The organism is Neisseria sp. HMSC068C04, assembly GCF_001810105.1.
Lineage (GTDB): Bacteria > Pseudomonadota > Gammaproteobacteria > Burkholderiales > Neisseriaceae > Neisseria > Neisseria flavescens_B.
Map to the genome: position 1 here is coordinate 43,805 of NZ_KV799956.1, position 57,671 is coordinate 101,475.

Below are 57,671 nucleotides of genomic sequence, written 5' to 3' on the forward strand. Positions count from 1 at the left end.
ATCGTCCAAATCATCAAGATAAGCAATGGCGGCGACTTCAAAAGCCCAGTAGCCGCAATAACCGTTCTGATCGGGATCGAGGTGGGATTGGTACTCAAGGTCACTCATGCCGACCATTTCATGATACCAGTCTTTGAGATAGGCAGTGAGTTCTTCTAACTGTTCTTCTTTGGTTTCGCCGCGCATAGCTTCACCGAATAAAATAGCGTGTTTGCCCATTTGGACGTAATCCGGATCGGGACGATTTTTAAAATGGTAGTCCAAAAAGTCTTCAATAGTAGTATCAGGTTCTAAATCATCTTCAGCATTGGCAAGGATGACTTCAAGAAGACGCGGGAGCAAGTCTTCGCGTTGCAGGAGGTAGCACAGCGCAATGAGGTGCAGAGTTTTAAGGTAATGCTCAACGTCACACCACAGCATCGGGCTTGTGTAGTAGCCGATATCGTTTAATTTGGTTTTATTTTGCTGCCAGAATTTAGTTATCTCTTCCTCTGAAGCTAAAAATTTTTCTAGAACAGGAATTAAATCCTCTATCGGATTACCTGCGGTATATATGATTTTCAAATAATCCCAGTAGGTTTCTGCTTGTTGTCTAGATAAAAATCGTAATGCCAAATCATCTGAGAGTTTCCATTTATTATATTCAGGAATAGCTTCCACAAAATAATCATTAAATTTATTAAATCTTTCCTCCGTCAAAAAATGCTGCCTGCGCTTTTCATTAAAACAAACTTGCTCGGTTTCGTTCATGTTTACTCTCGTAAAATTTGGTCGGTTTAGTACTATCTTATCCGGCTGCTCGGTTTCTATCTGAATCTTTATTATTCGACTACATTTAAAGACCCAAACATTAGCAGCTTGATATCTGAATCCAACACCCTATTTCGATTGACGGAAAGGTCGTCTGAAACCTAATTTGGTTTTTCAGACGACCTTTCCGTATCAAGCGCAATAAAATTTCCTCCCCCTATCACAGTTCCGCCATTTCCAACGCCTGTTTGATGTCCACGGCGACGACGCGCGAGACGCCTTTTTCCTGCATGGTTACGCCGACGAGTTGCTCCGCCATTTCCATGGTCAGGCGGTTGTGGGAGATGTAGAGGAACTGGGTTTGCGCCGACATTTCTTTGACAAGGTTGCAGAAACGCGAGGTGTTGGCGTCATCCAGCGGGGCGTCGACTTCGTCCAAAAGGCAGAAGGGGGCGGGGTTGAGGCTGAACAGGGCGAACACGAGGCTCATGGCGGTGAGGGCTTTTTCGCCGCCAGAGAGCAGGTGGATGGTGCTGTTTTTCTTGCCGGGCGGACGCGCCATGATGGACACGCCGGCGGTCAGGAGGTCGTCGCCTATCATTTTGAGGGTGGCTTCGCCGCCGCCGAACAGGGTCGGGAAGAAGGTTTGGACTTTTCCGTTGACGGCGTCGAAGGTTTCTTTGAAACGCGCTTTGGTTTTGTCGTCGATTTGGGCGATGGCTTCTTCCAAAAGGGTGATGGCGGCCTGCACGTCTTCGCTCTGGCTGCGGTAGTAGCCGTCGCGTTCGCGCGCTTCTTCGAGTTCTTGCAGGGCGGCGAGGTTGACGGCACCGAGGGCTTCAATTTGCTGGGTGAGGCTGCCGATGCTGCTGTTCAATACTTTCGGCGATTCTTTCGCCAACGCTTCGAGCGCGTCCAGATCGGCGGCGCGTTCGGTCAGATTTTGATGGTAGCGTTTGGCGTTAATCAGGGCTTCCTGCTGCTGCAACAGGGCAGTTTGGGTGGCGGCCTGAAGCTGCGGCAGCTTGGTTTGCAGGGCTTGCACTTTAGCGTATTGCTCCCTGCCCTGATCCTGAATCTGCGCGAGTTTGTCCTGCACGACGATGTATTCTTCGTCCAGCGTGTGTACGGCTTCGGTCAGCTCGTCGAGCTTGATGTGCTGCTCGTCGTTTTGGAACTCGGTTTCATAGGCGAGGGCAAGCTCTTGCTGGCGTTCCTGCCAGTCGAGGGTTTGCTGCTCAAGCCGGGCGATTTGCTGCTGGTAGTTTTGTTTTTGTTGGTTGAGCTTGTGAACGGTGACTTCAGCCAATCCGTATTGGCGGCTGGCTTCCAACAGGGCAAGCTGCGCCTGTTTCAGACGGCCTTGCTGTTCTTGGCGGCTGTGTGCGGCGGTTTGCTGTTGGTGTTCGAGTTCGGCGGCAGCTTCCTGCAAAGTAGCGATGTCGTCTGCAAGGCCGTCTGAAGTATGTTGCAATACGGTCTGCTCTTCCGCCAACTGCGCCAGTTCGCGCTCGATGTGTTCGCGGCGGATTTGCCCTTGGTTGGTGCGCGCCAGAAGTTCGGCGGCGCGTTGCTGCGCTTGACTGTATTGGAGCGTGTGCTGCTGTTGTTGCTGCATCAGATTTTTGTGCTGCACTTCGGACGAGCGCACGGCGGCTTCCGCCTGTTTGAACACGGCTTCGGCGGCGGAAAGTTCGGGGGCGAGGTTTTCCAATTCGGACGCGATGCCGTCGAGACGCGCTTTTTGGGCAATCAGGCTTTCCTGCGCGGGTTTGGCATAGAGCAGGACGCTGACTTTATCGACCTGATGGCCTTCGGGCGTAAGCCAGATTTGATGTGCGCCCAAATCGCTTTGATGCGCGAAGGCGTAGCTCAAATCGGGCGCGCACAATACGCCGTCGAGCCAGTGGTGCAATGCCGTCTGAAACGGCGGCTGCGCTTGGATTTGGTTCAGCAATGCCTGTACAGGCAGGGATTTTTTGATGCCGCCGGAGAGGTCGTCTGAAAGCCATGCCGCCTGCCCTTGCGGCAAAGGCGCGGGGGGAACGAAACCATGCGGTACGCTGCGGGCTTGCAGGCGTTCGGCAAGGATGACGGACAAGGCGTGCTGCCACTCGGCAGGCGCGGTGATGTGTTGCCACAGTTGCGGCGCGGCGGCATGGTCGGTTGCCTGCCAGAAATCGGCGGCTTCCTGCTGTTGCGACAGGATTTGCGACAACGCCTGCTGCTGCGCCTGCAAGGTGATGTGTTGCTGCTTCAGACTTTGGAAGCGGTTTGAGGCCGTCTGAAACGCCTCGCGGGCGGCGTGTAAGGCTTCTTCGGCGGCGATGATTTGTTCTTCGTAATGCTCTTGCTGGCTTTGCAACAAAGCGGCGGCTTCCTGCACGGCAGCGGTTTCGGCTTCGTCGGGCAGGTTCAGGGCTTGGTTTTCCTGCTTCAGACGGCCTTTGCGCTCTTCATGCTTGGCAATCGTTTGTTCGGCATGGGCAAGCTGCTGCTGCTTCAACGCCAGTTCACGGCGGATACGGTTTGCCTCGTCCTGCTGGGTCTGGAAGGCAGCATTGAGCGTAGCTTGTGCTTCTTCCAATTCGGGCAGACGCTCTTCGTGTTCGGCAACCTGCATCGCCCACTCCGCCAATTCGGTTTGCTTTTCTTCGACCTGCAACTCGTTTTCTTCCAGCTTCACGCGGATTTGCTGCTGCTCTTGATGAATGCGCTGCATCTGCGCCTGCGCCGCCTGTTTGTCGCGTTCGATGCGTTGGTGCAGGTTTTGCTGATGGCGGATTTGTTCTTCCAAACGGGCAATCTGCTCGCGCAACACGCCGCGTTTGTTGCTCAATTCGTGTACCGCCTGCTGCTGCGACTGCTCGGCGGTCTGCAAGGCGTGGACTTCGTCGTTTAACGCCTGAATCTGCGCAGCGGTTTCGTCTTGCTGCGCCTGCAAAGACTGATGCTGCGCGGTCGCCTTATCTGCGGCGGCAAGCGATTGCTGCCATTGGGCGTAATCGAGCAAATCCTGTTGCTGGTTCAACTGCGCGGTCAGGGATTTGTAGCGTTCGGCGGTTTCCGCCTGTTTTTCCAGCTTTTCCACCTGACGCGCCAATTCGTTCTGTAAATCGCCCAAACGCTGCAAATGCTCGCGCGTGTCTTTCAGACGGCCTTCCGTCTCCTTACGGCGTTCCTTATATTTGGACACGCCCGCCGCCTCCTCGATATAGGCGCGCAACTCCTCCGGCCGCGCTTCGATGATGCGCGAAATCATCCCCTGCTCGATAACGGCATAACCGCGCGCGCCCACGCCCGTACCTAAAAACAAATCGGTAATGTCGCGGCGGCGCACGGTCTGATTGTTGATGAAATAAGTCGATTCGCCCTGACGCGTCAACTGCCGCTTGATGCTCACTTCAGCATACTGCCCCCACGCCCCCTGCAAACTGTGGTCGCTGTTGTCAAACACCAGCTCCACCGAAGCCCTCGGCGCAGGACGGCGCGTTACCGCACCGTTAAAAATCACGTCCTGCATACTCTCGCCGCGAAGCTGCTTCGCCGAAGCCTCGCCCAACACCCAGCGCACCGCGTCAATCACATTCGACTTGCCGCAGCCGTTCGGCCCGATAACCGCAACAAGCTGCCCCGGCACATGAATCGTGGTCGGGTCGGTAAAAGATTTGAAGCCGGAGAGTTTGATGTGGGTAAGACGCATGGCAATGTTTCGAATCGGAAAAGAAGGCGTATTTTAACGGAAATACGCTTATCCGTTGAGAGAAAAGCATCCATAAAGTCCGACTGCTTTTTTATCTTCCAAAGGCCGTCTGAAAAGTTTGTTAAAAAGAAACAGCCCAGCTATCGAACTCACTAAAATATTTAAAATAAATTCATATAAAACAATTAACTAAAAAAACATCTACCCAACCACCTGCCCTTTGATTAATTTTTGTACAGAAATGCAAACAAACTGTTTATTTTTTTATGATTTATGGTTATTATCGGAAATTAAAGGTTTAAAAATCAGATAAACGATCTCTCCGACCTTTTCATCAAGCGAATAACTATATAGGGAATCTCATGTCAAACATCCAAACCAAACTTAAAACCATCGTTTTTACAGCCGTCAGCGCAGCCATTTTGTCCGCATGCGGTGGTGGCGGAGGCGGCGGTTCATCTGCTTTAAGCACCGGCGCAACTCCTACCAATAATACCGGCAACTCTGCTGGCAACAATGGCAATCCTGCCAACAACAGCAATGCCAATACTCCGAAAGCGCCGTCTGCTACGCTCACCAACAGTGCCGACAACCTTGCCGAACTGACCGATGAAGCTCCAATCGATCCGGCCAACGTTAGCCAGCCTTTGCACACACATTTCATCTCTTCCAAAGGTGCACAGCAATCCAACCCTAACGTACAAATCCGAAGAGATGCCGCAGGCAAAATGTTCCAAACAGACAATCAAGACCGCAACCAAAATGGTCTGATCAGTTCTATTGACTTTAACAGCAATGATGAAGTCAAAATGGACGGCGTTGTGTTATTTAACAAGACCACTGCTGGCAACGCAACCCAACCTACATGGACAAGTTATGCTTCTGTTATTGCCAAAGTATATTCAAAAGGCAATACTCAAACTGATGTCAGCGAACAAACAGGCAAAGAGAAAAATACCGAATTCGCATACGGCAAATCGACTTTGGATGAACGTATTGTTGAACTTTATAAGAAATTAGAAGCTGAAAAAGAAAATCTAAAAAAAGAACAAAACACAGAGTCTGGTCAAGTTGACCATGACAAAATAAAGGAAATTAAAGCTAAAATTGAAGAATTAGACTCTTTATACCAAAAAAATCTGCAACATCGCACTGGTCTGGCAACCTTTAATAAAATTGACAGTGATAAGTTAGCCTACTTCCGCACCGATACAAACGGCTTAGTTTTTGACAAACAATTCGACGGTGTCTATGTCATCAATTTTGATGACGGTACCAAAATTGTTTTGCATGATCCTTCTGCGGCCGGCTGGACATATCAAACCTTCGCGCATTACACCGACCCTAAAGGACATGTATACCAAGGCTACCAAAGCCTAGGCGATGAAACTGTCTTCACTACCCTGCCTGCAAAAGGTACAGCCACCTACAAAGGTATTTCCACTGCCTATGTGGTTACCGACAAGAACAATCGTCAGTTGACTTCCAATGTCATGGCTATCGTTGATTTCGGCCTCAAAGGTGTCCGTTTTGAAACGTCAAACTCACACTTCCATACTTTGGAAAATGGTAAGCGCGTATCTAAAGCAGATAAAAACTACGATTTCAAAGGTACGGCAAGCTGGAAAGACGGCAACCTCTTCTCCGGTAAAGTCAGCACGGCCGATGACAAGTTAAGCGGTAATCTGAACGGCAAATTCTACGGCCCAAATGCTGCAGAAATTGGTGGCACTTACGGCTTGAAAAACAAAGATGCAACCGAACACTTAATCGGTGGCTATGGCGCGAAACGTCAATAACCCTGCCTAAACAAAAGGCCGTCTGAAGTTTCAGACGGCCTTTTGTTTTTTAACTTGGATTACACCGATACGGCTGCTTTGATGTGCGGATGCGGATCGTAGCCTTCCAGCTCAAAGTCTTCAAATTTGAAGGCAAACAAGTCTTTGACTTCAGGGTTGATTTTCATGGTTGGCAGGTTTCGGAAATCGCGGCTTAATTGCAGCTGGGCCTGCTCGATATGGTTGCTGTACAAATGCGCATCGCCAAACGTATGGATAAACTCACCGGCTTCCAGGCCGCACACTTGCGCCATCATCATGGTCAACAATGCGTAGCTGGCTATGTTGAACGGTACGCCAAGGAAAATATCGGCGCTGCGTTGGTAAAGCTGGCAGGACAGTTTGCCGTTGGCAACGTAAAACTGAAACAGTGCGTGGCAAGGCGGCAAGGCCATTTCGTCGACCAAAGCCGGATTCCATGCCGATACAATCAGACGGCGTGAGTCGGGATTTTTCTTGATTTGTTCCACCACATTGGCAATTTGGTCGATATGGCGGCCGTCGGGTGCAGGCCAGCTGCGCCATTGGTAGCCGTAAACCGGGCCCAAATCGCCGTTTTCATCCGCCCATTCGTCCCAAATGGAAACGTTGTTGTCTTTCAGGTATTTGATATTGGTATCGCCTTTGAGAAACCAAAGCAGTTCATGAATAATCGAGCGCAGATGCAGTTTTTTGGTGGTCAACAGCGGAAAGCCTTCGCTCAAATCAAAACGCATTTGGTAACCGAACACAGACCGCGTTCCGGTGCCGGTACGGTCGGATTTGTCGATACCATTGTCGAGAACATGGCGCATAAGGTCGTGATAGGCTTTCATGTGTTTCCTTAGTGTATGTGTTGTGGGAATTTCGTGTGTATTGTACCGAATTTTCAGACGGCCTGCCTCTCTGTCTTCAATGGGGCAACCTTCCCTATATTTGCGTAGTACACTCATTAACAATGTTGACAATTTAGCGCTAATTTACACAAATTTTGAGCTGAATTAAATTTTTACAAAAAATTTTTCAACATTTTCTAGTTTAATTACTTAGCACTTTATTTTTATTAAAACATATTTTATAAAATATTTTTAGATATTTTTAATTATATTTAAAATATAATTCTATTTTTACAAGTTGGTAAAAAAATAATGTCAACAATCTAGGCAAAATTTTTCTTGGCAAGTAAAATTTTTACGGCTATATTTCAAAACATAAATATTGAAATATCTCACTCAATAGGAGTAGAAAAATGACCGACCTGAACGCTCTATTTACCAATCTCAAACAACGCAACCCCAACCAAGAACCCTTCCATCAAGCTGTTGAAGAAGTGTTCATGAGTTTGGATCCGTTTTTGGCAAAAAACCCGAAATACACCCAACAAAGCCTGCTTGAGCGTATTGTTGAACCGGAGCGCGTGATTATGTTCCGCGTCACTTGGATGGATGACAAAGGCCAAGTCCAAGTCAACCGCGGCTACCGCATTCAAATGAATTCCGCCATCGGCCCTTACAAAGGCGGCTTGCGTTTCCACCCTACCGTTGATTTGGGCGTATTGAAATTCCTCGCTTTTGAACAAGTCTTCAAAAACGCGCTGACCACCCTGCCTATGGGCGGCGGCAAAGGCGGTTCCGACTTTGATCCTAAAGGCAAATCCGATGCCGAAGTAATGCGCTTCTGCCAAGCCTTTATGACCGAACTCTACCGCCACATCGGGGCCGACACCGACGTCCCTGCCGGCGACATCGGCGTAGGCGGTCGCGAAATCGGCTATCTGTTCGGCCAATACAAAAAAATCCGCAACGAATTTGCTTCCATCCTGACCGGCAAAGGCCTCGAATGGGGCGGCAGCCTGATTCGTCCTGAAGCTACCGGCTACGGCTGCGTGTATTTTGCCCAAGCCATGTTGGAAACCCGCAACGACAGCATCGAAGGCAAACGCGTGTTGATTTCCGGCTCCGGCAACGTGGCGCAATACGCTGCCGAAAAAGCCATCCAACTGGGTGCAAAAGTATTGACCGTTTCCGACTCCAACGGCTTTGTCCTCTTCCCTGACAGCGGTATGACCGAAGCGCAACTGGCCGCCTTGATCGAGCTGAAAGAAGTACGCCGCGAACGCGTGGCCACTTATGCCAAAGAACAAGGCCTGCAATACTTTGAAAACCAAAAACCGTGGAACATCGCGGCCGAAGTCGCCCTGCCTTGCGCCACCCAAAACGAATTGGACGCAGACGCTGCCAAAATCCTGCTGGCCAACGGTTGCTATGTGGTTGCCGAAGGTGCCAACATGCCGTCAACTTTGGGCGCAGTCGAACAATTTATCAAAGCCAGCATCCTCTACGCTCCGGGCAAAGCCTCCAACGCCGGCGGCGTAGCGACTTCAGGTTTGGAAATGAGTCAAAACGCCATCCGCCTGTCTTGGACCCGTGAAGAAGTGGACAGCCGCCTGTTTGACATTATGCACAACATTCACGAATCCTGCCTGAAATACGGCAAAGTCGGCGACAAAGTGAACTACGTCAATGGTGCGAACATTGCCGGTTTCGTCAAAGTTGCCGATGCCATGTTGGCGCAAGGTTTCTAAAAGCTGCATCAACGCAAATCATAAGGCCGTCTGAAATATTTCAGACGGCCTTTTTCTTTATAAAGCAAATTTTATACGCCCAAATAACCTTCCCTGCTGGAAAGCCATCTTGCCAAATGCGCTTCGACGATTTCAGGGTTTTGCTCAATCAGCAAAGGGGCGATTTCGCGCGCTTGTTCTAAAAGGTGTAAGTCTTCTTCAAGGTTGGCGAAGCGTAGCATGGGGACGCCGCTTTGACGCGCGCCGAGAAATTCGCCGGGGCCGCGGATGTTGAGGTCTTGACGGGCGATTTCGAAGCCGTCGGTGTGTTCGTAAATCACTTTCAGCCGTGCTTTAGCGAGTTCGCTTAAAGGTTCGGCAAACAGGAGGACGCACACGCTTTCTGCCGCGCCGCGCCCTACCCGCCCGCGTAATTGATGCAGCTGCGCCAAGCCCATGCGCTCGGCGTGTTCGATCACCATCAGGGCGGCGTTGGGCACATCTACGCCGACTTCGATGACGGTGGTGGCGACCAAGACGTTCAGACGACCTGCCGCAAATTCCGCCATGACTTCGGCTTTTTCGGCGGCCTTCATGCGCCCGTGTACCAAGCCGATGTTGAGTTCAGGTAAGGCCGTCTGAAGTTGCTCGAGGGTTTCGGTGGCGGTTTGCAGTTGCAGGGTTTCGCTCTCTTCAATCAGCGGGCAGACCCAGTATGCCTGCTGCCCTTTGCGACAAATATTAAGGACGAAGCCTTCGACTTCGGCGCGGCGGACGTTGTTGACGAGGCGGGTTTTAATCGGGGTGCGACCGGGTGGCAATTCGTCGATAACAGACACGTCCAAGTCGGCGAAGAAACTCATGGCGAGCGTACGCGGAATGGGTGTGGCGGACATCATCAGCTGGTGGACGTCGCACCCTTTGTTTTTGAGGGCGAGGCGTTGGGCGACACCGAAGCGGTGTTGTTCGTCCACAATCACCAAGCCCAGATTTTGAAACTCGACGTCGTCTGAAAACAGGGCGTGCGTGCCGACGGCAATTTTGACAGAGCCGTCAGCCAATTTGGCTTTGGCTTCGTCTTTGGCTTTTTTGCGCTGGCTGCCTGAAAGCCAAACGACTTCAAGCCCTAACGGCTCAAGCCATTGTTTGAACTTGATGAAATGCTGTTCGGCAAGGATTTCGGTCGGCGCCATTACGGCCACCTGCGCGCCGGATTCGATAGCCGTCAAAGCAGACAAGGCGGCGACGATGGTTTTGCCGCTGCCGACATCGCCTTGCAGCAGGCGGTGCATGGGGTGGGTTTGCGCCATATCGCGGCAGATTTCGGAAACAACTTTTTCTTGTGCATCGGTCAGGGCAAACGGCAATGCATGGCGCAGGGCTTGAGTCAATGTGCCGTCGCCGCCCAATGCCGTGGCCGAGCCGCTGACGCGCTTCTGCCGCGCCAAGCGCATGGAAAGCTGTTGCGCCAAAAGTTCGTCGAATTTGAGCCGTTGCCATGCAGGCAGCGTGCCGTCTGAAAGTTGATGAATAGTGAAACTCGGCGGCGGCGAATGCAAAAGGCGCAGGCTTTCGGCAAGGTGCGGCAGTTTCAGACGGACTAATAAAGCATCAGGCAAGGTGTCGTGCAGCGGTGTAACGTCCAAGGCCGTCTGAATAATACGGCGCAAAGTAGGTTGATTTAAACCGTTTACAGTTGGATAAATCGGTGTGAGGCTTTCCGCCAAACCGCTGCTCTCGGCATCGCGGATTTTGGGATGAATCATCTCGTCGCCGTGAAACCCATGCTTGATTTCGCCCACGGCACGGATGCGTTTGCCGACCGCCATCTGTTTCTGGTTGCTGGCGTAAAAGTGGATGAAGCGCAGAAAAAGGACGCTGCCGGAATCGTCGGCGATTTGGACGATAAGCTGCTTGCGCGGTTTGAATGTTACTTCCTGATGGATGACCTCGCCCTCGACCTGACACGGCACACCGATCGGTGCATCCTTAATCGGCATGATATGTGTCTCGTCCTCGTAACGCAACGGCAGGTGCAAGACCAAATCCCATGCGGTATGGAGGTTGAGTTTTTCGAGTTTCTTGGCGGAAACATCGGTGATTTTGAGCTGTTTTTGGGTTTCGGGCGTCATCTTAAAAGGCAGCTGATTTAAAGTTTGCTGTATTTTATCCGAAAACAAAAAGGCCGTCTGAACGCAATGTTTCAGACGGCCTTAATTTAGGTATAACGCGATTAAGCGTTAGCTTCCTGTTGTTGTTGGTAGATTGCTTCGAAATTGATCGGAGCAAGCAGTACAGGTGGGAAGCCGGCGCGGGTTACGCTGTTGGAAATGGCTTCGCGTGCGTAAGGGAACAGGATGTTCGGACAAGCAACGCCCAACAGCAGTTGTACGTCTTCTTCAGGAATGTTTTCCAGACGGAAGATGCCGCTTTGGGTAACTTCGTTCAAGAACATGGTGCGCTCTTCGTTCAGTTTGGCAGTCACGGTCACGGTAACATCAACGCTGTAGAAGCCGTCTTCCAGTTTGGTGTTGCCGGTAGAAACGCGCATATCCACTTCAGGCTCGCCTTGTTCCAAAAAGATTTGTGGTGCGTGAGGCACTTCCAAAGACAAGTCTTTTACATACAGACGCTCAACGCTGAATACGGGTTGCAATTCTTCGCTCATTTTATTTTCCTAAGTTAAGGGTTAAGGATTCAGTAATTCGTCCAACTTGCCTTCCTGCTGCAAGCGGTACAAATCAGTAAAGCCACCGACATGGGTGTCGCCGATAAAAATCTGCGGCACGCTGCGCTGGCCGGAAAGCTGCTGCATTTCGGCAAAAACTTCCGGATTGCCGTCGATGCGGATTTCGTTGATTTCTTTCACACCCACCGCCTGCAACAGCCTTTTCGCCATGGTGCAGTACGGGCAATATGGACCGGTATAAACAGTAACGGTTTGCATGATCTCTTCCAAAATACCAATGTTCATGACTATATGGGCATAGGTGTTATTTTACAAGTGTTCCCGCCGTACGGTTGTAAAAAACATTCAGACGGCCTCTTAGCCATAAACATTTGTGCAGATGCGGAAAAACCATAATTAAAGTATGATAAGCGCTTTCGCAGAATGACTTTTGCCATTTGTTTTGTGGAGAAGAACACATCGCAAAAGTTTTTCTATTCAAAATCAGGTATCCCCATGCTTTCAGGAATTCCCATCCCCAAGGACGCCGTGCGTCCGTCTGAAACCGTCCTCGTCAACATTACGCCGCAAGAAACGCGTGTGGCCGTTTTGGAAGAGAACAATATCTGCGAGCTGCACATCGAGCGCAACAGCGGCCATAGCTTGGTCGGCAATATTTATTTGGGCGTCGTCAAACGCGTCCTTCCCGGCATGCAAAGCGCATTCATCGATATCGGTTTGGAACGCGCCGCGTTTTTGCATATCGTCGACGTCCTCGAACAACGCCGCAATCCGGATGAAACCCAACGCATCGAACACATGCTCTTTGAAGGCCAGTCCGTCTTGGTTCAGGTCATCAAAGACCCCATCAACACCAAAGGCGCGCGCCTATCCACCCAAATCTCGCTGGCCGGCCGTTTCCTCGTCCATCTTCCGCAAGAAGACCACATCGGCATTTCCCAACGCATTGAAGACGATGCCGAACGCAGTAACCTGAGGGAGCGCCTCAACAACCTGCTGCCCGAAAACGCCTGCCACGGCTACATCATCCGCACCAACGCTGAAAACGCTTCCGATGACCAACTGCAATCAGACATCAACTACCTGACCAAAGTGTGGGAACACATTCAAAAACAGGCAAAAATCCAGCCGCCCGAAACCCTGCTGTATCAAGATTTGCCTTTGAGCCTGCGCGTATTGCGCGATATGTTCAGCCTCGATACGCACAAAATCCTGGTCGACTCGACCGAAAACCACCGCCGCATGACCCAGTTTGCCGAACAATACGTTCAAGGCGCATTGGGCAGAATCGAGCTGTTCAAAGGCGAACGCCCCCTATTTGAAACCCACAACATCGAACAGGAAATCGCCCGCGCTCTGCAACCGCGCGTCAACCTCAACTTCGGCAGCTACCTCATCATCGAGTCCACCGAAGCCATGACCACCATCGATGTCAACACCGGCGGCTTTGTCGGCGCGCGCAATTTTGATGAAACCATCTTCCGAACCAACCTCGAAGCCTGCCACACCATCGCCCGCGAACTTCGCCTGCGCAATCTCGGCGGCATCATCATCATCGACTTCATCGACATGGCGCAAGAGATCCACCGCGAAGCCGTCCTGCAAGAACTTGCCAAAGCCCTCAGTTTCGACCGTACCCGCGTCACCCTCAACGGCTTTACCAGTCTGGGCCTTGTCGAACTGACCCGCAAACGCTCGCGTGAAAACTTAAGCCAAATCCTCTGCGAACCCTGCCCTTCCTGCCAAGGCCGAGGCCGTCTGAAAACGCCGCAAACCGTGTGCTACGAAATCCAACGCGAAATCGTCCGCGAAGCGCGCCGCTACGATGTCCAAGCCTTCCGCATTTTGGCCGCTCCGAATGTCATCGACTTGTTCCTAGACGAAGAATCTCAATCGCTGGCAATGTTGATAGACTTTATCGGCAAACCGATTTCGCTGGCAGTCGAAACCGCCTACACGCAGGAGCAATACGATATTGTGTTGCTGTAAAGATAAAAGCCGTCTGAAAACTTTTCAGACGGCCTTCTTGTTTGAGCAAATAAAGATTACGGTTTCACTACTTTACCGTTGATTTTGACGGAAGTCAGTTTCAGGTTGTAGGTTTTGCCATCATCGGTATAGCTGATTTGCGCAGGGATATTGTCGATATCGGAAGCAAAAGAGTAAGTAACGGTATCGTCGCCGCGGCGGACGCGATATTTGCTCACAGGCGTTGTGCCGCCGTTCAGTTTATAGCTTTCGCTGCCTATTTTGTTCATGCTGCCGACGGTGTACAGTTTTTTACCGTTGGTAATTTTCAAACCTGACGGCAGGCGCACGTCATTGGCGGCCAGTTGCCATGCCAAAGTAAACAAATCCATGGCCGGGCCGGATTTTTCGGTTTTCAAATCACCTGCTTTGCCGTAAGTAATGTTGCCGCCGGAGAATTTGGCCTCGGCATACAATTTACCGCCGCGCACATCTTTGTAGTAAGACGGATTCAAGGTTGTGCCGTTGATGCTGCCGCCGGATTCAAAGCGGATATTGTAAAGCGGTACTTTGATGGTAGAGACGATTTTGTATTGGTTGCCGCTACGTGTAAAGGTCATGGTCGCAGGAATACCGTAGCTGCCTGAGTATTGCAAAACGGCAGATTGCGGCAATTCAGCGGCTTGTGCGCCGATAGAGGCAGTGAGCAGGGAAAGTGTCAGCAGGGTTGTTTTAATCGGATTCATGATGTTTTCCTTGTGTGTATGGTGTTTTAATTAAGCCAACAGGCTTTGACCGGCGGCATTGCGTTGTGCATTCAAAACGCGGTTGCCTTCGATTTTCAGACGGCCTGCAACAAAGTCGGCAACGGCTTGCGGGAAAAGCTGGTGTTCAACCGTCAGCACGCGTGCGGCAACATCGTCAGCGGTATCGCCGTCCAAAATAGGAACAATGCCTTGTGAAATAATCGGACCGCAATCCAGCTCGGGCGTCACGAAATGGATGGTGCAGCCTGCCACTCGGCAACCTGCTTCCAATGCGCGTTCGTGGGTGTGCAAACCGGTGAAAGAAGGCAGGATGGACGGATGGATATTGATCAGGCGGTTTTCATAATGTGCGCAGAATTCTGGGGTCAAAATGCGCATAAAGCCCGCCAATACGACCAAATTCGGCTGATAGGCATCGATTTTTTCCATCATGGCTTGATCAAATGCCAGACGCGAGTCGAAGTTTTTATGGTTTAAACTGTCAGTGGCAATACCGCGCTCTGCCGCCCATGCCAATCCGGCTGCGGTCTCGCTGTTGCTCAATACGGCTGCAATGTTAGCATCAGGAATATTGGCATTCACAATCGCCTGCATATTGCTGCCGCGTCCGGAAATAAGGATGACGATATTTTTCATCATAATTCCTTGTTTGTTTGGAACAAAGGCCGTCTGAAACGGAATTTTTCAGACGGCCTTTTATCCGTTGTTTAAGGGCGTAAGCCTTGATTCGGATTATTGAACTTTTTGTACGTCAACTTGTACAGGTTGTTGTGCAGCGGCATCAGGCGCGCCGACTTTAACCAGTTTCACGTCGAATACCAAAGTAGCGTTCGGGCCGATTTTATCGCCGGCGCCAACTTCGCGGTAAGCCAATTTGGCAGGGATGTAGAATGTTGCTTCGCCGCCTTCTTTCAAGAGCTGGATACCTTCAGTCCAACCTGGAATCACTTGGCTTACAGGGAAGCTTACAGGTTCACCGCTGTTTTTGCTGCTGTCAAATACAGTACCATCAATCAGACGGCCTTCGTATTCAACGGTAACGATGTCGTCTTTAGTCGGTTTTTTGCCTTCGCCTTCTTTGGTGATTTTGTATTGCAGACCGGAAGCGCTGGTTTTCACGCCTTCTTTAGTCGCGTTTTCTTTCAAAAACGCTTCGCCTTTTTCCAAGTTTACTTTGGCATCTTCAGCACGTTTGGCAGTAGCTTTTTCTTGTTGCTCTTGCAGGAATTTCATCATCACTTCCTGAGCTTGGGCTTCAGTCATTTTGACTTCTTTACCTTCAAACATGGCTTCCATGGCTTCGGTGAAGACTTTCAAATCGATTTCCGTACCTTGGTCTTTCATTTGTTTCAATGAACGGCCGATATCCACACCCATTGCGTAGCTGGCTTGTTGGGCAGTAGAACCGATGGCAGAAGCATCTGCAGTCGCATTTGAAGCTGCGGAAGCAGCAGGGGCGTCTTTAGCGGCAGTGTCTTTTTGGTTGCAAGCAGTCAGTGCCAACAAAGCAGACAAAGCCAATGCGCTGAATTTGAAAGTTTTGTTCATGATTATGTCTTTTCCGGAAAGGTCAAAAAAGGGGATTATAGCTGAGTTTGATTGAAATGGAATCAAGGTGGATTAAAATTTGTAAAGGCTCTTATCAAAAACATTAAGGCCGTCTGAAAAGAGGTTTCAGACGGCCTACTCTTAGCTATCGCTCAACCGATTAATACCAGCCGCGCAGTTTCATTGCTTTTTCAACACGACGGATACTCATCATGTAAGAAGCGGTACGCAGGTCGACATCGTATTCTTGAGCCAAGTTCCAAATATCGCGGAACGCACGGCGCAGGACAACGGTTTCTTTCTCTTGAACTTCGTCAAACTCCCAGTAGTAGCCTTGCAGGTTTTGTACCCATTCAAAATAGGATACAACCACGCCGCCGCAGTTTGCCAAAATGTCAGGAACAACCAATACGCCGTTTTGACGCAGGATAACGTCGGCTTCAGGAGTAGTCGGGCCGTTTGCACCTTCAACCACGATTTTCGCACGGACTTTGCCTGCATTTTCGGAAGTCAATTGGTTTTCCAATGCACAAGGGGCGAGTACGTCCACATCCAAAGCCAAAAGTTCGGCATTGCTGATTTCTTTGCCGTAGCCGGCTTCGTTGGTGATGAAACCTTTGGTTTGGAATTCTTTAATGATTGCTTCCATATCCAAGCCGTTTTCGTTGTAGATGGCAACGTCAACAGTAGATACGGCAACGATTTTCGCACCGGCTTTGTGTGCATAGTAACCGGTGTGGTAGCCCACGTTACCGAAACCTTGAATGGCGTAAGTGGCACCCTTCACGTCTTTACCCAGTTTTTCCAAAGCTTGAACGGCGGCGAAGTTTACGCCGTAACCGGTGGCTTCGGTACGCGCCAAGGAGCCGCCAAACTCAACCGGTTTGCCGGTGAACACGCCCGGTGCAGAATGTTTCACCACGTTTTCATAGGCATCAACCATCCAAGACATGATTTTGCCGTTGGTGTTCACATCAGGTGCAGGAATATCGATTTTCTCGCCGATCAGCGGAGAAATAGCTTCGGAATAAGCACGGGCGATGCGTTCCAATTCCGCTTCGGAATAGTTACGCGGATCCAAAGTAATACCGCCTTTACCGCCGCCGTAAGGAATACCGGCCACGCAGCATTTGATGGTCATCCAGATAGACAGGGCTTTAACCTCGTCCATATTCACATTAGGATGGAAACGCACGCCGCCTTTGTAAGGGCCGACGGCATTATTGTGTTGTGAACGGTAGCCGGTGAAGTTTTCTACTGTACCGTTGTCGAGTTTGACAGGGAAGTTGACTTCCAAAACACGTTGCGGCTTTTTCAAGATTTCAAATACTGCTGGGTCGGCATTCAGGCGATCGCAGGCAGTTTTCACTTGTTTTTGCGCAATTTCAAACGGATTCAGCGTTTCTTTTACAGCAGATGCGGACATGTATTTTTCCTTTTCATACATATGATTAGACGAGAGCCATACACGTTACTATATACAAAAACGGACAAAAATGTAATAGCGTGTAGTCGATAAAAAGCGAATCTATTCATTTATATATGAATTTAGTTTGAGGTCGTCTGAAAATATCGGCACACCAACCAAAAAATTTTCAGACGGCCTAGCATAAATGCTCATCAAACCATTCAAAAAAACACACAAACCCTTTGTTTTTTAATGCCTACCAAACCACCCTTTTTGTTGACAAAATCCCTTCCATATTCCAAATAGGCTGACAGCCTTACACCAGCAAAAATTGTTAACAATTTAAACAAACATCTTTTTAAAGAATCAGCAAAACATCGGCAAATCAGGCAAACAATGTTAAAATAAGCGCTTAAATAATATGACAGAAAGTTACTCAATGACCACTGCTGCTTTAGAACACGTCCAAGCCGTTGCCTTTGATTTGGACGGCACCTTATGTGATTCCGTTCCTGATTTGGCCGCAGCAGCCCAAGCCATGTGTGCGCACTTGGGTTTACCTGTTTTACCCACCCAAACGGTTGAAAGTTATGTCGGCGACGGCATCAGCAAGTTGGTTCATCGCGTTATTACCAATGATCGTGAAAAAGAAGCCAATCCCGAAATCTGGGAAAAAGGCTTTGTGTTCTTTATGAAATATTATTGCGAGCACTTGAGTGACTTTACCCGCCCCTACCCTGAAACCGAAGCCGGTCTCGGTCTGCTCAAGTCCTTGGGTATTCCATTGGTAGTCATCACCAACAAAAACGAAATCCTCGCCGCCGAACTCTTGAAACAGCTCGGACTAGCCGACTACTTCAGCCTGATTCTCGGCGGCGACAGCCTGCCCGAAAAGAAACCCAGCCCGCTGCCGTTACAACACGCCGCCGAAGTCTTGGGCATCGATCCCGCCAACATGATCATGGTCGGCGACTCCCGCAACGACATCATCGCCGCCAAAGCCGCCGGCTGCCTCAGCGTCGGCGTCACCTTTGGCTACGGCGACATGACCCTGCTCTTACAAGACAAGGCGACCAAGCCCGATTGGATTATCGGTTCGCTGCCCGAAATCTACGAAAACCTGCGACCGAAAAAAGCAGAAGACGACTAAAACAAGGATGCTTTTATGAATGATATTTTAACAATTATTAATGAATTAGGCATAAATAAACGATTTATGCCTTACATTTATATTCCATTATTAATAGCGATAGTATATAAACCTTTAATGTCATTTAAGCATGATATTAAAAGGAATCGGATTAATAAACTGAAAGAAGCCTATGATTTTAATGAGCATGATGAGAATACTAAAAAATATTTCAAACACTCATTATCTGAAGAATATTTCAAATTAGTGACAGGGTTGTCTTTTAGTTTTGGTCAGCAGGAAAAATTAATCGAACTATATCTGAAAAATAAAACACCTGTTGCATTTCATCACTACAAAAGAGTAGCTGAGTATTTTAAGTTTGATGATGATCAAAACATCGTATCAATTAAAATTCCATTCTTCTTTGCAGAATTTATCGGATGGTGCTCAGCAATCATCGGATTTTCTTTATTAGAATATTCATTACTATTTATATATAAGTTATTGACTATACAAAAAATAGAAAATTCTTATCTAATATGGGCTACAGGCTTCATTATATTCTTCTCGTTAATGTCATTCTTTGGATTATATTGTATTTTAAAACCCTATTACATATATAAATCATCAGTTTTTGTAAATAAACAAATAGGCTCATCTGAATTTACTTGCCTTTATCACTGGGCATTATCGAAAAAATTCCGCAAGCTGCGCCCCTTTAGGTTGTTATTTTATATTTTTATTCCTATCCTTGGACTTCTCCTTAACTGTTTAATTTTATTTTTAAGCTGACCCCTGCATGAAACCCCAAAAATCCCTGCGCGCCCGCGCGATGGACATCCTTTCCCGACAGGAAATCAGCCGTATCGGCTTGAAACGCAAACTGGCTCCTCACGCAGAAAGCGAAGAAGAATTGGAAAAGGTTTTGGACGAATTTGCCGAACGAAATTGGCAATCCGACCAACGTTACGCAGAAGCCTATATTCACAGCAAGAGCAACCGTTACGGCACGCTCCGCCTCAAGCAAGCCTTGGCGCAACAAGGTATCGATGCAGATGACTGTCGGGAATTCTTACCCGACAGGGAGGACGAACTGCAAACCGCCATTTCTGTTTTGCGTAAAAAATTCAAGCAAGAAGCTGAAGATTTGAAAGAAAAACAAAAACAAGCGCGTTTCCTTGCGTATCGCGGCTTTGGTGCAGACACCATTCAGACGGCCTTAAAAACCGCGTGGAATGAAGACGAAGACTTCTATCAATAATCATTCCCACTTGAATCTTTGCTTCTATCGGCGTACCCTTACGCATTCATTCAATAATCCAATCAGAGCTTCATCATGTCCGACAAACCGCACGATACACCCAATCCCCTACTCGAAGACGAACGCAAAAATCCTGTTTACCGCTTGGGTCAGGCAGTAGCCGGATTCATGTTGCTGGTTTGGGCCGGCGTTTTGGCCTTGGTCTTCTTCTTGGTTTTCCGTTTTTGGTTGAATTAAACCCAATCCAATTACAAAAAAGCCATAAACCCTCTTAAAAAGAAGCCAACAGCTTTTATTTGCAAACATCAAAAAGGCCGTCTGAAAACACTTTCAGACGGCCTTTGCTTATAACGAGATTATCCTCGAATCACTTTGCGGATATTCGGATTGGCATGCATTGCATGAATAATCTGATTAACCTGATCCAAGTCTTTGACTTTAATTGTGAATTTAAATTCTACAAAACCTTCCGTTCCTGCTTGCGCTTTGGTTGGCGTATCGACAGATTCGATATCCGCACCGGAATTTGAAATCGCTTGCGCCATTGAGGCCAACAAACCATGCGCATCTTCGGATTTAACGTTGAGGATGGTGCGGTACGTTTGATTGCGCAAACTGTCCCAACCCGCATCCAGTTGCTCTTCCGGATCGGCTTTGACCAAAGTTTGACAGGTATCTCGGTGGATAATCATACCCTTGTCTTTGACCAATAAGGCACGGATCGCATCACCTGGAATCGGATGGCAACATTCGGCAAAATGAATCCGGCCGGTTTCTTGATCGTTGACTTTGATCGGGCTGAGTTTGACCGCGCTGCCAAAATGTTGGCCCGCCAACTCGGCAATGTGCATGGCAACGTGCACCGGCAAAGTATGCCCCATACCGACATTGTAGAGAACCTCTTCAAACGAGGTTTGTTTGGTATTCAAATCGGCAAGGTATTTTTCTTTGAGGTCGTCTGAAAGCAGGATGTCTTTAGGCAACAGGCTGGATAAAGCTTTTTGCAGCAGGTTTTCACCCAAAACAACGGCATCGTGACGATTCAGATTTTTAATGTATTGGCGGATGGCGCTGCGCGCACGGCTGGAAACGGTAAAGTTCAACCATGCCACATTAGGCTTGGCATGCTCGGAAGTAATGATTTCTACCGTATCACCGGTTTTCAGCTTGGTGCGCAACGGCATCATGACGTTATTGATACGCGCGGCAACGGTTTTATGACCGATATTGGTGTGTACGGCATAGGCAAAGTCAATTGGTGTCGCACCTTTAGGCAAGGTAAGGATATCGCCTTTCGGGGTAACGATATAGACTTCGTTGGGGAACAAATCGACTTTGACATGCTCCAGAAACTCGATGGCATTTGAGCTGCTGGCCTGCAGGTCAAGAATATTTTTCATCCATCGGTTCATATGGAGGACGGCTTGGTCCGGAGTATTTTCACCGGATTTGTAAATCCAATGGCCGGCAATACCGCCCTCAGCCACAGCGTCCATTTCACGCGTACGGATTTGCACTTCGATCGGCAAACCGTAAGGGCCGACCAAGGTCGTATGCAGGCTTTGGTAGCCGTTGCTTTTCGGAATGGCAATATAGTCTTTAAAACGACCGGGCTTGGGGTGGTATAAATTATGTAATGCGCCCAACGCGGCATAACAGGCAGGAATGTTGTTTACGATGACCCGAAAGCCGTAAATATCCATTACTTCGGCAAAACGCAGTTTTTTAGCCAGCATTTTTTGATGGATGCTGTATAAGTTTTTCTCGCGGCCTTTGATTTTGGCTTCAATATTGACACCGACCAAACGCTGACTGAATGCACGCAACACTTTGCCGACAACATCGCGGCGATTTTTGCGGCTGTTGTCCATGGCTTTTTTCAGGGTTTCGTAGCGTCTTGGGTGGAGGTTTTGAAACGATAAGTCTTGAAGCTCTTGATACGCATTGTTCAGGCCAATGCGGTTGGCGATTTGAGCGTAGATTTCGAGGGTTTCTTTGGCGATACGGCGGCGTTTTTCCGGACGCATAGAGCCAAGGGTACGCATATTGTGCAATCGGTCGGCAAGTTTGACGACGATGACGCGCACGTCTTTAGTCATGGCGAGGATAAGCTTGCGGAAACTTTCCGCCTGATGCTCGGCATGATCTTCAAATTTGAGTTTTTCCAGCTTGGAAAGGCCGTCTACCATTTCGGCAATGGTATCGCCGAATTCTGCCGCCATTTCAACTTTGGTTACACCCGTATCCTCCAATACATCGTGCATAACGCCTGCGCAGAGGCCTTGAACATCCATGTGCCAAATCGCAAGCTGCGTGGCAACGGCAAGGGGATGGGTGATGTAGGGTTCGCCGCTTTTACGGGTTTGTCCGTCATGGGCGTGAAAAGCGTAGGCAACGGCTCTTTCAAGCTCGGCCTGCTCATTGGTATTGAGATAGGATGCGGTGCGAAACAAAAGCTCGCGCGCTTCTGCTGTCAACGGATCATAGGGGGCGGTAGGCAGTGGGGCTGGCATTTTCAGACGGCCTTTTATGGCTATTTTTAAGCCGTCAGACTGTATCGGTTGTGATATCGCACCGATACAGTCCGCGCGGCGGTTTTATCGGTTTGCCGGTTGGTTTATTTGTTGCGGGTCAGCAGCTCTGTTCCGATTTGTCCGGCCGCGATTTCGCGCAGGGCGGTAACGGTTGGTTTGTTGTTGCGGATGTCGTCAACCAAAGGCGTGTTGCCGTTTTCGAGCTGGCGTGCGCGACGGGCGGCAACGAGGGTAAGGTCGAAGTGGTTAGGGATTTTACCTGTGCAGTCTTCAGTAGTAATACGGGCCATGTTTGCTTGCTTTCTTTCTAAGTTTCAAATAAACGGTTATTTTCGCTGTTTTTTAGGAATTTTCCAACAGGTTTGAGATAAATCCCTGTTGAGAGGATTTTTTCAGACGGCCTGCTTTAATAATGTGGAACAAATCGGCTTCGGCACGATCCAAATCGTCATTCACAACGACATAATCGAACAAAACGGATTGCTCAATCTCATGACGGGCTTTTGAAAGGCGTGTTTGAATAACTTCTTCGCTGTCTGTACCACGGCCGATCAGACGTTGCGCTAAAACTTCAAAGGAAGGCGGCAGGATAAAAATGCTGCTGGCTTCAGGCAACGATTTACGCACTTGCGCCGCACCTTGCACATCAATTTCCAAAATTACGTCATAGCCCTCTTCGCTCAACGAATTCACGCCGGCAATGCTGGTGCCGTAATAATTGCCGAACACATTGGCGTGTTCCAAAAAGGCTCTTTGCTCAATCAGTGATTCAAATTCTTCTTTGGGAACAAAGTGGTAATGCACACCATGTGCCTCACCCTCACGCGGCTGGCGCGTAGTATGAGAAATGGAAACACGGATGTCGTCATGATTTTTCAACAGGCGCGACACCAAGGTTGTTTTACCTGTGCCGGAAGCGGCAGAAATAATGTAAATATTGCCTTTTTTATGATTTTGCATGGTGGTTCAGCCGATGGTATGTATCTGTAAATTATAACACAACACAATGTTTCTCGTAATTTCAGACGGTATGTTGCAAAATTTGGCTATTGTATCGATTAATTTGGCAAGTCCGCATATGACCGCTACAATATCGTGTTAAAAACTTTTTGATTTCGGAATGTCGAGATGTTGATTCATCCTGAAGTAATGGGCGTAGAGGCTTTGGCGGACAAAATCCGTAAAATTGAAAACTGGCCGCAAAAAGGGATTTTGTTTCATGACATTACTCCCGTTTTGCAAAGCGCAGAATATTTCCGCCTGCTGGTCGATTTACTGGTTTACCGCTATATGGGGCAGAAAGTTGATGTCGTGGCGGGCTTGGATGCGCGCGGCTTCATCATTGGTGCGGCTTTGGCCTATCAGCTGAATGTCGGCTTTATCCCCATCCGCAAAAAAGGCAAACTGCCGTTTGATACGGTTTCTCAAAGTTACGCTTTGGAATATGGTGAAGCAACGGTAGAAATCCATACCGACGCCATCAAACCGGGCGCGCGCGTTTTGTTGGTAGATGATTTGGTGGCAACCGGCGGCACAATGCTGGCAGGTGTCGAGCTGATCCGCAAACTGGGGGGTAAAGTAATCGAAGCAGCTGCCATTTTGGAATTTACCGACTTGGACGGTGGCAAAAAAATCCGTGAAAGCGGCGCTCCGTTATTTACCCTATGTCAAAACAAAGGCTGCATGTAATATAAAAAACCGCAAGCTTTTCAGAGCCTGCGGTTTTTTTATTGTCAAAATTATTCGAGGACGTATCCGTCTGTATCCCAAAAAGTTTTTTTCACCAACTGGTCGTCTTTATAAACCAACTCGGATTTCTTCGCACCATCATCATACCAATCCAAAATGATGCCGCTGCGTTTGCCGTTGCGAATACTCAATTCAGACACGATGCGGCCATTTTCATCCCAACTGATAATCTCCGTCGGTTTATCATTGCTCATCATCATTTCGGTTTTCGGGCTGCCGTCTGAATACCATTGTTTCCAATGACCATTGGCTTTATCGTGCTTAAATTGGATTTCGCTTTCTTTCACACCATTTCGGTAATAGCGGGAACCCACGCCCTCACTCAGGCCATTTTGATAAGGCATCACCGCAGATTTTTTGCCGTTTGGATACCAGTTAACCCATTCGCCATGCGGTTTGCCGTTGCGATAGCTACCAACCATCTTTTTCTGACCGTTGAAATGCCACAGGGTCAACGTACCATTATCCAACGCCGGCACAAAAACCTTAATCTGACCGGCAGGCACTTCATAAGGATCAGAATATTTTTTCATCGATGGATAGTAAAAATCCTGTACCTGCGCCTTGCCTGCCTCAATCTTGTATTGGCGGACATAAGCAACCGAAGGCATGGTCGCCGTCAGTTTACCGTTTTGATTAAAATAAACGGTATGCTGCTGGGCAAAGGCGGCAACGGGCATACTGAACAAGGCAGCAGCCAACAGGCCTGATTTTAAATAATTATTCATAATATGGAGTTTGGCAGTATATGTTCTACAAAAAGTCAGTAATAAAAATTCACTGACATTAGAAACTATGACGAATATTATAAGCCATAGTTTCAAAGCCTGCTTGGATTTCATATTCGGCATACCATAGGTATTTGTATTTTATTAAAATATTAAAAATTTTATAAAACAAAGGCCGTCTGAAACTTTTTCAGACGGCCTTTGTTTTATTTATATCAAAATAAACTATTCTTCACCCAGTAATTGCTCGCGGGTCAACAAGAATACAAACCCATCGCCACCGCTGGTTTCCAACCAAGTAAACGGTAATTCGGGATAAGCTGCCTCCAATACCTCACGGTTGTGACCGATTTCAACCAGCAATACACCTCTCGGATTCAAATATTTCGCCGCTTGCAGAATGATTTGCCGTGTAGCGTCCAAACCATCTTCGCCACTGCCCAAAGCCAATTCCGGCTCATGCAGGTATTCATCAGGCAACGCCTCCACAGATTCCGCGTCAACATAAGGCGGATTAGAAACAATCAAGTCGTAGGTATCATCCAGACCTTCAAACAAATCGGTATGCACCAAGCTGATGCGGTCTTCCAAACCATAATCTTCAATATTGATGGCGGCTACTTCCAGCGCATCCAGGCTTAAATCAACGGCATCGATTTGTGCATCGGGATAGTGATGCGCCATTTGAATAGCCAAACAGCCGCTACCGGTACACAAATCCAAAGCACGATGCACCAATTCATCGTGTTCAATCCAAGGACGGATACCGTCGCCAAGCAATTCGTAAATAAAAGAACGAGGCACAATAACGCGCTCATCGACATAAAAATCAAACTCGCCCTGCCATGCCTGATGCGTCAGATACGCGGCAGGAATATGCTCAACTGCGCGGCGTTCGATAATCGACAACACTTCTTCCTTTTCACTTTGCAACAATTTGGCATCCAAATAAGGATCCAACGTATCCAAAGGCAGGTTCAAAGTGTGCAAAATCAGATAGGCTGCCTCGTCATGGGCATTATCACTTCCGTGTCCGAAAAACAGTCCGGCATCATTAAAACGGCTGACGGCGAAACGCAATAAATCGCGAACAGTGGTCAGCTCTTGAGCAGCTTGGTTGAACATAATGTTTTGTCTTGTCAATTTAAGAATGTTGAAATTATAACAGAAAGGCCGTCTGAAAACTTTTCAGACGGCCTTCGATTTAATTCAGCTTAAGATTATTTATCGCGGCTGAATACGATTTTGGTAGCTTGGATAGCAACGCAGACAGCACCACCGATGAAGATCAAGTCAGCAGCGGTACGAACCCAACGCAGGGTATCCAAGATTTCCATTTGCAGGAATTCTTCGCTACGTGCATACCACAGACCATGAGTGATAGAAGCGTAAGCTTGAATCACGCCGACCGGCAACAGGCTGATGGCAATCATACCCACCAGACCGCCGTTCAGCAGCCAGAAGCCCCAAGTCATCAATTTGTCGTCAAATTGAACATTAGGTTTCAGGTAGCGTGCAACCAGCAATACGAAGCCCAGAGCCAAGAAACCATACACACCGAACAGAGCCGCGTGAGCGTGAACTGCAGTAGTGTTCAGACCTTGGATGTAGAACAGGGAAATCGGCGGGTTAATCAGGAAACCGAATACGCCGGCACCGATCATGTTCCAGAAGGCAACTGCTACGAAGCACATCAGAGGCCAACGCAGACGTTTCGCCCAGTCGGACAAGTGTTGGTAAGACCAGTGTTCGTAGGCTTCACGACCCAGCAGAACCAAAGGCACAACTTCCAAAGCGGAGAAACATGCACCGATTGCCATAGAAGCAGAGGTAGAGCCGGAGAAGTACAAGTGGTGCAATGTACCTGGGATACCGCCCAACATGAAGATGGCGGCAGCGGCCAGAGTAGAAGCAGTAGCAGTACTACGGCGGACAAAGCCCATGTTGTAGAAGATGAATGCGAAGGCGGCAGTAGCAAACACTTCGAAGAAGCCTTCTACCCACAGGTGAACCACCCACCAACGCCAGTATTCCATCACGGCGATTGGAGATTTCTCACCGTAGAACAGACCGGGAGCGTAGAACACACCCACACCGACCATAGAAGCTACGAAGATAGCCAACAGGTTTTTATCTGTACCTTTTTCTTTAAAGGCAGAGACGGTGCAACGCAACATCAGGAACAGCCACAACAGCAAGCCGACCATCAGCAGAAGTTGCCAGAAGCGACCCAAATCCAAGTATTCGTAACCTTGGTGGCCAAACCAGAAGTTCAGCTCAGGTGGAATGATGTGAGTCAAAGCAAAGAAGTTACCTGCGTAAGAACCGCCGACTACGATGAACAGGGCGATGTACAGGAAGTTCACACCGGCACGTTGGAATTTAGGATCTTTACCGCCGTTCACAATCGGAGCCAGGAACAGACCTGCTGTCAGGAAGCCGGTTGCAATCCAGAAAATAGCGGATTGGATGTGCCAAGTACGGGTCAGCGCATATGGGAACCAGTCGGCCATTTCAAAGCCCAGTGCGGTATCGATACCGTAGAAGCCTTGACCTTCGACAGTATAGTGAGCGGTCAAACCACCCAACAGTACTTGTACGACAAACAGCGCAACAGTCAGGAATACATATTTGCCCAACGCTTTTTGAGAAGGAGTCAGTTGTACTTTAGAGATAGGATCTTCAGTAGGTACTTCAACCTCTTCATGTTTGGTCAAGAAAGAGTAACCCCACATCAGCAAGCCGATACCCATCAGCAACAATACCACGCTGGTGAAAGACCACATGTAGTTTTCAGTAGTCGGTACGTTGTTGATCAAAGGCTCGTGCGGCCAGTTGTTGGTGTAAGTGAAGTTCTCGTCAGGACGATTGGTCGAAGCAGACCAAGAAGTCCAGAAGAAGAAGTTGAACAGTTTTTCACGCGCTTCTGGGCTTGGCAATGTGTTGTTTTTCATTGCAAAGTGTTCGCGAGTGGTTTGGAACTTAGGATCGTCGCTGTACACACCGTGGTAGTAAGGCAGAATGCTTTCAATCGCTTTCACGCGTGTTTCGCTGACAACGACAGAACCATCTTCCTTAACACGGCTTTGGTTGCGGTATTCGTCAGCCAAACGTGTTTTCAGAACAGCTTGTTCTTCAGGAGAAACTTCGTCAAATTTTTTGCCGTAAGTTTCTTGCGCAGTCAGATCCAACCATGCAACCAGCTCGCGGTGCAGCCAGTCGGCAGTCCAGTCCGGAGCTTGGTATGCACCGTGACCCAATACAGAGCCGACTTCCATACCGCCGGTAGTTTGCCATGCAGATTGACCTGCCAAAATATCGTCTTTGGTCATCAAGACTTTGCCGGATGCAGAAACGACTTGTTCAGGGTATGGCGGAGCCTTTTTATAGACTTCGCTACCCATATAACCAAGAATGGTAAAGCATACTGCCAGCACGGCAAACAGCAAGTACCAAAGCTTCTTGTACTGTCCCATTTTAAGTACTCCTTAATTTTGGTAAAAAGTGGTTGGGTGGTATTAATTCATCAAATATGAATGTTAAAGATTGTATCACGGTTTAATAAGTAAAGAAATATTTTGTCAATAATATTCCTTTAAAACCATTAACTTATATGATATTGATTCCCATTTTCTTATACAAACTCTCCTTTATCGTATTTTGTGTTAAGTTTTCGCTAACATTTTCACACGAAAATAAACTTTTTGATGTATTTTTTTATACTTCTAAAGGAGTATTTAGGGATTAAAAGATTCATATTCCCTGAACAATTTGATTTACATCAAAATATGACCAAACAAGCGCCTACATAATCATACAAAATTTCAAACCATCCTATCAGGATCTTACTTTTCTTACTATAAGGAAACTTTAAACATGAAACGCCAAACCTTAGCCGCACTTATCGCTTCTGTATTTGCATTGGCCGCATGCGGCGAGCAAGCTGCTAAACCTGCTGAAACTCCAGCTGCTACCGCTTCTGCTGAAGCTCCTGCTGCTTCCGACTCACAAGCTGCTGCCGAGACTCCTTCTTCAGAACTGCCTGTAATCGATGCTATCGTAACTCACGCTCCGGAAGTTCCACCTCCAACTGATCGCGATCATCCGGCTAAAGTACGCGTTAAAATGGAAACCGTTGAAAAAACCATGACCATGGAAGACGGTGTTGAGTACCACTACTGGACATTTAACGGCGACGTTCCAGGTCAAATGATCCGTGTACGTGAAGGCGATACTGTTGAAGTTGAATTCTCTAACAATCCTTCTTCTACCGTTCCTCATAACGTTGACTTCCACGCTGCAACCGGTCAAGGCGGTGGTGCAGAAGCTACCTTTACTGCTCCTGGCCATACTTCTACCTTCAGCTTCAAAGCACTGCAAGCTGGTTTGTACATCTACCACTGTGCCGTTGCTCCTGTAGGTATGCACATCGCCAACGGTATGTACGGCTTGATCTTGGTTGAACCTAAAGAAGGTCTGCCTAAAGTGGACAAAGAGTTCTACATCGTACAAGGTGACTTCTATACTAAAGGTAAAAAAGGTGCTCAAGGCCTGCAACCTTTCGATATGGATAAAGCGATTGCTGAACAACCTGAATACGTTGTATTCAACGGTCACGTAGGCTCTATCGCCGGCGACAACGCTCTGAAAGCTAAAGCTGGTGAAACCGTTCGTATGTACGTTGGTAACGGTGGTCCTAACTTGGTATCTTCCTTCCACGTTATCGGTGAGATCTTCGACAAAGTTTACGTAGAAGCTGGCAAACTGATCAACGAAAACGTACAAAGTACCCTGATTCCTGCCGGTGGTGCAGCGATTATCGAATTTAAAGCCGACATCCCGGGCAGCTACACTTTGGTTGACCACTCTATCTTCCGTGCGTTCAACAAAGGTGCTTTGGGTCAATTGAAAGTTGAGGGTGATGAAAACCCTGAAATCATGACTAAAAAACTGAGCGACACCGTTTACCAACCTGCCGGTGCTGCCGCTTCTGCTCCAGCAGCTGCGTCTGCTGCTTCTGAAGCCGCTAAATAATCTCTCGGTTTATACGCCAAGCCACTGCTGCCCTACTCTTTAGAGCCGCAGTGGCTTCCATCACGATTAATCCTCCTGTTCAATCAGACAGATTGATTTTTCAGACGGCCTTGTTATGATTAGGCTATCTGAAAAATAAATTTTCTGTTTCAATCGATAATAAGGGCGTACCATGAAACTCATACGACTCCTCCTCTTAGGCAGTGCCTTAATCTGCGGCAATACATTTGCTGCCGAAATGGTAAAAATCGAAGGAGGCAGCTATCGTCCCCTCTATCTCAAAAAAGAAACTTCCCTTATTAAAGTTAAACCCTTCCAGCTTGACAAATATCCGGTAACCAATGCCGACTTTGCCGAATTTGTAAAAACACATCCGCAATGGCAAAAAGGCAAAATCAGTTCCAAACACGCTGAAAAAGCTTACCTGAAACATTGGGTAAAAAACGGCAGCAACAGTTTTGCACCTAAAGCCAGTGAACTCAAACATCCGGTAACCAATGTTTCATGGTTTGCCGCGAATGCCTACTGCGTTTCTAAAGGCAAACGTCTGCCGACTATTGACGAATGGGAGTTTGCAGGCTTGGCTTCTGCCACTCAAAAAGACGGCTCTTCCGAGCCTGGCTACAACCGCACCATCTTGGATTGGTATGCAGACGGTGGCCGCAACGGTCTGCACGACATCGGTAAAAACAAGCCCAACTACTGGGGCGTATACGATATGCACGGCCTGATTTGGGAATGGACTGAAGACTTCAACAGCAGCCAACTCTCTGCCGGCTCGTCCAACACACAAATGTTCTGTAGCGGCGCATCTGTGGGCTCAAGCGACCCGTCCAACTATGCGGCATTCTTACGCTACGGCATCCGCACCAGCCTGCAGTCCAAATATGTTTTAAATAACTTGGGCTTCCGCTGCGCGAGCAAATAAAGTTTAGTTTTTATCACCAAAGCAGCTTTGGCGGTACTGAAAGGTATCGCCGCTTTTTTTGGCCGTCTGAAAAGATATAGCGCACAAAGACAAATTGTGGCATAATCCGCCCGTCTTTATAAAAAGGCACTTAGGAGTTTGCTTAGGTCGTTCGGCTTGGCAAACTTGTCCGAACCTGAAAAGGTTCTTTTATTTTCGGAGTTATCCATCATGGCATTGACCGTAGAACAAAAAGCACAAATTGTTAAAGATTTCCAACGCAAAGAAGGCGATACCGGCTCTTCTGAAGTACAAGTCGCTCTGTTGACTTTCCGCATCAACGACCTGACTCCTCACTTCAAAGCCAACCCTAAAGACCACCACAGCCGTCGCGGCCTGTTGAAAATGGTTAGCCAACGTCGTCGCCTGTTGTCTTACCTGCGTCGTACTCAGCCTGATACTTACCGTACACTGATTACCCGCCTGGGTCTGCGTAAATAATTTATGCTTAAATCAACACCGCCTTCGGGCGGTGTTTTTTATTGACATACCGATGCCGTCTGAAACACAGGCCCACGCTCTGTGTTATACTTCCATACGCTTAAGCAGCAAGGCTTAAACTTCCAATCACTCCTTAAAGCTCCCATCAAAGCGAGAATCTGAATTGTCTGTTCATTCCATGTTGCACTCAGGAAAATTTTGGCTGAAAACCCTGGTTTTCAGCATTGCCGTGCTTTTATGCCTCGCGGCGGTCTTGAGTGCCTTAATGTTCCGCATATTCAATACAGAAAACATCGACGCATTCATACAGAAAAACTTTTCTGCCCATGGCTGCCAAGTCAAATACAATGCCAATATCAGCAGAAAATGGCTGCCGCGCCCTACGCTTATTTTAAAAGACCTAAGCCTTTCATCTTCCGAACCAGACACGCCGACGCTGAACATTGCCGAATCCAAAATGGGTTTTGGCTGGAGCAGCCTATGGTCAGACGCCCCCATTCTTGAAAAATGGATTCTTTCCAATCCGTCTCTGACGCTGGGTCCCAAGAACCACCTGCCTGCCTGCCTGCAACAAAACCATGCATCAAAAGAAAGCTTCCAGCTCAACCGCGTCATCATCAATAGCGGCAGCATCCGCTATCACAATAAAGAACAGGATATTGCCTTAAACGATCTGCAGTTTTCCCTGCGCAGAGCTAATTCAGACGGCCGTCCATTCGACATCAGCGGCACACTGCAAAATATCGGTAACCCCATCAGTTGGCAAGGCGCAGGCCATCTTGTACAAGATGATGCCGGCTGGAGCGTTCCCGCCCTCAAATTAAACCTGCAAACCGTATTGCTCAAAAACAAGCTGGATGCCCAAATCGCAGGCAGCCTTAATTGGCAAAACCAAACCGCCCTTTTGCGCGACTTCAATCTGCAAGCCGAAAGCGACTATCAAAACTTGCATATCAACGCACGTTCGCCCCTATTGCAATTCAAAAACGGCTATTTACACCTCAACACACTCAATGGCGCATTGACCGCCGGCAGTGAAAACAACCAATGGGACGGTTCATTCAAACTGGACAAAGCCAACCTCTATCCAACCGTTTTGACCGCCGCCAATTTTGAACTCAAAGGCAGCCATAAAAACGACCGCCTCCAAACCAACTTTACCTTTTCCAGCCCGTTGGTTTGGCAAAAAGGCAAAGGCATCGATGCGCCCAAACTGCACCTCAGCACCCTGCAAGACACCATCAACCGCCTTCCCCGCCCCCGATTTATCAGCACCCTCGAAGGACAGGCCAATTTCAGCCTCAATACATGGGAAGGCCGTCTGAAAGGCGCATTTGACAGACAAGCCCTTGCCTTGGCTTTTAAATACCAACGCGATGCCCAACCGCGTCCGCACCTTGACGCCGGTATCGCTTTACAAAAACTGAATCTAACCCCTTACTTGGAAGACCTGAAAACCCAGCCATCACTGAACCTTCCTTCCCTGCTGGCTAAACCCTGGTTGCCCGACATTGAGGCCAACCTCCAAATCGGCAGCATTCAAACTGCCGGCCTGCAATTAGAAAACGTCGAATCCCTGCTCACCGCCGATAAAGAACATATCGCCCTGCACCGTTTCAAAGCCGGGCTTTATGGCGGCAAAACCGAGGGCGGCCTGAGTATTGCGGCAACCCAACCTGCTTCCTACCACCTTCAGCAAAACGCAAAAAGCATACAAATTCAGCCGCTGTTGCAAGACCTGTTCGGTTTCCACAGCTTCAGCGGCAGCGGCGACGCCGTTATCGATATTCAAACTTCCGGTAACGACCGCGCTCAAATGATACAAGCCCTAAACGGCAGCCTGCTCCTCGATATTACCAACGGCGCATGGCACGGTATCGATATGGACAGCATTCTGAAAAACGGCATCTCTTCGGAAAAAATCGACAACAGCAACCTCAAAACCCCTTTCCATCATTTCATCCTCAATAGCGAAATCGAGAAAGGCATCAGCCATCATATCAACACCGAACTGTTTTCCGACAGCCTGCACGTTATCAGCAGCGGCTATACCGATTTGAATACCCAAAAGCTGTCCGAGAATCTGCTTATCAGCAACGTACTGCAACCCAAAAACAAACCGATCCCCCTCAAAATCGGTGGAACTGTACAAAACCCTTCCATTACCCTTGATTACAGCCGCTTGACCAATGGCATGAACACGCCTGCAGAAAAACAAAAAGCCCTGCAAGAAACCATACAAGAACAATGGAAGTGGCTCAAACCACGCTAGGTTTTCAAATTAAAGGCCGTCTGAAACCCAAAAAGTTTCAGACGGCCTTTTAACAGATACATTGTCAGAATAAGATGTTTATTGGGGAATGACCATATACACAATCAGTGCAACAATGATGGCAAACCATATCGCCAACATTATCAAGCCTTTTTTGGAGAGTTTTCTTTTTCTCCAATCGAGCCTCAATATTTCTACCGTACCCTCAAACATAGACCCAATAATTTCCATCAATATTTGAAATAGAAATTCCAATAAATCCGACATCTACAAACCCAAACTCTCCCAAATCTCATCGATTTTGGCCGTAACGGCAGGGTCTTTTTTGATCACCCGTCCCCATTCGCGGTCGGTTTCGCCCGGCCACTTGTTGGTCGCATCCAAACCCATTTTGCCGCCGAGTCCGCTGACGGGGCTGGCGAAGTCGAGGTAGTCGATGGGCGTGTTTTCCATCAAAACGGTATCGCGTACGGGATCCATGCGCGTGGTGACCGCCCAGATGACTTCTTTCCAGTCGCGCACGTTCACATCGTCATCAACCACGATGATGAATTTGGTGTACATAAACTGGCGAAGGAACGACCAGCAGCCCATCATCACGCGCTTGGCATGTCCGGCGTATTGTTTTTTCATGCTGACCACCGCCATGCGGTACGAGCAGCCTTCGGGCGGCAGGTAGAAATCGGTGATTTCGGGGAACTGCTTTTGCAAAAGCGGTACGAACACTTCGTTCAACGCCACGCCCAAAACCGCAGGCTCATCGGGTGGTTTGCCTGTGTAGGTGGAATGGTAAATCGGGTTTTCGCGCATGGTAATGCGTTCGACCGTAAACACAGGGAAATGGTCCTGTTCGTTGTAATAGCCGGTATGGTCGCCATATGGGCCTTCCAACGCGGTTTCATTTGGATGAATCACGCCTTCCAACACGATTTCGGCGCGTGCCGGCACTTGCAAATCGTTGCCGATACATTTCACCAGTTCCGTCCGCGAACCGCGCAACAGTCCGGCAAACTGGTATTCGCTCAAAGTATCGGGAACGGGCGTTACCGCGCCCAAAATGGTGGCAGGGTCACAGCCGAGAACGACGGCGACGGGATACGGCGTATCGGGATTAATTTTGCGGAATTCCTGATAATCCAGCGCGCCGCCGCGATGCGACAGCCAGCGCATAATCAGCTTGTTTTTGCCGATTAATTGTTGGCGGTAAATGCCTAAATTTTGGCGTTTTTTGTGCGGACCGCGCGTGACGGTCAAGCCCCACGTTACCAGCGGCGCAACGTCTTCCGGCCAGCAATGCTGAATCGGAAGTTTATACAAATCAACGTCTTCACCTTCCCACACAATTTCCTGACACGGCGCGTTTTTCACCACGTTCGGCGCCATGCTCCAAATGTCTTTCAGCAGCGGCAGTTTGGACAATGCGTCTTTAATGCCTTTGGGCGGTTCGGGTTCTTTCAGATACGCCAGCGTCTGCCCGATTTCGCGCAACTTGGACACACTGTCCGCACCCATGCCCAACGCCACGCGTTCGGGCGTGCCAAACAGATTCGCCAAGACAGGATAATCATAACGCGTACCGTCAGGCTTAATCGGGTTTTCAAACAACAACGCCGGCCCCTCAGCACGCAGCACGCGGTCGGCGATTTCGGTTATTTCCAAATGCGGCGACACCGGATGCTGGATGCGCTTGAGTTTGCCATCAGCTTCCAATCCGGCGATAAATTCTCGCAAATCTCTGTATTTCATGATTTCATTTTCCTGAACAGGCCGTCTGAAAACAGACTGCCATTTCGGGTTTGAAAGATAAACCAGCGGCTATTGTACCTGCCAAATCTGTTCAAATCCCAACTTTCCACGTCCGAATTTCGAGATTTTTTGCAAACTACCGTCAAATTTAAACAATATCTGCTTGTGATTGCTTTCAGACGGCCTTATCTTTGGTAAAATTCCAACTTAATCCAGTTATCAATCAATATCTATCGTGGGACAGCGGCCATGTTTGCTTTTTTGGAATCTTTTTTCGTTGAATACGGCTATGCGGCCGTGTTTTTCGTTTTGGTTATTTGCGGCTTTGGCGTGCCGATTCCTGAAGATTTGACACTGGTTACAGGCGGCGTGATTTCCGGATTGGGTTATACCAATTCGCATTGGATGGTTGTCGTCGGTATGCTCGGCGTATTGGCGGGTGACGGATTTATGTTTGTTGCCGGACGCGTGTGGGGGCAGAAAATCCTCAAGTTCAAACCCATTGCGCGCGTGATGACACCCAAACGCTATGCCCAAGTACAGGAAAAATTCGACAAATACGGCAACTGGGTTTTATTCGTCGCCCGCTTCCTGCCCGGCCTGCGTACCGCTGTTTTCGTGACCGCCGGCATCAGCCGCAAGGTTTCCTACCTGCGCTTTATCCTGATGGACGGCTTGGCCGCGCTGATTTCCGTTCCGGTTTGGATTTATCTGGGCGAATACGGCGCACGCAATACCGACTGGCTGATGGAAAAAATGCACAGCCTGCAATCCGGTATCTTTACGGTACTGGGCATCGGTGCAGTCATTGTCGGCTGGATTTGGTGGAAAAAACACCGCCGCCATACCTTCTTCCGTGAAAAATTACACGAAAAACGTGCTGCAAAAGCTAAAAAACAAGCCAATCAATAAACCATTCCAGGCCGTCTGAAACACTTCTCCGCTTTCAGACGGCCTCTATCATTGACCAAAAATACCATGAAACAAAAAATCTTCGTCCTCTACACCGGCGGCACCATCGGCATGACCCAAAGCAGCACTGGTCTGCGTCCTGACACCGCTCTCGTTGATAAAGCCCTTACCCCCTTTTCAGACGGCCTTGATTTCGAATGGCACGTTTGCCAGCCGCTCATCGATTCTTCCGCAGTAACGCTGCAAAACCAACGCGACTGGCTGGAACTTATTATCGCCAAGCTGCCTGACTATGACGGCATTTTGGTGCTTCACGGTACGGATACCATGGCATACACTGCCAATCTCTTCGCCCTTTCGCTGCAAGGTTTGGACAAACCCGTTATCCTGACCGGATCGCAATGGCCTTACGATGCTGCCAACAGCGATGCGCCGCGCAACCTTGCTACTGCCGTTTCCGCCTTCTCGCTCAAACTCAAACAAGTGGCGATTGCCTTTGACGGCAAACTCTTCCCCACCATCGGCAGCAGCAAGGTCAGCACCGAGACCGCCGCAGGTTTCGACAACCTGCATTTTGGCGCACTCGCCGAATGGGAGGAAAACAAAGGTTGGCACAATATCCGTACCGCCCCGACCCAACATTCAGACGGCCTCAAACCGCGTCTTCCAAATCCTGAAGCCAAAGTTTCCGTCCGCACGCTGATTCCCGGTTATGCCGCGCAAGAACTTTCAGACGGCCTGCCCCACCTTTCCGCCCAAGCCCTGATTTTGCAAAGCTACGGCCATGGCAATGCGCCGAGCGACGATGCGTTTGTCCGAGCCGTACAAGCCTTTACGCAACAAGGCAAGTTACTGCTCAACATCAGCCAAGTGCCGCAAGGTTGCGCCGCCGCCGTCTATGCCCAAGGCGATGCTTTACGTCAGGCAGGTATTATCAATGGCGGCAAATGCAATCTCGAAACCGCCACTGCGCTGATGACCCTTGCCGTATCGCATGACTGGAATGCGGATAAGATGCAACAAGAATTGCGACAATTAAATCTGCTGTAACCGCCATTAAACATGACTTTCACCGACACCCACTGTCATCTTGCCGATCCTAAACTTGCCGACACGCTGCCTGCCGTACTTGCCGAAGCGCAAGCCGTCGGTGTAGCGCGTTTTATCGTACCGGCTACGTCTCCCAAGGATTGGCAGGCAGTGGCGCAGTTGGAGAGGCCGTCTGAAAACATCCATATCGCTTTGGGTATTCATCCGTGGTTTTCAGACGGCCTCAACGAAGCGGCATTCCAAGAGTTAGAGTCCGAACTGATCCAACATCCACAAGCATGGGTTGGCGAAATCGGCTTGGATTTTTATGGCAAAGAGCAAACCCAAGCGCAACGCGGCACGCAGACCGACGTCTTTATCCGCCAACTCATCCTCGCCCAAAACCTCAATCGCCGCGTCATTATCCATAATCTGAAAGCCACCGCCGCTATTGCCGCCGCTGTCAAAACCGCCGGTTTCACACGAGGCGGGATTGTTCACGCCTTCTCCGGCAGCGTAGAAGAAGCGCGGATTTTGGTGAAACTCGGCTTCAAAATCGGCATAGGCTCGCTGTTACTCAATCCCAATGCCAAAAAAGTCCGTGCCGCCTTACAAGCTTTAAATGACACGGATTTCGTTCTCGAAACCGACAGCCCTTTTATGCTCGGCCATGAAACCAATACACCAGCCAACATCCGCCGTATTGCCGAAATTGCCGCCGAACTGCGCGGCATACCGCTGGCACAACTGGCTGAAATCACCGAGCAAAACGTGGATTCCCTGCTCCATACTTCCCCTTAATATACCGACCTCAAGGCATCAAAAAGCCTTGCCCTGCCATTTCGTTTCCAAACCGACACATTCTGCCCTCCCTACCCCATATTCATGAATAAAAAGCGATACAAGGTCGTCTGAAAAAATGTTTTTGGCACAAAATATCGTTCATTCCACCATTTCAGCTTTTTAAAACCGTATTTTCCCTTTGATTGATAAAAAGTATTACGCATATTATTGGGCAAACTTTTTATTTACGTTAAAATATGCTTTTTTTGACAATAAGGCCGTCTGAAATAGGCGGAAAATACTTATGGCAGAACAACATACACACTCCTCTACCTGGCAGAGCAAAATTAATGCCCTCGGCCCGGGCATCATGATGGCTTCGGCGGCAGTCGGCGGCTCGCACCTGATTGCCTCCACGCAGGCAGGTGCGCTTTACGGCTGGCAGCTTGCATTGATTATTATTTTGACCAACCTGTTCAAATACCCGTTTTTCCGCTTCAGCGCACATTACACGCTGGACACGGGCAAAAGCCTGATTGAAGGCTATGCCGAAAAAAGCCGCGTTTATTTGTGGGTATTTTTGATTTTGTGTATTGCATCGGCAACGATTAATGCCGGCGCGGTCGCCATCGTTACCGCCGCCATCGTCAAAATGGCAATTCCATCACTGATTCTCGATACCGGTATAGTGTCCGCCATGATCATGGCTTCCTGCCTGCTGATTTTGGCAAGCGGTCGCTATAAAGCGTTGGACAACGTTTCCAAAATCATCATCGTCAGCCTGACCATTGCCACCGTCGCCGCGGCAGCCGTGGCCATGTCTCGAGGTATGCAGATGAAGCCCGACTTTATCGAGCCTACCCCATGGACGTTGACCGGTTTGGGCTTCTTAATCGCACTGATGGGCTGGATGCCTGCGCCGATTGAAATTTCCGCCATCAACTCTTTGTGGGTAACCGAAAAACAACGCATCAACCCTTCCAGCTACCGCGACGGTATTTTCGACTTCAACGTCGGCTACATCACCAGCGCAGTGTTGGCCGTCGTCTTCTTGGCCTTGGGTGCATATGTCCAATACGGCAACGGCGAAGCCGTACAAATGGCCGGTGGCAAATATGTCGGCCAGCTGATTAATATGTACGCCGTGACCATCGGCGACTGGTCGCGTCCGTTGGTGGCATTTATCGCCTTCGCCTGCATGTACGGCACCACCATTACCGTAGTGGACGGCTACGCACGCGCGATTGCCGAACCGGTACGCCTACTGCGCGGCAAAGACAAAACCGGCAATGTCGAATTATTTGCTTGGAACGTCTGGGTTGCAGGCTCGGGCTTAGCTGTGATTTTCTGGTTCAACAGCGCGATGGCCGAGCTGCTCAAATTCGCCATGATCACCGCCTTCGTTTCAGCCCCTGTGTTCGCTTGGCTGAACTACCGCCTCGTCAAAGGCGACAAACGCCACAAACTGACCATGGGCATGAACTTCCTCGCCATCCTCGGCTTGATTTACCTGACCGGATTTACCGTTTTGTTCCTACTGAACCAAACAGGCATCTTGGCTGCGCCTAAATAAGCCCATACTAAAAAAGGCCGTCTGAAACTCAAAAACAGGTTTCAGACGGCCTTTCCAATCAATCATATCTTTTTGAATTTTCATTCAAACCCATTATAATAACTCCTTATTTCGCCGTTGCAGACCACTCGACGGCATCCGTATTTTGGAAAATTTATGAAGCCGTCTATCTTAGAAAAACTACAACAACTCAGCGACCGACTGGAAGAAGTCACCCACTTGCTCGGTCAGCCTGAAGCCACGTCCGACATGGACAACTACCGCAAACTCACACGCGAACACGCCGAACTGACCCCCGTTGTGGAAGTCTTCCAAAACTATCAGCTGGCGCAAAGCGACTTGGCAGATGCCGAAGAAATGCTGTCCGACCCTGAAATGAAAGACTTTGCCACCGAAGAAATCGAAGCAGCCAAAGCCAAAATCGACGAACTCGATACCGAGCTGCAAAAACTGCTGCTGCCCAAAGATGCCGACGACGATAAAAACATCTTCATCGAAGTGCGCGCTGGTACCGGCGGCGACGAAGCCGCGCTGTTTGCTGGCGATTTGCTGCGCATGTACAGTCGCTACGCCGAGCGCAACCGCTGGCAGGTTGAAATCGTTTCCGCCAACGAAAGCGAATTGGGCGGCTATAAAGAAGTCATCGCCCGCATTATCGGCTTGGGCGCGTACAGCCGTCTGAAATTTGAATCCGGCGGCCACCGCGTGCAGCGCGTCCCTGCCACCGAAAGCCAAGGCCGTATCCACACCTCCGCCTGTACCGTCGCCGTCATGCCTGAAGCGGACGAACTCGAAGACATCGAATTGAACCCAGCCGATCTGCGCATCGATACCTTCCGCGCATCTGGCGCAGGCGGTCAGCACATCAACAAAACCGACTCCGCCGTCCGCATCACCCACTTGCCGACAGGCATGGTGGTCGAATGCCAAGACGGCCGCAGCCAACACGCCAACAAAGCGCAGGCGATGAAAGTCCTCGCCGCCCGCTTAAACGATGCACAAAAACGCGAAGCCCAAGCCAAAGAAGCCGCCGAACGCAAATCCCTGATCGGCAGCGGCGACCGCAGCGAGCGCATCCGCACCTACAACTACCCACAAGGCCGCGTGACCGACCACCGCATCAACCTTACCCTGCACAAACTGGATTTTGTGATGGACGGTGATTTGGAAGAAATCACCAATGCCCTGATTGCCGAGCATCAAGCCGAGCTTTTGGCAGCAATGGGGGATTGATGAATTTGGTCCATTGCGTTTATACTTTTCAGACGGCCTGATGACATATGTCAATATGACCGTGAATACATTAAAGAAACTTCAATCCTGAAGTATTAAAATGCAGCACCAGCTGCGCCACAGCAACACCCTTCTACAATTAACGAAAGAGAGGACACAAAATGGCAAAAATCCTGATCGCACCGGTATCTACCGGTCTAAGCGCCGATGCAGCGGCAAAAGCATTTGCAGCGGCATTGAATGCGCAAGTTTTCCAAGCCGTTGACTCCACTACAGAAGCCCTGTTGGCTCAAGGCAAGAGCGACGACTGGTTTGACGCGCTTGTCGGTAAAGTTGCAGCATTAAATGCAGATAACCTCGTTATCGAAGGCATCACTCCTGATGCGGACAAATTGTTCTTGGCAGGCAAAAATGTCGAATTGGCGCTGTCTTTGGACGCAGGCGTTGTATTGGCGCTGAAATCCGATAACACCGATGCAGCCGCCGTCGCCCAACAATTAAACCTTGCTAAACAGCTCTACACCAACTCTCCAGGCTTATTGGAAGGTTTCATCATTGACGGCGCAGCCGCAGCTTTAGGCGCACAAGTTGCCGAGCAAACCGGCCTGACTTTCTTCGGCTCCAGCGACAAACTGCAAGACGTATCCGCTTTGGCCAAACGCGAAGCCAAACGCCTGTCTCCAGCCCAATTCCGTTACAACCTGATCGATTTTGCCCGCAAAGCCGATATGCGCATCGTTCTGCCTGAAGGCGCAGAACCGCGCACCGTCGCCGCTGCCGCTATCTGTCACGAAAAAGGCATCGCCCGTTGCGTACTGTTGGCTACCCGCGAAGAAGTTGAGGCCGTAGCAAAAGAACGTGGCATCAACCTGCCTGATTCTTTGGAAATCATCGATCCTGCTTCCTTGGTTGAACAATACATTGAGCCGATGTGCGAATTGCGCAAATCCAAAGGCCTGACTCCTGAAGACGCACGCAAACAGCTGCAAGACACCGTCGTACTCGGTACCATGATGATGGCTCAAAACGACGTAGACGGTTTGGTTTCCGGCGCAGTCCACACTACTGCCAACACCATCCGCCCTGCCCTGCAACTGATTAAAACCGCCCCGGGTGCAAGCCTCGTATCCAGCGTATTCTTCATGTTGCTGCCTAACCAAGTATTGGCATTTGCCGACTGTGCGGTTAATCCAAACCCAACTCCGGAACAACTGGCCGACATCGCCATCCAATCTGCCGACAGCGCCAAAGCCTTCGGTATCGATCCAAAAGTGGCCATGATTTCCTACTCTACCATCAACTCAGGCAGCGGCCCTGATGTCGATGCAGTGATCGAAGCAACCAAACTGGCTAATGAAAAACGTCCTGATTTGGCCATCGAAGGTCCGTTGCAATACGACGCGGCTACCGTTCCATCAATCGGTCAATCCAAAGCTCCGGGCAGCGCTGTTGCCGGTCAAGCAACCGTTTTGGTTTTCCCAGACCTCAATACCGGCAACTGTACTTACAAAGCCGTACAACGCAGCGCCAACGTCCTGAGTGTAGGCCCGTTGTTGCAAGGTTTGCGCAAACCGGTTAACGACTTGTCACGCGGCGCATTGATTGAAGACATCGTCTTCACCATCGCCCTGACTGCCGTTCAAGCCAAACAAATGCAAGGCTGATTGACAAGCTGATGCTTTGAAATCAAAGGCCGTCTGAAACCGATGTTTCAGACGGCCTTTCGTATCTTTGCGCCAACTATATTATAATTCGCCATTATTTTCTAAAAGACTGCCCCAATGACTGCCTACCAGCAACAACTAGCCGATAAAAAGCAATATCTTCAGCAACTTTTCCAAGGACTGGATTTCCCTGAAATCGAAGTCTTTGAATCTCCGGAACAGCATTACAGAATGCGCGCCGAGTTCCGTATCTGGCATGAGGGCGGAGAAATGTTTTACGCCATGTTTGAGCGCGGGCAAAAGGCAAGCGGGGCGAGCCTGATCCGTTGCGACCAATTTCCTGCCGCGTCCGAATCTATCAATGCCTTGATGCCGAAACTAATTGAAGCCGCATCTAATCATCCCGAGTTGAAAAACCGCTGGTACGCCGTCGAATTTTTGTCCACTTTAAGCGGCGAAATGCTGGTTACCATGATTTACCACAAGAAGCTGAACGAAGCATGGCAACAAGCCGCGCAAGAGTTGGCACACAATTTGGGCATCCACATCATCGGCCGCAGCCGCGGACAAAAAATCGTATTGAGCCAAGATTTTGTGACCGAAGCGTTGGAAGTCAACGGCAAGACCTTCCGCTATCGTCAAATCGAGGGCAGCTTTACCCAACCCAATGCCCAAGTGTGCCAAAAAATGCTGACTTGGGCGTGTGATGCCGCGCAAAACTTAGGCAAAGACCTGCTTGAGCTGTACTGCGGCAACGGCAATTTCACCCTGCCGCTTTCACAACATTTCAATCAAGTGTTGGCGACCGAAGTTTCCAAAACTTCCGTCAATGCCGCCCAATGGAATATTGAAGCCAACCAAATTACCAATCTCAAAATCGCCCGCCTGTCCGCGGAAGAGTTTACCGAGGCCTACACACAAAACCGTGAATTCCGCCGCCTGCAAGAACAAGGCATCGACTTGAAAAACTATGATTTTTCAACTATTTTCGTTGATCCTCCACGCGCCGGTGTTGATGATGAGACGCTCAAATTGGTTGCCCGATTCGACAACGTCCTCTATATTTCCTGCAATCCTGAGACCCTGCGCACCAATCTTGATACGCTCTGTCAAACCCATACCATCGAACGCGCCGCCCTGTTCGACCAATTCCCATTTACCCACCATATCGAAAGCGGCGTTTGGTTGAAGAAAAAATAAAATCATACAAAAAGGCCGTCTGAATGTTCAGACGGCCTTTAATTAACGGCATATTAAGCGATTTTCAAATCAATCCGCTTCCAAAACCACTTTCATGGCTTGGTTTTCAGCAGCATGCTTGAATACATCGTAAGCTTTTTCCAATTCGCTGAATTTGAAATGGTGGGTCATCATTTTGGTGTAATCCACTGAGCTGCTGGAAATGGCTTTCATCAGCATTTCGGTGGTATTGGCGTTAACCAGGCCGGTAGTGATGGCAAGGTTTTTGATCCACAATTTTTCCAGTTTGAAATCAACGGATTGACCATGTACACCAACCACAGCGATATGGCCACCGGGTTTCACGATGTCTTGGCACATATTCCAAGTCGCAGGAATACCGACCGCTTCGATGGCGCAATCTACGCCGTCTTCGCCGACAATAGCGGCAACTTGCTTGCTCACATCGCCGGAAGCAGGGTTGATGGTATGGGTCGCGCCCAATTCTTTCGCCAGTTTCAAGCGGTTTTCGTCCATATCGCAAACGATGATGGCGGCAGGGCTATACAGTTGCGCGGTCAGCAACGCTGACATACCGACAGGGCCGGCGCCTGCAATGAATACGGTATCGCCAGGTTTCACATCACCATATTGCACGCCGATTTCGTGGGCGGTAGGCAAGGCATCGCTCAACAGCAGGGCAACTTCTTCGTTGACGTTGTCAGGCAACGGAACCAAGCTGTTGTCGGCATAAGGCGTACGGACGTATTCGGCCTGAGTACCGTCAATCATATAGCCCAAGATCCAACCGCCGTTGCGGCAGTGTGAATAAAGTTGGATTTTACAGTTATCGCAAGTACAGCATTTGCTGACACATGAAATAATGACTTTATCACCGACTTTGATGTTTTTTACAGCATCGCCGACTTCTTCTACAATACCGATGCCCTCATGACCGAGAATACGACCGTCGGCAACTTCAGGGTTTTTACCCTTCCAAATACCCAAGTCAGTACCGCAAATCGTGGTTTTAACGATTTTGACGACTGCATCGGTCGGATCGATAATTTGAGGGCGGGGTTTTTCTTCGAAACGAATGTCGTTTGCGCCATGATAAACCATTGCTTTCATGTGAATCTCCTTGAACGGTTAATAAATTTTAACAATACAGCGTAAATCCACGTTAACTATATTTATATACCCCTCCACCAGATAAGTCAATTCTGATTATTATTTCGTATGTTATATTGTAACATACTGTTTTAAAAATAAATAACTAAAAAGTAAATATTAATGAACACACACACATCCTTTGCAAGACGACTCATCAATTGGCAGCGCCAACACGGCCGCCACAACCTGCCTTGGCAGGTCAAAGATCCTTATTCTGTCTGGCTTTCAGAAATCATGCTCCAACAAACGCAGGTTGCTACCGTATTGGACTACTATCCGCGTTTCTTAGCCAAATTCCCGACCGTGCAATCGCTTGCCGCCGCGCCGCAAGACGAGGTTTTATCCTTGTGGGCAGGCTTGGGCTATTACAGCCGCGCACGCAACCTGCACAAAGCAGCGCAACAAGTCGTCGGACAATTCGGCAGTATCTTTCCATCCGATCGCAAAGACTTGGAAACACTCTGCGGCGTAGGCAGAAGTACTGCCGCCGCCATTTCTGCCTTTGCTTTCAACCGACGCGAAACCATCTTGGATGGCAACGTCAAACGCGTTCTCTGCCGTGTCTTTGCCCAAGACGGCAATCCGCAAGACAAAAAATTTGAAAACTCGCTTTGGACGCTTGCCGAAAGCCTGCTGCCGTCTGAAAACGCCGATATGCCTGCCTATACACAAGGACTGATGGATTTGGGCGCAACCGTCTGTAAACGGACAAAACCTTTGTGCCATCAATGCCCGATGGCAGAGATCTGCGAAGCAAGAAAACAAAACCGCATTGACAAGCTGCCCCGCAAAAAAACCGCACCCGAAGTGCAAACCCTACCGCTTTATTGGCTGATTATTCATCACACTGACGGCGCATTATTGCTTGAAAAACGCCCTGCCAAAGGCATTTGGGGCGGTCTGTATTGCGTACCCTGTTTTGAAAAATTAGACGATTTGTATGCTTACGCCGAGCGCTTCGGCATTGTTTCAGACGGCCTTGAAGAACAAACCACGTTTACCCACCGCCTGACCCACCGTTTATTGATGATTACCCCTTTTCAGACGCAACAAAGGCCGTCTGAACATCTTTCAGACGGCCTTTGGGTATCATTGGAACATTTGGCGGATTATGGTTTGCCCAAACCTTTAATCAAATATTTGGCTAATGGATAAACCGCCCTATTCCACAATCTCTTTAAATACAACTTCTTTTCCGCCGCGAATCAGTACGGCAAACCCATCGCCAATTTGCCAACGCGAGCTTGGATTAGCGTACTCGACGCCTTGACTCCGCAAGCGGACTTGCACCAGTTTCTCAACCGTATTGCCTTCACGCAGCTCAACCATCATCGGGCTGTGGCTGTTGATATAAATTGCAGTAATCGTCCGACCTTGTGCGGATTGATAACGGACAGAATACGTCTGCGCCTGTGCAATGACCGGTAACGGTGCATCAGGGCGCACGGCCTTATACGAACCGCATGCAGCGCACAAACTCACGCACAAAGCGCAGATGATTTTATTCAACATAGGCATAGATCAGTAATGGTGATGCGGAATCTCGCCATCAAGACGGTAATAAGTGCCGCAATACGGGCATTCAATCTCACTGTTGGACTGAATCGGCAAGAACACACGCGGATGGCCGTTCCACGTTTCATGATTAGGGCCGGAGCAATGCAGCGGCAAATCCTGCGGCTTGATGACTACAACGTTTTTTTCAGACTGTGTACTCATGGTTTGGTTCCTCACTATGTTTTCTTATCTTCCGATATTGTAAAGCAAAACGGCCGCCAGGTTCAGACTGAAAACATTATATAATCACTTTTTTCAGATGGCCTTTGATGATTATGACTACCCCGCTCCGCCTTCAAGATTTCGATACTTCCGATTCCGCTTCATTTCTTTATACACTCAGCGCAGCCTATTTGGACCACACCGAACAGGCAGGCGACGAGGAAATGTCCGGCCTCAACGACGAACAGCATACATTGACTGCCCTTTGCTACCTCGACAGCCAGGTTCAAGAAGGCGGCTTTGTACAGCTTATCGCTTCAGGATACGGAGAATACATCTTCGGCAATCCGGTTGCCGACAGCCTGCGCCGCTGGCGCATCAAGCCGATACCGAAAATCTTAGACAAAGCCAAAGCCCTGTACGAAAAACACGGCGAAGCCATTGAAAAAATGGCAGACGAGCAAAGGGATTTCGACGAAATCCGCAAAGCTTTTCCCGATTTTGAAGAGCTTGACGGCGATTATTATGATGTTGCCGACGAAGACTTGGAAACCGCAGCAGCCTACGTTCAGGCAAATTGGGATAAATTTGCCAAACTGTCAGGCTGAAACCATAAAACTTTGCCGGTTTGAATCATCTGTTCAAACCGGCAAAATCATCAATATGTCAAATTAACGTTTGTTTTTCTGATAAATCGGCATCACTTCAGGCAACATTTTGCGGATTGCATTGATACGCGCCTGATTGGTCGGGTGAGTCGACAAAATAGACAATGAGCTGCCACCCTGTACTTTGTTCATTTTTTCCCACACGCTTACCGCAGCCTCAGGATTGTAGCCTGCTTCAGCCATCAAACGCACACCGCCGGCATCCGCTTCGCTTTCCTGATGGCGTGAAAACGGTTTGGTCGCCAACAAATCTGCACCCAAGCCGACCAAATCACCATCCACACCGGTTGAGCTGGCCAAAATCGAACCGCCCAAGCCGGTCAATACTTGTCCGCCCAAAGCTTTTTTACTGTGCTCCAACAAAGCATGGGTCATTTCATGGCCGACAACGGCGGCAATTTCATCATCCGTCAGCTTCAATTTTTCTACTATGCCGGTGTACACGGCCATTTTACCGCCCGGCATTGCCCATGCGTTCATTTCATCACTGCGGATAACGTTCATCTGCCAATTGAAAGGCACGCCGGTTTTGTTGGCGCGCTCAGCATGAGGACGCAGACGTGCAAACACGCGTTGAACGCGTTGAGCAGTTGGAGATGAAACATCCAAAGCTTTTTGACCACGCGCATTTTGAATGACTTGTGAGTAACTTTTAGCCGCGTCTTCATTCAAAGTCGCAGTATCGTAGCCAACCATATCCGCTACAGAAGTACAGCCGGTCAACGCCAAAATTACGCCCATGCCGGCCCAATATTTTTTATTCCATTTTTTCAACATGTTTTCTCTCTGTGTTTTTAAGTTAATGTAACGACATTGTACCCAAATTTAATACACTTTACACAAAAGGCCGTCTGAACGGTTTCAGACGGCCTTTAAGCGTAACATTTAAGAACGGCGCTGCAACATCCAAGACTCAATCTTACGCGCATCGTTCACGCGGGTTGTAGAAGACGGAGAGTTGAGCAATACGATGGTAATCGGCTGATTCTGTACATTGGCCTTAACCACCATAGAACGTCCTGCCTCGCGGATATAGCCGGTTTTCTGCAATTCGATATTCCAGCTGCCCTCACGCACCAAGGCATTGGAGTTTTTGTAGTTTTGACGACCGTTTGCCGTCCAAACCGAGCCGTAATTTGAAGTCGAATTTTTGCGGATCAGAGGATATTTGCTGGCTGCCGCAACCATGCGGTTCAAATCACGCGCAGTTGAAACGTTTTGGAAATTCAAACCGGTAGGCTCATAGAAACGGCTGCTGGTCATACCCAAGCTTTGCGCTTTGGCATTCATTGCCGCAACAAACGCGCTCATACCGCCCGGATAAGTACGGCCCAACGCATGAGTAGCACGGTTTTCACTGCTCATCAGGCTCAGGTGCAACAGTTCGCCGCGTGTCAGCGTCGTGCCGATGCTCAAACGGCTGCCCGTACCTTTCAAACGGTCGATTTCAGCCTCGGTAATCGTAATAGGCTCGTTCATATCCAGATGCGCATCCAAAACCACCATCGCGCTCATCAATTTGGAAATAGAGGCAATCGGCATGACACGATCAGGGTTTTTCTGATACAGCACTTCACCGGTTTTATTATTGAAAATCAAAGCAGATTGCGAAGACAGTAGAGGACCTGCCAAAGCGGCTTGAGCTTCGACTTGGTCGGCATGACTCAATGCAAAAGCTTCCAGCGGGTCATTTTGCACAGGGAAATTTTGCTCCAAAAATTGTCCCAATACATCCATATCATCGGCAACGGCAGGCGCAGAAGCAAAGGCCAATGCCACACCTGTCCATACCATTCCTAAAGTTTTATAGAATTTCATATCTGCCAATTCAAAAAAATACATTTAATTCAACATTCTGTTAAATTTTTCGCTAATTGTAAAGCGAGTTGAGAAAACTTTGCGTTTGTTTGCGAGATATTCAAATCCAACGTCCGCATCTGTTTCTTAGACGATACGGCACAATGCCTGCTCTGATTTGAAAAAACACAAGATAGTCATTATACTTAGGCTCCTTTGTCAGAGGCATTCCCTCAATCCGGCAATCCGCCCGAAATATCTGTTCCCCCTTTACAACACAGCCTCCATACAACCATACGAAGAAATTATTATGTCTGAAGAAAAACGCACCTGTTCATTCTGCGGGAAGTCCGAAAACGACGTTAAAAATCTGATCGAAGGCGAACACGCCTTCATCTGCAACGAATGTGTAGAAACTTGCGGCATAATGCTGCAGGACAACGAATCCGGCGAGATTGAAAACGAGCTTGCCAAAGCGAAAGAAGAAAACGCTGAGAAAAAACTGCCTACCCCGGCCGAAATCGTTGCCAACCTCAACGACCACGTTATCGGTCAGGAACACGCAAAAAAAGCGTTGGCGGTATCGGTTTACAACCACTACAAACGCCTGCGCCACCCGAAAGCGGAGGGCAAGGTTGAATTGTCCAAGTCCAATATCCTGCTCATCGGCCCTACCGGCTCAGGTAAAACCCTGTTGGCGCAATCTTTGGCGCGCAAACTGGATGTACCTTTTGTCATGGCGGATGCCACAACTTTGACCGAAGCAGGTTATGTCGGTGAAGACGTCGAACAAATCATCACCAAACTTTTGGGCAAATGTGATTTTGACGTTGAAAAAGCCCAACGCGGCATCGTTTATATCGATGAAATCGATAAAATTTCACGCAAAAGCGACAATCCATCCATCACGCGCGACGTATCCGGCGAAGGTGTGCAACAAGCCTTGCTGAAACTGATTGAAGGCACGGTAGCCAGCGTTCCCCCTCAAGGCGGCCGCAAACATCCGAACCAAGAATTCATCAACGTTGATACCACCAACATCCTCTTTATCTGCGGCGGCGCATTTGCCGGCTTGGAAAAAGTCATCCGCCAACGCACTGAAAAAGGCGGTATCGGCTTTGGTGCGGCGGTACACAGCAAAGATGAAAACGCCGATATTTCAGCCCTGTTTGAAACAGTCGAGCCTGAAGACTTGATTAAATTCGGTCTGATTCCCGAGCTTATCGGCCGACTGCCCGTAATCGCCACATTAGCAGAATTGGACGAAGATGCTTTGGTCAACATTTTGACCGAACCGAAAAATGCCTTGGTTAAACAATATCAAACCTTGTTTGCAATGGAAGATGTCGGTCTTGAGTTTGAAGAAGATGCTTTGCGCAGCATCGCCAAACTGGCGATGGAACGTAAAACCGGTGCGCGCGGCCTGCGCTCTATCGTCGAACGCTGCCTCTTGGACACCATGTACGCCCTGCCAGATTTGAAAGGCGTAGCAAAAGTCGTCATCAATAAAGAGGTCGTTGAAAAAGGCGATCAGCCAAAACTTTTCCGCGAAGACGGCAGCGAATATAAGCAATAAGGCCATTCCCTAAAAAGACGTGTACCCGTTATACGTCTTTTTTATTTTTTAATAAAACCAAAAGCATATCTTTGAATAATGGTCATATACATAAAAAACAAAGGCCGTCTGAAATATACTCAGACGGCCTTTGTTTTCAAGTTGCTCTAAGTCTGTCTTCATCTGGAGTATTGATAAGAGTGACTTCCTTGAATTTTATGAAGCTTATTTTTTTGCTTTCTTAGCAGCTTTTTTAGCAGGAGCAGCTTTGTCGGCAGGCTCAGAAGCTGCAGCTTCAGGAGCAGTAATTTCAGGAGCAGCTACAGGCTCAGATGCAGCAGGCTCGGAGGCAGCTGATTCAGCCGTACGTTGATAGCCTTTACCTTTCATGCAGGCATCAAATACAGCGCGGTCAGCATTTTCACCAGATGCTTGTTGACATTGAGTCATTGCTTCTTCAACAGTGATGCGTGGCGCGGCCGCTTCTTCAGGTTTGGAAGAAGAACAAGCTGCCAACATCAAGCTACCGGTTGCCAGAGCGATTAATAAAGTTTTCATAATTGTATATTCCTAAATTTTGATTTTATGGTTTACCGTTAAACGGGAGATACAGGCTACAAAACAAGCTCTGCACCTCAATATTGAGTACGTGAGTACAATTTAGTTTCATTTCAACCTGTAAGTTTTTGATAAATTAATTCTATTGACGTTAAGACAAATGCTTAATTCCCAATAAACTCAAAACCTTGCAGGCCAGTAAATTTTTCTGCTTTTGAACTGTAAAAATATCAAAACATGGCTGTTCCTAGCCGCAACCATCATTTGGGGAGTCCCTCTTTTTATGGCATAATGGACTACTTGACGGATTGTTCCGCCCCCCATTTTTTTTCAAACCGCAGAATCAAAATCATACTGCGGTTTATCCATTTCAGAATCAGATTTTTCAGACGGCCTATCATTCAAAAAGCCGTCTGAACAGAAAGCCACCATCATGAATCCTTTCTCTTCACTCGGTTTAGGCAGCGAATTAGTCTCTGCCCTGACCGATCAGGGTTATGAAAACCCGACGCCTATTCAAGCTGCAGCAATTCCCAAAGCCTTGGCGGGACACGACCTTTTGGCCGCAGCACAAACCGGCACAGGTAAAACCGCCGCCTTTATGCTGCCCAGCCTCGAACGCCTGAAACGCTACGCCACATCCAGCACCTCCCCTGCCATGCACCCTGTCCGTATGTTGGTATTGACCCCAACCCGCGAACTGGCCGATCAAATTGACCAAAATGTGCAGGCATACATTAAAAATCTTCCTTTGCGCCATACCGTCCTCTTCGGCGGCGTCAATATGGACAAACAAACTGCCGACTTGCGCGCCGGTTGTGAAATCGTTGTTGCCACAGTTGGCCGACTGCTCGACCACGTCAAGCAAAAAAACATCAATTTAAACAAAGTCGAAATCGTCGTACTCGACGAAGCCGACCGTATGCTTGATATGGGTTTCATCGACGATATCCGCAAAATCATGCAGATGTTGCCCAAACAGCGACAAACCCTGCTTTTCTCCGCCACTTTCTCACCGCCTATCCGCAAGCTTGCGCAAGATTTTATGCACACGCCCGAAATGGTTGAAGTGGCTGCGCAAAACACCACCAACGCCAATGTCGAGCAACACATCATTGCCGTTGATGCACTCAAAAAACGCAACCTGCTCGAACGTCTGATTGTTGATTTGCATATGAATCAAGTCATTGTATTCTGCAAAACCAAACAAAGCGTTGATCAAGTTACCCGCGACCTCGTCCGCCGCAACATTGCCGCGCAATCCATCCACGGCGACAAATCCCAACAAAGCCGACTGGAAACCCTCAACGCCTTTAAAGAAGGTACATTACGCGTTTTGGTTGCCACTGACGTTGCCGCACGCGGCCTGGATATTGCCGAGTTGCCTTTCGTCATCAACTACGAGCTGCCAACCCAACCTGAAGACTACGTCCACCGCATCGGACGTACCGGCCGGGCCGGTGCCGACGGCGTTGCCATTTCCTTGATGGATAAAACCGAACAGAAAATGTTTGAAGCCATTAAAGAGCTGACCGGCAGCGATTTGAATGTGGAACGCATCGAAGGTTTTGAGCCGCATTGGTGGGGTAACGACAATCAAGATGAAGCCGAAGCGCAACCAGTTCAGCACAACGACAGCCGCTCTCGCCGCGATGATAGAAACAAACGCAGCGAATACGCGAATAAATCAGACAAAAACTCGAAAAAAGCAGAAGAGAAAAACGATCCGGGTATTGTCTGCGGTAAAATTGCCGGCAGAACACGCCGCAGCCGTCACGAGCGTCAACCTTGTGCCCTACTCCAACCTGGTTTTGGCGTAAAGTAAACAACGCTGATTAATCGGTTTTCTGATTATTTATCCTAAACAAAGGCCGTCTGAAACTTATCTTTCAGACGGCCTTTTATTAAACTAAAAATAAAAAGGACATGATGAACACGTCCTTTACTTTTCCGTTTCAGACGGCCTTTGTTACTTAAGGCCGTCTGAAAATCGGTTTACCTTGCTATATTAAACATTCACTTTCTCGGCTACTTCGTTGTAGCTGTCGATTTCGTTGAAGTTCATGTAACGGTAGATTTGGTCGCCCTGCTCGTTGATGATACCGATATTGGCTTGGTATTCTTCAACAGTCGGGATTTTACCCAGTTTGGAGCAAATCGCCGCCAACTCAGCCGAGCCGAGGTAAACAAAGGTGTTTTTACCCAAGCGGTTCGGGAAGTTACGGGTGGAAGTGGACATTACAGTTGCGCCTTCGTGTACTTGCGCTTGGTTACCCATACACAATGAGCAACCCGGCATTTCCATACGCGCGCCTGCACGGCCGAGTACACCGTAGTGACCTTCGTCAGACAACTCTTTTGCATCCATTTTGGTCGGCGGTGCCATCCACAGACGTACCGGGATGTCGCTCTTGCCTTCCAAGAGTTTGGAGGCGGCGCGGAAGTGGCCGATGTTGGTCATACAAGAACCGATGAACACTTCGTCGATTTTGGTGCCGGAGCGTTCAGACATGAAGCACACGTCGTCAGGGTCGTTCGGGCAAGCAATAATCGGCTCTTTAATGTCGTCCATGTTGATTTCAATCACGGCGGCGTATTCGGCATCTTTATCCGCTTCGAGCAATTCAGGATTTGCCAACCATGCTTCCATGGCTTTGATACGGCGTTCCAAAGTGCGTGAATCTTGATAGCCGTCGGCAATCATGTTTTTCATCAACACAATATTGGATTTCATGTACTCGATAATCGGCTCTTTGTTGAGCTTCACGGTACAGCCAGCAGCAGAGCGTTCGGCAGACGCGTCAGTCAATTCAAAGGCTTGTTCCACTTTCAAATCAGGCAGGCCTTCGATTTCGAGGATGCGGCCGGAGAAGATGTTTTTCTTACCGGCTTTGGCAACAGTCAGCAAACCTTGTTTAATCGCGTACAACGGAATTGCATTTACCAAGTCACGCAGGGTGACGCCCGGTTGCAGTTTGCCACTGAAGCGTACCAATACAGACTCAGGCATATCAAGCGGCATTACGCCCGTGGCTGCTGCGAAAGCAACCAAGCCGGAGCCGGCAGGGAAAGAAATACCGATAGGGAAACGGGTATGGCTGTCGCCGCCGGTACCGACTGTATCAGGCAACAGCAGACGGTTGAGCCATGAGTGAATCACGCCGTCGCCCGGACGCAGGGATACACCGCCACGGGTCGAGATGAAGGCAGGCAATTCTTTATGGGTTCTGACATCAACAGGTTTCGGATAAGCGGCAGTGTGACAGAAAGACTGCATTACCATATCTGCTGAGAAGCCCAAGCAAGCCAAGTCTTTCAATTCATCGCGAGTCATCGGACCGGTAGTATCTTGCGAGCCGACCGTCGTCATGCGAGGTTCGCAGTAAGTACCCGGACGCACGCCTTTGCCTTCCGGCAGACCGCAAGCACGGCCAACCATTTTTTGAGCCAAGGTGAAACCGGCTTTGCTTTCGGCAGGCGCTTGAGGCAGACGGAATTCGGTAGAAGCAGGCAGTTTCAGTGCTTCGCGTGCTTTGGCAGTCAGGCCGCGACCGATAATCAGGTTGATACGGCCGCCGGCTTGCACTTCGTCCAGTAATACTTGAGATTTCAAGCTGAACTCGGCAACGGTTTCGCCGTTTTTCACGATTTTGCCTTCATAAGGCAGGATATCGACGACATCGCCCATTTTCAGAGCAGATACATCGACTTCAATCGGCAATGCGCCGGAATCTTCTTGAGTATTGAAGAAAATAGGAGCAATTTTGCCACCCAGGCATACGCCGCCGAAACGTTTGTTCGGTACGAACGGAATATCTTCACCTGTATGCCAAATGACGGAGTTGGTAGCAGATTTACGTGAAGAACCGGTACCGACCACGTCGCCAACGTAAGCAACCGGATGGCCTTTGGCTTTGAGTTCTTCCAACAATTTAATCGGACCGACTTCACCCGGTTTGTCAGGATTGATGCCGTCGCGCGGGTTTTTCAACATCGCCAGCGCGTGCAGAGGGATATCAGGACGACTCCATGCGTCAGGTGCAGGAGAGAGGTCGTCTGTATTGGTTTCACCGTCGACTTTGAAGACGGTAACAGTGATTTTTTCTGGAACTTTGGCGCGAGAAGTGAACCATTCGGCATCAGCCCAAGATTGCAATACTTCTTGCGCGTATTTGTTGCCTTTTTCGGCTTTTTCTTGAACATCGTGGAAAGAGTCAAACATCAACAGAGTGTGTTTCAGACCATTTGCAGCGATAGGCGCAAGTTTGTCGTTGTCCAAGAGTTCGATGAGTGCATGAATGTTGTAACCGCCAAGCATGGTACCCAACAGCTCGGTAGCATACTCAGGGGAAATCAGCGGACTGGATGCGCTGCCTTCCGCAACGGCTGCCAAAAATGAGGCTTTAACTTTGGCGGCATCGTCCACACCGGGCGGTACGCGTTGAGCCAACAGCTCAACCAAGAACTCACCTTCACCGGCAGGTGGATTTTTCAGCAGCTCAACCAAATCAGCAGTCTGCTGAGCAGTCAGAGGAAGGGGGGGGATACCAAGGGTGGCGCGCTCGGCGGCGGCTTTACGATAGGCTTCTAACATCTCTTTGTTCCTTTTTCTGTTTTTTCTTCTGGGCAATTGCAAATGATTTGCAATTAAAGATTGTAAACAATCCTTTTAAGCATCATAGACCAGTTTTCAAAAAATGGGAACAGTTATGTTACTGAATGTAATAAATTTAAACTATTTTATTTAATGTGTTAATAGTCTAACCTATCTAAAGCCGCCCTCTTCTATGCGTTTTAGCCAAACAGACGGGAAACTTCGGCTGATTTTTTACGGTACGGCAATATGATTTCAACGCGGAACAGGCCGTCTGATTGGATGTTTCTGATTTTCGCGTCGGTGTCATACATCAAAGTCAGGCGCTCTTTCAGATTGCGCAGAGCCATAGAATTGCCTTTATGCGGCTTGGTATTTTCGTTAGGTTCTGTTCCGCATGGGTTTTCGATACTGATGAAAATAGATGATTTTTCCAATTTTGTTAATACCGTAATTATCCCTGGACGGTGGATAGATTCGACACCATGGAATACGGCATTTTCCAAAAGCGGCTGTAGCAGCAGATGCGGCGTTTCTGCATCGTCGGGGGCATGGTGTTGCCACATAACCTGTACACGCATATGTCCCATACGGATTTGCTCGATGGCAATATATTCCTGCGCCCACTCGATTTCCTGACCTAAGGTACTGTTTTGACTACCGTCGCGCAGTTGTGCGCGGAACAGGTTGGCCAAATTTTCCAACAAAGTTTCCGCATCATACGGACGCAGACGGATTAGGCTGATAGCGGCATTCAGGCTGTTAAACAAGAAATGCGGACGGATGCGCGCCGTCAACGCGCTCAATCTGGCTTCGGAAATGGAAGGCGCGAGGCTGTTGCGACGGGCAGCTTCGATGTACATGAAACTGAAACAAAAAAAGGTCAGCAAGAAGAAGTGTTGGATCAACGGCCAAATCTCCGTCTTCAAAATCACTAAATCGACAAACAAGAAAATCAGCAGGTTGGAGACGTAGGAAACCACAACGCTGTACTGCGAGCGAAGCAAGGACGGCGCAAATGCCTGTAAGAAATAGACCTTAAGTAAAATTAAGAGAATGACGGGGCAAGCCCATGAAAAATGTTGGAAAATCTGTTCCGGATAAGGCACACCCGATACCGTCATCAACGGGAAGATAAACAAACTGATTAACAAAACAATGAGCAGGCGCACCAGAGTTGCAGAATTGCGCAAATCCGGCACTGCGAAATTCTGGTTTATTTGACGTATAATAGACATGATTTCAACCGTTTTCTTTCATAATGTATAGACGGGTCTGCTATATCGAAGACGTAGACCCTGTTTTTTTTATTTATATTTTAAGGATGCTGATATGAGCAAGGACAAAACCTGGTCAGGCCGTTTTAACGAACCTGTTTCCGAGCTGGTCAAAAAATATACCGGCTCGATTGATTTTGACAAACGACTGGCAGAATGGGACATCCAAGGCTCGCTGGCACACGCGCAAATGCTGACACAGTCGGGCGTTTTGAGCGAAGACGACCTCTCCGCCATCCGTCAGGGCATGGCCGAGATTATAGCAGAAATCAAAGAAGGAACGATTTCCTGGTCGCTGGATTTGGAAGATGTCCACATGAACATCGAACGCCGCCTCACCGACAAAATCGGCGATGCCGGCAAACGCCTGCACACCGGCCGCAGCCGTAACGACCAAGTCGCTACCGACATCCGCCTGTGGCTGCGCGATCAAATTACCGTTATTCAAAGCCTGATTCAAAACCTTCAGACGGCCTTGGTTGATTTGGCGGAACAAAACGCCGAAACCGTTATGCCCGGCTTTACCCATCTGCAAGTTGCCCAGCCGGTCAGCTTCGGGCATCATATGCTCGCCTACGTTGAAATGCTCGGCCGCGATTTCGAGCGCATGGCCGACTGCCGCAAACGCGTCAACCGTATGCCGCTCGGCGCCGCAGCCCTTGCCGGTACCACCTACCCGATTCAACGCGAAATTACCGCCGAATTGTTGGGCTTTGAACAAATCTGCCAAAACTCGCTCGATGCCGTGTCTGACCGCGATTTTGCTATTGAGTTCACAGCTGCCGCTTCTCTGATTATGGTTCACCTGAGCCGTCTTTCCGAAGAATTGATTTTGTGGATGAGCCCGCGTTTCGGCTTTATCGATATTGCCGACCGTTTC

49 protein-coding genes (1 of these 49 cut by a window edge) are annotated in these 57,671 nt (G+C 48.9%); 24 read left to right on the forward strand and 25 right to left on the reverse strand.

Annotated elements, in window-relative coordinates:
• Positions 1 to 750 (reverse strand): PoNe immunity protein domain-containing protein (locus tag HMPREF2700_RS06245; protein ID WP_070591008.1); only part of this gene is annotated, 750 nt, incomplete at its 3' end.
• 220 nt (positions 751 to 970) lie between these two features.
• Positions 971 to 4,453 carry a chromosome segregation protein SMC gene (gene smc, locus HMPREF2700_RS06250; protein WP_070591010.1) on the reverse strand — a complete coding sequence of 1,161 codons (3,483 nt, stop codon included), beginning with the start codon at positions 4,451 to 4,453 and terminating at the stop codon, positions 971 to 973.
• 362 nt (positions 4,454 to 4,815) lie between these two features.
• Between smc and HMPREF2700_RS06255 the strand changes: the two genes are divergently transcribed.
• Entirely contained in the window at positions 4,816 to 6,252 is a 1,437-nt protein-coding gene (locus HMPREF2700_RS06255; protein ID WP_070591011.1) for a transferrin-binding protein-like solute binding protein, read from the forward strand.
• 59 nt (positions 6,253 to 6,311) lie between these two features.
• On the opposite strand, the gene HMPREF2700_RS06260 is transcribed toward HMPREF2700_RS06255, so the two are convergent.
• Complete coding sequence (locus tag HMPREF2700_RS06260) at positions 6,312 to 7,106, reverse strand: thymidylate synthase (RefSeq protein ID WP_070591013.1); 795 nt, start codon at positions 7,104 to 7,106, stop codon at positions 6,312 to 6,314.
• A gap of 413 nt (positions 7,107 to 7,519) precedes the next feature.
• On the opposite strand from HMPREF2700_RS06260, the gene gdhA reads away from it, so the two are divergent.
• On the forward strand, positions 7,520 to 8,854 hold the full coding sequence (gdhA, locus tag HMPREF2700_RS06265) for an NADP-specific glutamate dehydrogenase (protein ID WP_070591014.1): 1,335 nt from the start codon (positions 7,520 to 7,522) through the stop codon (positions 8,852 to 8,854).
• A 71-nt stretch (positions 8,855 to 8,925) separates the two neighbouring features.
• On the opposite strand, the gene recG is transcribed toward gdhA, so the two are convergent.
• The 3 genes from recG to grxC form a co-directional block, all read right to left on the reverse strand.
• On the reverse strand, positions 8,926 to 10,965 hold the full coding sequence (recG, locus tag HMPREF2700_RS06270; protein WP_070591016.1) for an ATP-dependent DNA helicase RecG: 2,040 nt from the start codon (positions 10,963 to 10,965) through the stop codon (positions 8,926 to 8,928).
• Between the two features lie 101 nt (positions 10,966 to 11,066).
• Entirely contained in the window at positions 11,067 to 11,501 is a 435-nt protein-coding gene (gene secB / locus HMPREF2700_RS06275) for a protein-export chaperone SecB (RefSeq protein WP_003745844.1), read from the reverse strand.
• Between the two features lie 21 nt (positions 11,502 to 11,522).
• Positions 11,523 to 11,780: a glutaredoxin 3 gene (grxC, locus tag HMPREF2700_RS06280; protein WP_003684090.1), complete on the reverse strand. Its 258-nt coding sequence runs from the start codon at positions 11,778 to 11,780 to the stop codon at positions 11,523 to 11,525.
• 237 nt (positions 11,781 to 12,017) lie between these two features.
• Between grxC and HMPREF2700_RS06285 the strand changes: the two genes are divergently transcribed.
• Positions 12,018 to 13,511, forward strand: coding sequence for an Rne/Rng family ribonuclease (locus HMPREF2700_RS06285; RefSeq protein ID WP_070591018.1), 1,494 nt, complete (start codon positions 12,018 to 12,020; stop codon positions 13,509 to 13,511).
• 56 nt (positions 13,512 to 13,567) lie between these two features.
• Here HMPREF2700_RS06285 and HMPREF2700_RS06290 read toward each other — a convergent pair whose 3' ends face one another.
• From HMPREF2700_RS06290 to HMPREF2700_RS06305, 4 genes are all read right to left on the reverse strand, one after another.
• Positions 13,568 to 14,236 carry a hypothetical protein gene (locus HMPREF2700_RS06290; protein ID WP_063076018.1) on the reverse strand — a complete coding sequence of 223 codons (669 nt, stop codon included), beginning with the start codon at positions 14,234 to 14,236 and terminating at the stop codon, positions 13,568 to 13,570.
• Between the two features lie 30 nt (positions 14,237 to 14,266).
• Complete coding sequence (gene purN / locus HMPREF2700_RS06295; protein ID WP_070591019.1) at positions 14,267 to 14,893, reverse strand: phosphoribosylglycinamide formyltransferase; 627 nt, start codon at positions 14,891 to 14,893, stop codon at positions 14,267 to 14,269.
• A 96-nt stretch (positions 14,894 to 14,989) separates the two neighbouring features.
• The gene (locus HMPREF2700_RS06300; protein WP_070584285.1) at positions 14,990 to 15,805 is read right to left on the reverse strand and encodes an FKBP-type peptidyl-prolyl cis-trans isomerase; all 816 of its coding nucleotides are present in this window, start codon (positions 15,803 to 15,805) and stop codon (positions 14,990 to 14,992) included.
• 160 nt (positions 15,806 to 15,965) lie between these two features.
• Positions 15,966 to 17,231, reverse strand: a complete 1,266-nt coding sequence (locus HMPREF2700_RS06305) for a Glu/Leu/Phe/Val family dehydrogenase (protein WP_003685975.1) — start codon at positions 17,229 to 17,231, stop codon at positions 15,966 to 15,968.
• Between the two features lie 421 nt (positions 17,232 to 17,652).
• Here HMPREF2700_RS06305 and HMPREF2700_RS06310 point away from each other — a divergent pair, with 421 nt between their 5' ends.
• The 4 genes from HMPREF2700_RS06310 (at position 17,653) to HMPREF2700_RS11805 (ending at position 19,843) form a co-directional block, all read left to right on the forward strand.
• A complete protein-coding gene (locus tag HMPREF2700_RS06310; protein WP_070591021.1) occupies positions 17,653 to 18,363 on the forward strand; it encodes a phosphoglycolate phosphatase in 711 nt (236 codons plus the stop codon).
• 15 nt (positions 18,364 to 18,378) lie between these two features.
• Positions 18,379 to 19,137, forward strand: coding sequence for a hypothetical protein (locus HMPREF2700_RS06315; protein ID WP_070591023.1), 759 nt, complete (start codon positions 18,379 to 18,381; stop codon positions 19,135 to 19,137).
• 7 nt (positions 19,138 to 19,144) lie between these two features.
• Positions 19,145 to 19,606 (forward strand): recombination regulator RecX, encoded by a 462-nt coding sequence (recX, locus tag HMPREF2700_RS06320; RefSeq protein WP_070591024.1) that lies wholly within the window; start codon positions 19,145 to 19,147, stop codon positions 19,604 to 19,606.
• 75 nt (positions 19,607 to 19,681) lie between these two features.
• Complete coding sequence (locus tag HMPREF2700_RS11805) at positions 19,682 to 19,843, forward strand: hypothetical protein (protein WP_049344044.1); 162 nt, start codon at positions 19,682 to 19,684, stop codon at positions 19,841 to 19,843.
• 119 nt (positions 19,844 to 19,962) lie between these two features.
• On the opposite strand, the gene HMPREF2700_RS06325 is transcribed toward HMPREF2700_RS11805, so the two are convergent.
• From HMPREF2700_RS06325 to gmk, 3 genes are all read right to left on the reverse strand, one after another.
• Positions 19,963 to 22,119: a RelA/SpoT family protein gene (locus tag HMPREF2700_RS06325; RefSeq protein WP_070591026.1), complete on the reverse strand. Its 2,157-nt coding sequence runs from the start codon at positions 22,117 to 22,119 to the stop codon at positions 19,963 to 19,965.
• A 104-nt stretch (positions 22,120 to 22,223) separates the two neighbouring features.
• On the reverse strand, positions 22,224 to 22,430 hold the full coding sequence (gene rpoZ / locus HMPREF2700_RS06330) for a DNA-directed RNA polymerase subunit omega (protein WP_003682294.1): 207 nt from the start codon (positions 22,428 to 22,430) through the stop codon (positions 22,224 to 22,226).
• Between the two features lie 52 nt (positions 22,431 to 22,482).
• Positions 22,483 to 23,100 (reverse strand): guanylate kinase, encoded by a 618-nt coding sequence (gmk, locus tag HMPREF2700_RS06335; protein ID WP_003686079.1) that lies wholly within the window; start codon positions 23,098 to 23,100, stop codon positions 22,483 to 22,485.
• A gap of 168 nt (positions 23,101 to 23,268) precedes the next feature.
• Here gmk and HMPREF2700_RS06340 point away from each other — a divergent pair, with 168 nt between their 5' ends.
• On the forward strand, positions 23,269 to 23,829 hold the full coding sequence (locus tag HMPREF2700_RS06340) for an adenine phosphoribosyltransferase (protein ID WP_070591027.1): 561 nt from the start codon (positions 23,269 to 23,271) through the stop codon (positions 23,827 to 23,829).
• 50 nt (positions 23,830 to 23,879) lie between these two features.
• Here HMPREF2700_RS06340 and HMPREF2700_RS06345 read toward each other — a convergent pair whose 3' ends face one another.
• From HMPREF2700_RS06345 to HMPREF2700_RS06355, 3 genes are all read right to left on the reverse strand, one after another.
• Entirely contained in the window at positions 23,880 to 24,569 is a 690-nt protein-coding gene (locus tag HMPREF2700_RS06345; RefSeq protein WP_224783375.1) for a toxin-antitoxin system YwqK family antitoxin, read from the reverse strand.
• Positions 24,570 to 24,842: 273 nt separating this feature from the next.
• Positions 24,843 to 25,742, reverse strand: a complete 900-nt coding sequence (gene prmB, locus HMPREF2700_RS06350) for a 50S ribosomal protein L3 N(5)-glutamine methyltransferase (RefSeq protein WP_070591029.1) — start codon at positions 25,740 to 25,742, stop codon at positions 24,843 to 24,845.
• A 95-nt stretch (positions 25,743 to 25,837) separates the two neighbouring features.
• Positions 25,838 to 28,093 (reverse strand): nitric-oxide reductase large subunit, encoded by a 2,256-nt coding sequence (locus tag HMPREF2700_RS06355; RefSeq protein WP_070591030.1) that lies wholly within the window; start codon positions 28,091 to 28,093, stop codon positions 25,838 to 25,840.
• A 400-nt stretch (positions 28,094 to 28,493) separates the two neighbouring features.
• Here HMPREF2700_RS06355 and nirK point away from each other — a divergent pair, with 400 nt between their 5' ends.
• The 4 genes from nirK to HMPREF2700_RS06375 all read left to right on the forward strand — a co-directional run bounded on the left by nirK (position 28,494) and on the right by HMPREF2700_RS06375 (position 33,331).
• Positions 28,494 to 29,651 (forward strand): copper-containing nitrite reductase, encoded by a 1,158-nt coding sequence (nirK, locus tag HMPREF2700_RS06360; protein WP_003685959.1) that lies wholly within the window; start codon positions 28,494 to 28,496, stop codon positions 29,649 to 29,651.
• Positions 29,652 to 29,823: 172 nt separating this feature from the next.
• The gene (locus tag HMPREF2700_RS06365) at positions 29,824 to 30,579 is read left to right on the forward strand and encodes a formylglycine-generating enzyme family protein (protein ID WP_070591032.1); all 756 of its coding nucleotides are present in this window, start codon (positions 29,824 to 29,826) and stop codon (positions 30,577 to 30,579) included.
• Between the two features lie 210 nt (positions 30,580 to 30,789).
• A complete protein-coding gene (gene rpsO, locus HMPREF2700_RS06370; protein WP_003679932.1) occupies positions 30,790 to 31,059 on the forward strand; it encodes a 30S ribosomal protein S15 in 270 nt (89 codons plus the stop codon).
• A 178-nt stretch (positions 31,060 to 31,237) separates the two neighbouring features.
• A complete protein-coding gene (locus HMPREF2700_RS06375) occupies positions 31,238 to 33,331 on the forward strand; it encodes an AsmA family protein (RefSeq protein ID WP_070591033.1) in 2,094 nt (697 codons plus the stop codon).
• A 267-nt stretch (positions 33,332 to 33,598) separates the two neighbouring features.
• Here HMPREF2700_RS06375 and ubiD read toward each other — a convergent pair whose 3' ends face one another.
• On the reverse strand, positions 33,599 to 35,077 hold the full coding sequence (gene ubiD, locus HMPREF2700_RS06385) for a 4-hydroxy-3-polyprenylbenzoate decarboxylase (RefSeq protein ID WP_070591037.1): 1,479 nt from the start codon (positions 35,075 to 35,077) through the stop codon (positions 33,599 to 33,601).
• 249 nt (positions 35,078 to 35,326) lie between these two features.
• On the opposite strand from ubiD, the gene HMPREF2700_RS06390 reads away from it, so the two are divergent.
• From HMPREF2700_RS06390 to trmA, 7 genes are all read left to right on the forward strand, one after another.
• Entirely contained in the window at positions 35,327 to 35,989 is a 663-nt protein-coding gene (locus HMPREF2700_RS06390) for a DedA family protein (protein ID WP_070591039.1), read from the forward strand.
• Positions 35,990 to 36,055: 66 nt separating this feature from the next.
• Complete coding sequence (locus tag HMPREF2700_RS06395; RefSeq protein ID WP_070591075.1) at positions 36,056 to 37,039, forward strand: asparaginase; 984 nt, start codon at positions 36,056 to 36,058, stop codon at positions 37,037 to 37,039.
• Between the two features lie 12 nt (positions 37,040 to 37,051).
• Positions 37,052 to 37,819, forward strand: a complete 768-nt coding sequence (locus tag HMPREF2700_RS06400; RefSeq protein WP_070591040.1) for a TatD family hydrolase — start codon at positions 37,052 to 37,054, stop codon at positions 37,817 to 37,819.
• Positions 37,820 to 38,105: 286 nt separating this feature from the next.
• Positions 38,106 to 39,374, forward strand: coding sequence for an NRAMP family divalent metal transporter (locus HMPREF2700_RS06405; protein WP_070591042.1), 1,269 nt, complete (start codon positions 38,106 to 38,108; stop codon positions 39,372 to 39,374).
• Positions 39,375 to 39,530: 156 nt separating this feature from the next.
• Positions 39,531 to 40,607 carry a peptide chain release factor 1 gene (gene prfA / locus HMPREF2700_RS06410; protein WP_070591043.1) on the forward strand — a complete coding sequence of 359 codons (1,077 nt, stop codon included), beginning with the start codon at positions 39,531 to 39,533 and terminating at the stop codon, positions 40,605 to 40,607.
• 161 nt (positions 40,608 to 40,768) lie between these two features.
• Entirely contained in the window at positions 40,769 to 42,271 is a 1,503-nt protein-coding gene (gene pta / locus HMPREF2700_RS06415) for a phosphate acetyltransferase (RefSeq protein ID WP_070591045.1), read from the forward strand.
• 117 nt (positions 42,272 to 42,388) lie between these two features.
• Positions 42,389 to 43,471 carry a tRNA (uridine(54)-C5)-methyltransferase TrmA gene (trmA, locus tag HMPREF2700_RS06420; RefSeq protein WP_070591046.1) on the forward strand — a complete coding sequence of 361 codons (1,083 nt, stop codon included), beginning with the start codon at positions 42,389 to 42,391 and terminating at the stop codon, positions 43,469 to 43,471.
• A gap of 69 nt (positions 43,472 to 43,540) precedes the next feature.
• On the opposite strand, the gene HMPREF2700_RS06425 is transcribed toward trmA, so the two are convergent.
• A complete protein-coding gene (locus HMPREF2700_RS06425) occupies positions 43,541 to 44,581 on the reverse strand; it encodes a zinc-dependent alcohol dehydrogenase family protein (RefSeq protein WP_049335428.1) in 1,041 nt (346 codons plus the stop codon).
• A 162-nt stretch (positions 44,582 to 44,743) separates the two neighbouring features.
• On the opposite strand from HMPREF2700_RS06425, the gene mutY reads away from it, so the two are divergent.
• The gene (gene mutY / locus HMPREF2700_RS06430) at positions 44,744 to 45,778 is read left to right on the forward strand and encodes an A/G-specific adenine glycosylase (protein ID WP_070591048.1); all 1,035 of its coding nucleotides are present in this window, start codon (positions 44,744 to 44,746) and stop codon (positions 45,776 to 45,778) included.
• Positions 45,779 to 45,784: 6 nt separating this feature from the next.
• Here the strand turns inward: mutY and HMPREF2700_RS06435 are convergent, their stop codons facing one another.
• Both HMPREF2700_RS06435 and HMPREF2700_RS11420 read right to left on the reverse strand, forming a co-directional pair.
• Positions 45,785 to 46,141 carry a hypothetical protein gene (locus tag HMPREF2700_RS06435; RefSeq protein ID WP_036473192.1) on the reverse strand — a complete coding sequence of 119 codons (357 nt, stop codon included), beginning with the start codon at positions 46,139 to 46,141 and terminating at the stop codon, positions 45,785 to 45,787.
• A 3-nt stretch (positions 46,142 to 46,144) separates the two neighbouring features.
• Positions 46,145 to 46,342, reverse strand: coding sequence for a zinc-finger domain-containing protein (locus HMPREF2700_RS11420; protein WP_003745781.1), 198 nt, complete (start codon positions 46,340 to 46,342; stop codon positions 46,145 to 46,147).
• A 107-nt stretch (positions 46,343 to 46,449) separates the two neighbouring features.
• Here HMPREF2700_RS11420 and HMPREF2700_RS06445 point away from each other — a divergent pair, with 107 nt between their 5' ends.
• A complete protein-coding gene (locus HMPREF2700_RS06445; protein ID WP_083303964.1) occupies positions 46,450 to 46,950 on the forward strand; it encodes a DMP19 family protein in 501 nt (166 codons plus the stop codon).
• A 63-nt stretch (positions 46,951 to 47,013) separates the two neighbouring features.
• On the opposite strand, the gene HMPREF2700_RS06450 is transcribed toward HMPREF2700_RS06445, so the two are convergent.
• Together HMPREF2700_RS06450 and HMPREF2700_RS06455 are read right to left on the reverse strand one after the other, a co-directional pair.
• Entirely contained in the window at positions 47,014 to 47,787 is a 774-nt protein-coding gene (locus HMPREF2700_RS06450; RefSeq protein ID WP_003745777.1) for a M48 family metallopeptidase, read from the reverse strand.
• A gap of 108 nt (positions 47,788 to 47,895) precedes the next feature.
• Complete coding sequence (locus HMPREF2700_RS06455; RefSeq protein ID WP_193388251.1) at positions 47,896 to 48,828, reverse strand: serine hydrolase; 933 nt, start codon at positions 48,826 to 48,828, stop codon at positions 47,896 to 47,898.
• A 289-nt stretch (positions 48,829 to 49,117) separates the two neighbouring features.
• Between HMPREF2700_RS06455 and clpX the strand changes: the two genes are divergently transcribed.
• Entirely contained in the window at positions 49,118 to 50,383 is a 1,266-nt protein-coding gene (gene clpX / locus HMPREF2700_RS06460; protein WP_070591051.1) for an ATP-dependent Clp protease ATP-binding subunit ClpX, read from the forward strand.
• A gap of 204 nt (positions 50,384 to 50,587) precedes the next feature.
• Here clpX and HMPREF2700_RS06465 read toward each other — a convergent pair whose 3' ends face one another.
• Positions 50,588 to 50,920: a hypothetical protein gene (locus tag HMPREF2700_RS06465; protein WP_070591052.1), complete on the reverse strand. Its 333-nt coding sequence runs from the start codon at positions 50,918 to 50,920 to the stop codon at positions 50,588 to 50,590.
• A gap of 430 nt (positions 50,921 to 51,350) precedes the next feature.
• Here HMPREF2700_RS06465 and HMPREF2700_RS06470 point away from each other — a divergent pair, with 430 nt between their 5' ends.
• Positions 51,351 to 52,745, forward strand: a complete 1,395-nt coding sequence (locus HMPREF2700_RS06470) for a DEAD/DEAH box helicase (protein ID WP_141745827.1) — start codon at positions 51,351 to 51,353, stop codon at positions 52,743 to 52,745.
• A gap of 183 nt (positions 52,746 to 52,928) precedes the next feature.
• On the opposite strand, the gene acnB is transcribed toward HMPREF2700_RS06470, so the two are convergent.
• The gene (acnB, locus tag HMPREF2700_RS06475; protein WP_070591054.1) at positions 52,929 to 55,514 is read right to left on the reverse strand and encodes a bifunctional aconitate hydratase 2/2-methylisocitrate dehydratase; all 2,586 of its coding nucleotides are present in this window, start codon (positions 55,512 to 55,514) and stop codon (positions 52,929 to 52,931) included.
• Between the two features lie 200 nt (positions 55,515 to 55,714).
• Complete coding sequence (locus tag HMPREF2700_RS06480; protein WP_049331614.1) at positions 55,715 to 56,752, reverse strand: sensor histidine kinase; 1,038 nt, start codon at positions 56,750 to 56,752, stop codon at positions 55,715 to 55,717.
• A 94-nt stretch (positions 56,753 to 56,846) separates the two neighbouring features.
• Between HMPREF2700_RS06480 and argH the strand changes: the two genes are divergently transcribed.
• Positions 56,847 to 57,671: the 5' portion of an argininosuccinate lyase gene (gene argH / locus HMPREF2700_RS06485; protein ID WP_070591056.1), read on the forward strand. Its footprint extends 555 nt past the window's final position; 825 of the gene's 1,380 nt are visible here — the first part of the coding sequence; its start codon is at positions 56,847 to 56,849; the stop codon falls past the right edge of the window.

Excerpts from the sequence above, each read along its gene's own strand:
- HMPREF2700_RS06345 (WP_224783375.1), bottom strand. The coding sequence starts at position 24,569 with ATGCCCGTTGCCGCCTTTGCCCAGCAGCATACCGTTTATTTTAATCAA.
- HMPREF2700_RS06455 (WP_193388251.1), bottom strand. The coding sequence starts at position 48,828 with ATGAAATTCTATAAAACTTTAGGAATGGTATGGACAGGTGTGGCATTG.
- rpoZ (WP_003682294.1), bottom strand. The coding sequence starts at position 22,430 with ATGGCCCGTATTACTACTGAAGACTGCACAGGTAAAATCCCTAACCAC.
- HMPREF2700_RS06445 (WP_083303964.1), top strand. The coding sequence starts at position 46,450 with ATGATTATGACTACCCCGCTCCGCCTTCAAGATTTCGATACTTCCGAT.
- HMPREF2700_RS06450 (WP_003745777.1), bottom strand. The coding sequence starts at position 47,787 with ATGTTGAAAAAATGGAATAAAAAATATTGGGCCGGCATGGGCGTAATT.
- mutY (WP_070591048.1), top strand. The coding sequence starts at position 44,744 with ATGAACACACACACATCCTTTGCAAGACGACTCATCAATTGGCAGCGC.
- HMPREF2700_RS06390 (WP_070591039.1), top strand. The coding sequence starts at position 35,327 with ATGTTTGCTTTTTTGGAATCTTTTTTCGTTGAATACGGCTATGCGGCC.
- secB (WP_003745844.1), bottom strand. The coding sequence starts at position 11,501 with ATGAGCGAAGAATTGCAACCCGTATTCAGCGTTGAGCGTCTGTATGTA.
- HMPREF2700_RS06310 (WP_070591021.1), top strand. The coding sequence starts at position 17,653 with ATGACCACTGCTGCTTTAGAACACGTCCAAGCCGTTGCCTTTGATTTG.
- prmB (WP_070591029.1), bottom strand. The coding sequence starts at position 25,742 with ATGTTCAACCAAGCTGCTCAAGAGCTGACCACTGTTCGCGATTTATTG.
- HMPREF2700_RS06395 (WP_070591075.1), top strand. The coding sequence starts at position 36,056 with ATGAAACAAAAAATCTTCGTCCTCTACACCGGCGGCACCATCGGCATG.
- HMPREF2700_RS06305 (WP_003685975.1), bottom strand. The coding sequence starts at position 17,231 with ATGTCCGCATCTGCTGTAAAAGAAACGCTGAATCCGTTTGAAATTGCG.
- HMPREF2700_RS06425 (WP_049335428.1), bottom strand. The coding sequence starts at position 44,581 with ATGAAAGCAATGGTTTATCATGGCGCAAACGACATTCGTTTCGAAGAA.
- prfA (WP_070591043.1), top strand. The coding sequence starts at position 39,531 with ATGAAGCCGTCTATCTTAGAAAAACTACAACAACTCAGCGACCGACTG.
- HMPREF2700_RS06465 (WP_070591052.1), bottom strand. The coding sequence starts at position 50,920 with ATGAAAACTTTATTAATCGCTCTGGCAACCGGTAGCTTGATGTTGGCA.
- gmk (WP_003686079.1), bottom strand. The coding sequence starts at position 23,100 with ATGCAAAATCATAAAAAAGGCAATATTTACATTATTTCTGCCGCTTCC.
- recX (WP_070591024.1), top strand. The coding sequence starts at position 19,145 with ATGAAACCCCAAAAATCCCTGCGCGCCCGCGCGATGGACATCCTTTCC.
- nirK (WP_003685959.1), top strand. The coding sequence starts at position 28,494 with ATGAAACGCCAAACCTTAGCCGCACTTATCGCTTCTGTATTTGCATTG.
- HMPREF2700_RS06375 (WP_070591033.1), top strand. The coding sequence starts at position 31,238 with ATGTTGCACTCAGGAAAATTTTGGCTGAAAACCCTGGTTTTCAGCATT.
- HMPREF2700_RS06325 (WP_070591026.1), bottom strand. The coding sequence starts at position 22,119 with ATGCCAGCCCCACTGCCTACCGCCCCCTATGATCCGTTGACAGCAGAA.
- HMPREF2700_RS06480 (WP_049331614.1), bottom strand. The coding sequence starts at position 56,752 with ATGTCTATTATACGTCAAATAAACCAGAATTTCGCAGTGCCGGATTTG.
- grxC (WP_003684090.1), bottom strand. The coding sequence starts at position 11,780 with ATGCAAACCGTTACTGTTTATACCGGTCCATATTGCCCGTACTGCACC.
- gdhA (WP_070591014.1), top strand. The coding sequence starts at position 7,520 with ATGACCGACCTGAACGCTCTATTTACCAATCTCAAACAACGCAACCCC.
- HMPREF2700_RS11420 (WP_003745781.1), bottom strand. The coding sequence starts at position 46,342 with ATGAGTACACAGTCTGAAAAAAACGTTGTAGTCATCAAGCCGCAGGAT.
- ubiD (WP_070591037.1), bottom strand. The coding sequence starts at position 35,077 with ATGAAATACAGAGATTTGCGAGAATTTATCGCCGGATTGGAAGCTGAT.
- HMPREF2700_RS06255 (WP_070591011.1), top strand. The coding sequence starts at position 4,816 with ATGTCAAACATCCAAACCAAACTTAAAACCATCGTTTTTACAGCCGTC.
- rpsO (WP_003679932.1), top strand. The coding sequence starts at position 30,790 with ATGGCATTGACCGTAGAACAAAAAGCACAAATTGTTAAAGATTTCCAA.
- purN (WP_070591019.1), bottom strand. The coding sequence starts at position 14,893 with ATGAAAAATATCGTCATCCTTATTTCCGGACGCGGCAGCAATATGCAG.
- clpX (WP_070591051.1), top strand. The coding sequence starts at position 49,118 with ATGTCTGAAGAAAAACGCACCTGTTCATTCTGCGGGAAGTCCGAAAAC.
- HMPREF2700_RS06315 (WP_070591023.1), top strand. The coding sequence starts at position 18,379 with ATGAATGATATTTTAACAATTATTAATGAATTAGGCATAAATAAACGA.
- HMPREF2700_RS06290 (WP_063076018.1), bottom strand. The coding sequence starts at position 14,236 with ATGAATCCGATTAAAACAACCCTGCTGACACTTTCCCTGCTCACTGCC.
- recG (WP_070591016.1), bottom strand. The coding sequence starts at position 10,965 with ATGACGCCCGAAACCCAAAAACAGCTCAAAATCACCGATGTTTCCGCC.
- HMPREF2700_RS06365 (WP_070591032.1), top strand. The coding sequence starts at position 29,824 with ATGAAACTCATACGACTCCTCCTCTTAGGCAGTGCCTTAATCTGCGGC.
- HMPREF2700_RS06260 (WP_070591013.1), bottom strand. The coding sequence starts at position 7,106 with ATGAAAGCCTATCACGACCTTATGCGCCATGTTCTCGACAATGGTATC.
- trmA (WP_070591046.1), top strand. The coding sequence starts at position 42,389 with ATGACTGCCTACCAGCAACAACTAGCCGATAAAAAGCAATATCTTCAG.
- HMPREF2700_RS06435 (WP_036473192.1), bottom strand. The coding sequence starts at position 46,141 with ATGCCTATGTTGAATAAAATCATCTGCGCTTTGTGCGTGAGTTTGTGC.
- HMPREF2700_RS06285 (WP_070591018.1), top strand. The coding sequence starts at position 12,018 with ATGCTTTCAGGAATTCCCATCCCCAAGGACGCCGTGCGTCCGTCTGAA.
- HMPREF2700_RS06355 (WP_070591030.1), bottom strand. The coding sequence starts at position 28,093 with ATGGGACAGTACAAGAAGCTTTGGTACTTGCTGTTTGCCGTGCTGGCA.
- acnB (WP_070591054.1), bottom strand. The coding sequence starts at position 55,514 with ATGTTAGAAGCCTATCGTAAAGCCGCCGCCGAGCGCGCCACCCTTGGT.
- HMPREF2700_RS06400 (WP_070591040.1), top strand. The coding sequence starts at position 37,052 with ATGACTTTCACCGACACCCACTGTCATCTTGCCGATCCTAAACTTGCC.
- HMPREF2700_RS06405 (WP_070591042.1), top strand. The coding sequence starts at position 38,106 with ATGGCAGAACAACATACACACTCCTCTACCTGGCAGAGCAAAATTAAT.
- HMPREF2700_RS11805 (WP_049344044.1), top strand. The coding sequence starts at position 19,682 with ATGTCCGACAAACCGCACGATACACCCAATCCCCTACTCGAAGACGAA.
- pta (WP_070591045.1), top strand. The coding sequence starts at position 40,769 with ATGGCAAAAATCCTGATCGCACCGGTATCTACCGGTCTAAGCGCCGAT.
- smc (WP_070591010.1), bottom strand. The coding sequence starts at position 4,453 with ATGCGTCTTACCCACATCAAACTCTCCGGCTTCAAATCTTTTACCGAC.
- HMPREF2700_RS06340 (WP_070591027.1), top strand. The coding sequence starts at position 23,269 with ATGTTGATTCATCCTGAAGTAATGGGCGTAGAGGCTTTGGCGGACAAA.
- HMPREF2700_RS06300 (WP_070584285.1), bottom strand. The coding sequence starts at position 15,805 with ATGAACAAAACTTTCAAATTCAGCGCATTGGCTTTGTCTGCTTTGTTG.